Origin of the sequence: Actinopolymorpha sp. B11F2 (assembly GCF_040195635.1) — a bacterium.
GTDB lineage: Bacteria > Actinomycetota > Actinomycetes > Propionibacteriales > Actinopolymorphaceae > Thermasporomyces.
Genome location: NZ_JBEFTX010000013.1, coordinates 172,386 through 229,425, shown reverse-complemented (window position 1 = coordinate 229,425; position 57,040 = coordinate 172,386). Strand labels below are relative to the sequence as shown.

Sequence of the window (57,040 nt, the reverse complement as noted above, 5' to 3'; positions counted from 1 at the left end):
CTCGGCCTCACCGTCTTCGGGGCGGGCCCCGTCCCCACCGCGCTGGGCACGTTCTTCGCGTTGCTGCCGGTACTCCCGGTCGTGGGCGTGTTCCTGTGGCTCGACCGGTGGGAACCCGAGCCCGGCCGGCTGCTGCTCACCGCGTTCCTGTGGGGTGCCGGCGTGTCCACGGTGGCCGCGCTGGTCAGCAGCTTCGTCCTCGACCTCGCCTGGGTGGCCGTCACCGGAGTCGAAGCGGGTGACGCCCTCGGCGGCATCGTCACCGCGCCCGTCGTGGAGGAGGGCTTCAAGGGGCTCTTCCTGCTGATCCTGGTGCTGGCGAAGCGGAGAGAGTTCGACGGGATCGTGGACGGCATCGTCTACGCGGGACTCGTCGGCGTCGGATTCGCCTTCACCGAGAACATCCTCTATCTCGGTACCGCGTTCTCCGAGGACGGCCTCCAGGGCGGCCTGGTGCTGTTCGGTCTCCGCTGCGTACTCTCGCCGTTCGCGCATCCGATGTTCACGGCCATGACAGGCCTCGCGGTCGGGGCGATGACGCGGAGTACGAACCCCGCGAGGTTCCTCCTGCCGGTCCTCGGCTACCTCGCGGCCGTCTTCCTCCACGCGCTGTGGAACGGCTCGGCATTCCTCTTCAGTGGCGCGGGTTTCCTCGCGTTCTACGTGGTCGTCATGGTGCCGCTGTTCATCGGCCTGGCCATCATCGTGATCTGGCAACGCAAGCGCGAACGCCGGATCGTGGCGATCCAGCTGCCGGGGTTCGTGGCGGCGGGGTGGGTCTGGCCCGACGAGGTACGCCTGCTGGCCAGCCTGTCCGGACGGCGTGGCTGGCGTCGTGCGGTCAAGGCGCGGTGGGGGGCCGATGCGGCCAAGGCGGTCCGCGACTACCAGACGGCGGTGACGGAGCTCGCGTTCTTCGCCGACCGGGCCGCCCGCGGTGCGGTGGGTCGAGACGGCGCGCAGTGGCACGGCGAACTCGTCACCGCGCTGCTCGCGGCACGGCACAACCTCTCCAGCGGCCATCCGCAGGCGCTCGCGACCGCCAGCAGCAGCGTCAGACCGATCCGTTCGTACGGCTGACGGACGCCCGCGGTCTCCCTCAGCCGCCGTACGCCCGGTGCAAGGCTTGCTTGACGCCGGGGATCGACGCGGGGGTCATGGACAGCTCGTCCACGCCGAGCGCGACCAGGCGACCGGCGGCCGCCGGATCGCCTGCCAACTCCCCGCACACCGCGACCTCGCATCCCGCCTGCCGGGCGTCGGCCACCAGCAGCTCGATCACCCGCCACACGGCCGGGTGGTCCTGCCGGTAGAGGTGACCGACCGCGGCGTTGGTCCGGTCCGCCGCCAGGAGGTACTGCGCAAGGTCGTTGCTCCCCACACTCACGAAGTCGACCTCCGCGCAGATCTCGGCCGCCGCGAGCGCGCCCGCCGGCACCTCGACCATGACACCCACCCGGGCAGGACGGGAGTACGCACGGCCTTCGGCAGCCAGCGCGTCGCCCGCGTCGTCGACCAGCTGCCGGAACGCCCGCGCCTCCTCCGGCACCGTCACCATCGGCGCCATCACCGAGACCTCGCCGGTTCCTTCGTACGCCGCGCGGAGAATGGCTCGGACCTGCGTCCGCAGGATCTCGGGGTGGCGCAGGCCGTGGCGGAGCCCGCGCTCGCCGAGCGGCCCGTGGCGGATCGGGTCGAGGGCGAGGGCGGGCAGGAGCTTGTCGCCGCCGACGTCGAGGGTGCGTACGACGACCGGTAGGTCACCCAGTGCCCGCAGGATCGCGGTGAGCTCGGCCACCTGCGCGTCCTCGTCGGGCAACCTGGGCCTGTCGACATACATGAGTTCGGTCCGGAGCAGGCCCACGCCGTCGGCACCCTCCGCCACGGCGGCGCGCGCCTCCGCGGCGCTGGCGATGTTGGCGCTGACGCGTACCCGCCGGCCGGCATACCGGATGGACGTACGCACCGACATCGCGCGCGCGTCGGCGCGTGCGTCGCTGCGTTGGCGGGCCTGTACGAGCGCTGCCTCCCGCGCTGCCGGTGCGGGGTCGACGTGCACGCTCCCGGCCTGGGCGTCCAGGATCAGGGTGGTGCCGTCGGTGAGTTCGAGGATCGGTGGGCCGAGCCCGACCACCAGCGGAAGCTCGAGGCCACGGGCGATGATGCTGACGTGGGCGGTCATGCCGCCCCCGGCGAGGGCGATTCCCGCGACACGGGCATCGGCCAGCGTCGTGACGTCGGACGGCAGCAGGTCGGCGGCGACCAGCACCGCGCCCGCGACGTCCTCCGGTGCGACGTGGGGCAGGTCGACGCCCAGTGCGGCGAGAACCGCGCGGCCGATGTCGTCGACGTCGGCCGCGCGCTCGGCGACGTACGACGCGCCGCCGGCCAGCAACTCCCCCGCCTCCTGGACGCTCTGCCACCAGGCGTGCTCCGCCGGCGTTCCGGCGTCGACCTGATCCAGTGCCGTGGCGCGCAGAGTGGGGTCGGCCAGCATCGCCCGGTGAGCGGCGGCGATGTCGGCAGCCGGCCCACTGCCGACAGTGCGGGCACGGGTGGCGAGCTCGGCGTCGGCCCGGTCGAAGGCTGCTTCGAGACGTGCACGCTCGCGGCGGGGGTCGGGCGGCCTGGTGTCGTCGGGCTCCGGAAGGACCGGTGCGCCGCGATGAAGGTGTCGCACCGGTCCGACGGCGGTGCCAGGCGATGCCGGGACCCCGCGAAGGACGCCGGCATCGGAGCTGCGGACCGCGTGCTCGCCGCGTCCCGCTCCTGGCGGTGCCGGTGGTGCAGACGTCGCCTCGGCCGGCTGAGCGGTCGGCGGCGCCTCGGCCGGCTGAGCCGTCGGCGGCGCCTCGACCGGCTGAGCGGCCGGTGGTGGAGCCGCCTCGAGTTCGCCGAAACCGTCGGCGACCATCTCGAGGATGGCGTCGATCGCGGCCTGCGCCCTCGGCCCGGTGGCGACGAGCCCGATCTCGTCACCGGTCCGCAGACCCTGGGCGACGACGCCGAGGACGCTGCGGGCATCGACGCCGGGCTGGCCGATCCGTCCGACGGTGACCGTCGCCGACTCCGTATACCCGCTGGCGAGCCGTGCCAGGTCGGCCGCCGGCCGGGCGTGAAGGCCCGCGGGATTGCGCAGGACGGCGGTCGCCGTGACCTGAGCCGTCTCCTCGTACGGACGGGATGACTCTTCCACCCCGGGCCCCTGGATACCGGCTGCCTGCGTACCGGCCCCCTGCGTACCGCGCGCCTGCGTACCGGCTGCGGTTGCGGCCTCGACCACCTGGTCGAGCGTGCCACCGCCAGCGGCCGTCGTCGCGGCCGCGAGAGCACCTTCGACCAGGGGCGCGTCGACGACCCGCACCAGGTCCACCTGCGAGGGGTCGAGCGTGTCCCGCACCATGTCGGCAGTCATCTGGGCGCTGCCGAGGTCGTAGAGCACGACCACGCCGCTGACGCCGGCCGCGTCTGCCAGGACGTCGCTGACGGCCACCTCCACCTTGGCGAAGCTCGTGCCGACCCCACCCTCGTCCGTACCTCCCGCGGCGACGATCGGGACCTCGGGCGCCATCTGCGCGGCGAGGGTACGTACGCCCACAGCCAGCTCGGCCACGTGCGCGACGAGAACGAGTCCGACGGTCATGGCAGTCGAGCGCAGCGATCCACCGGGCACCTCTAGGCCTGGCCCGCGGGCTCTGCCGGTCCCCCACCGCCCGTCCCACGGGCGGCGACGTCGGCCATCGCCCGGAACAGCATCGCGGTCGACGTCGCGCCCGGATCCTGGTGTCCCGCACTGCGTTCGCCGAGGTAGCTGGCGCGGCCCTTGCGGGCCACCAGCGGAACCGTGGCCCGCATCCCCTCCTCGGCGGCGTCGGCCGCGGCGGCCAGCGCCCCGGCGAGCGGTGTTCCCGCCGACACCGCCTGCTCGGCCGCCCGCGCCGCCGGCTCCCAGGCGTCGACCATCGTCTTGTCTCCGGCCACCGCCTTGCCTCGGGCGACCACCCCGTCGAGGCCGGCCCCGATCGCGGCAACGACATCGGGAGCGTCGAGTGCCGGCTTGCCACGGAGCGCACCGGAGGCCCGGAGGAACGCGGTGCCGTAGAGCGGCCCGGCCGCCCCGCCCACCTTGGACACCAGCGCCGTGGCGACCCTGCGGAGCACCTCCGCCGGCGCGACCTCGTCCGGCGCGTCGGCGAGTTCCGCCATCGCCGCCTTCATCCCACGGTCGAGGTTCTCGCCGTGGTCGGCGTCCCCGATGGCGGCGTCGAGATCGATGAGGTACGCCCGGTTCGCCGCGATCACCTCGGCGTACGCGGTCACGAAGGTCACGAGGTCCTGCGTCGTCACGGCCACGTCCTCATCCTCTCGCCGCGTACCCGTTCCGCGTTCAGACGCCCCACCGCAACGCCGGCGTGTGGACGGGCGCGTCCCAGAGCTCGACCATCTCCTCGTCGAGCTTCAGCAACGTGATCGACATGCCCTGCATCTCCAGGGAGGTGATGTAGTTGCCGACCAGCCGGCGTTCGACCGTGATCCCCTGCGCGGCCAGGAGCTTCTCCACATGGCCGTAGGCGAGGTAGAGCTCCATCAACGGCGTACCGCCCATGCCGTTCACGAAGAGCAACACCCCGTCGCCGGAACCGAACGGCAGGTCTGCCACGACCGGCCCGAGGAGACGCTCGACGATCGCGTCGGCCGGTTCGAGCGGCAGCCGCTCCCGGCCGGGCTCGCCGTGAATGCCGATCCCGATCTCCATCTCCTGCTCGCCCAACTCGAACGTCGGCTTGCCGGCATGGGGAACGGTGCACGACGTGAGGGCCATGCCCATGCTGCGGACCCGGGCGTTGACCCGCCGGCAGAGCGTGGCGAGCGCCGGCAGGTCGTCGCCGCGTTCGGCGGCGGCACCGATGATCTTCTCGGCGAGCACCGTGCCGCCGACGCCACGGCGTCCCGCCGTGTAGAGGCTGTCCTTGACGGCGACGTCGTCGTCGATCACGACCGCCTCGACGCTGATGTCCTCGGCCGCGGCCAACTCTGCGGCGGTCTCGAAGTTCAGGACGTCGCCGGTGTAGTTCTTCACGATGTGGAGTACGCCCGCACCGCCGTCCACCACCCGGGTGGCCGCGAGGATCGGATCCGGTGTCGGCGAGGTGAAGACCGGTCCCGGGCAGGCCGCGTCGAGCATGCCCCGCCCGACGAATCCGCCGTGCAGGGGTTCGTGCCCGCTGCCGCCGCCGGACACGACACCGACCTTGCCGGGTCTCGGCGCGTCCGTTCGTACGACGAATGTCGGATCGAACTCCACCCGGAGCAGGTCGGCATGGGCGGCGGCCAGACCGGCCAGGGACTCCTCGACGACGGTCGACGGATCGTTGATGATCTTCTTCATCCTCACTCCATCCCGCGGCACGACGGCGTACCCGATCATCGCATCGACGTTTTGCTCAGCGCCGCCATGCCACACGGGCGCCTCACCAGATCGTAGGGAACTGGTGGAATTGTCATTGTTTCGAAAATGGGCGCCCAGCGTCTCCAATCGGCCACCCAGCGCTGCCTACTACACTGCCGAGGCGTGATCTTCAAGCGAGTCGGCGACGGTCGCCCCTACCCCGATCACGGAGCGACCCAACGCGACTGGGCTCAGCTCCCACCCCGCCCGATCAGGCTCGACCAGCTGGTCACGACCAAACGCACCCTTGATCTCGACACATTGTTGGCAGAAGATTCCACCTATTACGGCGATCTCTTCGCGCACGTGGTCGAATACCGCCAAGAGCTTTATCTTGAAGACGGACTGCACCGGGCGCTCCGCGCGGCTCTGCACCAGCGGATGGTGCTCCACGCCCGCGTGCTCCGACTCGAAGGCTGAGCACGCTGCACGGGGAAAGGTCCGAGATGACGCCCTACGACTCGATGGAGATCCGGCGCAGGCGGCGTCGACGGATTCGTGGACCTTTCACCCTGCTCGTCCTCCTGGGTCTGTTGTCCAGCGCCGCGTGGTACGGCTGGGACTCCGTACTCAACGTCGCACCCGCGCCCAGTCCCACCCAGGTCTGCTCGACACCGAAGCCCGAGGAGAAGCAGCGGATCAGCGCGCAGACCGTCACGTTGAACGTCTACAACGCCGGCAAGATCAGCGGCCTGGCCGATCGCACGGCCGACCTGCTCCGCCAGCGCGGATTCACGATCGCGAAGGTGGGCAACTCTCCGTACGACGCCAAGATCAAGACCGTCGAGGTCCGTGGTCGGCACAAGGACGCCCCCGAGGTCCTGCTGGTCGGCGAGCAGCTCTCCGGCGAGACCCGGCGTGGCGATGAGCGCACCGACACCTCGGTCGACGTGATCCTCGGGAGCGAGTACGCCGGGTTGGTCTCCAAGGCCCCGAAGGCCATGGAGGTCGACACCCGGGTGCCCGTCTGCGTGACGATGACGCCCACGCCGATGGCCCTGGGGGGCTAGGCCTGGGCTAGGCCTGCCCGCGGCTCCGGCCGAGCCAGTCTGCGAGCCGGCCCCCGCGGCTGACCGCCCGGAGCCGTCGTTCGGTCGCCTCGCGCAACCGGCGTGGCGTGACAACCAGAACGTCGTCAGCCTCGCGCAGCACGGTCGTCTGCGTGGGCACCATGCTGCGTCCCTCGCGGACGACGAGGGCGACCGAGGCGCCCCGCGGCAGGCGGATCTCGCCGACCTCGACACCGGCGAGGCGCGATGCGGGGAAGATCCGGACCTGCAGCAGGTCGGCCTCGACGCGTTCCAGCGGCGCCGCCTCGATGTCGAGGTCGCGTACCTCGTCCTCACCGTGGATCCGGAGCAGCCTCGCCACGACCGGCAGTGTCGGCGCCTGCACGAGCGTGAAGGCGACCACGAGGACGAAGACCATGTCGAAAAGCCGGTCCGCGCCCTCCAGGCCGGCCGCCATCGGGATGGTCGCGAGAACGATGGGGACGGCGCCGCGCAGGCCTGCCCACGACAGGAACAGGTGTTCGGTGGCAGGAATCCGGAACGGCAGCAGTGACAGCACGACCGACACCGGCCGGGCGAGGAACGTGAGCACCACGCCGGCGACCAGCCCGGCGACGACCTCGGAGAGTCCGAGCCGCGACGGCCAGGCCAGCAGACCCAGCATCACGAACAGCCCGACCTGCGCCAGCCAGGCAAGTCCTTCGATGAACGAACGCACGGCCGGTCGGTGCGGCAGCTCGGAGTTGCCGAGGATCAGCGACGCGACGTACACGGCCGCGAATCCGCTGCCGTGCAGGGCCGAGGCGCTGGCGTACGCCAACACGGCGAAGGACACGATGGCGAGTGGATAGAGCCCGGAGGCCCCCAGCGCGACCCGGCGCAGGATCCACGCGCCACCAAACCCCACCAGGCACCCAAGTGCGGCACCCAGGAGCAACTCGCCGAGGATCGTGAGCGAGACCAGACCCGGGTTCTGACTGCCGAGCGACGCCGAGCTGAGGGTCGTCACGATGAGAACCGTGGGTGCGTCGTTCAGGCCGGACTCGGCTTCCAGGATGCCGGCGAGTCGGCGTGGCAGCGGCATTCGCCGCAGGACCGAGAAGACGGCGGCGGCGTCGGTCGGCGACGTGATGGCCCCCAGCAGGAACGCCAACTGCCAGTCGAGCCCGAGCAGCACATGGACGGCGACTGCGACGACGCCGACGCTCAGGCCGACGCCGACTGTCGCCAGGACGACACCCGGAATCATCGCTGGCCGGACATCGGACCAGCGCGTGGTGAGTCCACCTTCGGTGAGGATGATCACCAGCGCCGCGAATCCGAGGGCGTGCGCGAGCTGGGCGTCGTCGAAGTGGATGCCGAGCCCGGACTCGCCGAGCGCGACGCCCATCGCGAGGTAGATCAACAGGCTGGGAAGGCCGAACCGTACGGCGAACCGCACGGCCAGGACACCCAGGAGCAGTACGACAGTGCCGTACAACAGGAACTGGTCCAGCTCGGCGACTGTCACCTTGTGCCTATCCCCCCACCCACCACCTTGCCATCCCCCGACGGATGGCCGCCGGATACGACGAGGGCCCGGACATGACCAGGTGATCGTGTCCAGGCCCCCATCAGGCGGTGGCGGCGGGATTTGAGCCCTCGGAGGGTTGCCCCTCACACGCTTTCGAGGTCTGCGAGCCCACGCCCGGACCGTCCACAGCTGACGACCCCAACCTGTCCGGCTAAGCCTAACGGGTGCCTACGTGCCGCACTCAGGCGTGGTTGGACAGGCTGCCGACCCATGTCGCTGGTGGCGCCCAGCCCAGACCGGGGCATGCAGGAGCGTCCGGCCGACCGGACAGTGCTTCAAGGCTGTGTGGATCAGGTGGGAGCTGTGGCTGGCGTTCCCTCAGTCGAACGTGTCGCGATGGCCACTACCTTTTCTGCGTTCGGCGATGTGCTGCTGGCGCAGGACACGCACCGCTTCCATCTCGGCTGCCTTCGCCGCGTCCTCGGCCGCGGCAAGCTCTGCCAGCACCAGGTCGGCCGGGCGACGGATCACCGTGCCACCCACCGTGGCCATCTCGGAGTCGATGATCTCGGGGTCGAACTCGGTGATGTCCGCAAGGACGACCGCCTTACCGATGCGGGACGAGACGCTCAGCGCGGCGAGCCCACCAAGCTCGCCCGTTCTCTCGGCCATTCGTAGATCCACGGCGGCGGCGATCACGGCCGCTCCACGCCACCCCAGCAACATTCCCAGCGGTCCGCCGAGAATGTCCATCAGCATGCCGATGAGGCTCCCACCGCCGGTCGCGACGCCAGCGACCATGTGGGGGTCAGCGGGCATCTGCAGTCTGTCGTCCGGGGCGCGTTCGATCACGATCCCGCCCCTCAGCTCGATCTGCCCGGCGGCATCGCACGTCCGGAGCAGGCTGAGTGCTTGGCCGGCGGCGTCGGCGTCGGCGCAGCGGACCGTGATAACAACGTCAGTGCCGCGTTCCACGCTTCCCCCGCTCCACCGTCCCCGCCGGGAGCAGCCAGCCGTCGCTGTTACGCCTCCTGGATGCCGTCCCCCATGCAGGGCCTGACGAAACCGAGTGTGCCGCCCGTGCGGACCTGCGGACAGCGCGAGGCCGCTGACGACGGCCAGGCGGCCGATCTGGTCCTCGGGGTGGACGAGCGTCCAGCAGCACGGCACAGGTGATCAGGAGTGAGGACAGGACGAGCACGGTCATGACAATTTCGATGAGGATGTCGGTGAGCATGGTCAGCTCCCGGGTGTGGCTTGTTCAGCGCCGCTGCGGGCGCGCACGCTGGTCAGCGTGACGACCGCCAGGATCAGCACGATGACGGCAAGGGAGAGCGGGGTGGGGACCTGGGGCACGGTGGGCCAGATCCCGTGAGCCCAGTGCAGTACCAGCTTGACGCCGATGAACGCGAGGATGAGCCCCAGCCCGTAGTTGAGGTGGATGAGTTTGCCCAGTGCGGTGTGCAGTACGAAGTACAAGGCGCGCAGGCCGAGCAGGGCGAATGCGTTGGTGGTGAACACCAGGTACGGGTCTTGGGTGATGCCGTAGACGGCTGGGACAGAGTCGACGGCGAAGACCACGTCGGTGGCGAACACAGCGACGACCACGACCGTCAACGGGGTCAGGGCACGTTGACCATCCTCGCGGACCGCCAGCCGGGTGCCGCGGTAGCCGTCGGTGACCGGCATCAACCGACGGAGGAGTCGCACCGAGCGCATCTGCGACACGTCGCGGCTGAAGTTCGACCCAGCCAGCGCTTCGTGCAGGATCTTGACGGCGGTGACGAACAGGATCGCCCCGAACACCAGGAATGCCCAGGTGCCGGCCTGCAGCAGCGCGGCACCGGCCGCGATGAAGATGCCACGCAGCACCAGTGCGCCGACGATGCCGAAGAGCAGCACGCGCTGCTGCAGTTCGGCCGGTACCGCGAAGCCGGCCAGCAAGAGCATGAACACGAAAAGGTTGTCCACCGACAGGGACTTCTCCACCACGAAGCCCGTGACGAACTCCAGCGCCTGAGCACCGCCGAATACCGCCCAAAGGACCACGCCGAACACCAGCGGCAGGGAGAGATAGAACACCGACCAGCCCACGGCCTCGCGCAGCGACACCTCATGCGGGCGGCGGGTCACCAGGAAGTCAGCGGCGACCAAGATGAGGAGTACGGCAATGCTGGCCGCCCACAACAACGGCGTACCAATCGACTCCGACGAGGTAGCTTGAGCAAGCACAGGAGTCCCCTCGAACGGTTGCGTTCGAGGTCTCCTTCACCCGCTGAGGGCGTCATCACCCCGAGGACACCAGCAAGTATCCGTCCTGACCGAGGCGGACCTTAAGAAGTACTCCCCTCATCGCCCAAGGTGCCCGCGGCCATGAACCGCAGGGGAGAGGCCAAGGTCCTGACTCGGCCCAGTCCTCTTCCCGGGGTGCCAGGGTGCGGCGGCGAGCGTGATCATGCGCCCCGTAACGAAGACAAGACTCGTTCTCTGACTTTTTCCGTTGCACACTGGCCAGGCCAGATCGGCGGCCAAATCCGAGCAAGGACACCCACCTGTGCCGAGTCCTGCCCTGTCCGAGGTGGAATCGCTGGTGTCGGAGGCGTTCCACACGACCGTGACCATTGCCCGCTCCGAGCAGTTGGCGCCCTGGTCAGTCGCGCGTTGCGATCTCGCCGAGCCGCCTTCGGAGTCATCTACCTCAGCCCTCGTACCTGGATCGGTGATCGTGAAGTGGCTGCGAGAGGATCCCAGCGAGTTCCGTACCGACCCGGCGCAGGTGTGCACTGAACGAGCGGCACTGGAGTTCCTCGCCGAACTCGGCGTCGATCTGGTGCCTCGGCTGGTGGCATCCGACCTGACGACGGGCGTCCTGGTGCTCGAGGACCTGTTCCCGCGTGTTCCGCTCGCCGATCAGATTCGCCGGTACGGCGCGGCCGGCGCGAAGACCGGCCTGGTGTCCTTCGCGCGGACCATGGGCCAGCTGCACGCGGCTACCGCAGGACACGCGGAGATCTATTACGCCAGACGTCGCACGTACGGGCCGGTCGATCCGCAGATCGAACGGCTGCGCTTCATGGGCCAGCGATGGACGCAGACCCGCCGTCGGATCGAGGGCCTCGGCGTCACGATGCCGCTCCGGGCGGAGCGGGAACTGGCGAGCGTCCACGCCGTCCTCGCCGAGCCGGGGCCGTTCCTTGCGTTCTCCAACGGTGACGCGGGTTCCAACAACTTCCTGGTCGACGGCGACGACGGGCGTCTCACCGACTTCGAGTTCGCCGGCTTCCGGCACGCGCTCACCGACGCCGCCAGTCTGGCGGTGCCGGGACCGATGTGGATCACGGTCGGTGACCCGGCAGCCACCGGGCTCGAGGACGAGTACCGCGCCGCTCTTGCCAGTGGCGTTCCGGAAGCGGCCGACGACGGCGCGTTCGGGTTCGCCATGGCGGCCTCCTGTCACCTGATGGCACTCGAGCGCCTCGGCGGGTTCGACCGCATCGACGCCCGCCCCGCGGGGGACAGCAGCCGCGTCCAGAGAGTCTTCACACTCGAGTTGGCAGCGAGCACGGCCGAGCGTCACCGCTGCCTTCCGCACCTCACCGGATGGGTTCGCGAGGTAGCGCGACACCTGCGCAAGCGATGGCCGGATGCCGACGTGGATCCCGCCACCTATCCGGCGTACGCCCCGCGCACCTGAGCCCAGGAGGCCACGGGCGCTGCGCCGGACCCACTCACTCCGCCGCTCGACCGGCGTACCGGTGGGTCGGAACCCCAGGGCGAAGGGTCAACTGAGAGCGAAACCGAGACCAGGCGGCGACATGCCCGGCACCTCCGTAGAGGCTGCCGGGCATGTCCCCTGCTCATCGGCGCGGTGGCGGCGGGATTTGAACCCGCGGAGGGTTGCCCCTCACACGCTTTCGAGGCGTGCTCCATAGGCCGCTCGGACACGCCACCGCGGGTAGGTTATCGGACCGTGCCGTGGCGCCGCCGGCCGCGTTCCGTACCAGCCTGCGCCAGCGCCGGCGCCCGGGCGAGGCGGTCTCGGACGGGACCCTCACGCGACGCCGGGCTGGATGAGGGTCCCCTCATCCAGTACGCCGTTCTCCTGGACGCCGTATCGCGCGGTCCCATGGGATCAGCGAGGGCGACGCTGGGCGGTGAAGAAGTCACGCAGCAGTCCTGCGCACTCGTCGGCGAGGACCCCACTCACGACGTCGGGCCGGTGGTTGAGTCGCCGGTCGCGTACGACGTCCCAGAGCGAACCGACCGCTCCGGCCTTCTCGTCGTACGCGCCGAACACCAGCCTGTCCACCCGGGCGAGAACCACCGCGCCCGCACACATCGTGCACGGCTCGAGCGTGACGACCAACGTGCAGCCGTCGAGCCGCCACCCACCCCGCGCCGCCGCGGCCTGCCGGATCGCGAGGACCTCGGCATGGGCAGTCGGGTCGGCGGTGGCCTCCCGCGCGTTGTGGCCACGGCCTAGGACCTGCCCATCGGCATCGACGACCACGCAGCCGACGGGGACGTCACCAGCCGACTCCGCCAGTCGCGCCTCGCCGAGGGCGACGCGCATCGCGTCGTCCCACGCCTCCGGCCGACTGGCCGAGCTGTGTGTCAGCGGACTGTCTCGAGGACGTCGACGAACCCGATCCGCTCGGCGATCTCGGCGACGGCGTCGGCAGGCGTCGTGCTGGTCGCGCCCGCCAGCCGGTTGAGCGTCTCGGCGGAGGCGCCCAGATCGTCGAGGAGTCCCGCCTCACCCAACGGCTCCGCGGGCAGCGCCACACCCCTGCCGCTCACCGGCACCTCGTCGTCGTCGAGATAGTCGGCCGCGATCTCACTCACGAGTGTCCCGCCGACGGGCGTACGGCCGGCCTCGGCGCCGTCGGACACGAACACTCGCGGATCTTCGTCGGGTTCGACACGTACGACGCCGAACCACTCCTCTTCCTCCACCAGGACGACCACGATCCCGTCGTCGGCATCGACCTCGGCCGCCGCTTCGGCCACACCCTCGACGCCTTCGGCGTCGTCGAGGTCGATCTCCGTCGCCAACCAGTCGCCACCTCTACGGGCGAACGCCGCCGCGAAGTAGGACACCGCGCACCATTCCTTCGTCACAGATCTCATGGGCCAGAACCCTCGGCCAGAGCACTCTTCGGGGTCAGAACTCTCTTCGGGCTCAGAACTCTCTTGGGTCAGAACATCGTCGAGTCGGGATTTGTTGCGTCGTACCCCAGGGGTAGCCGTCACACGCCTAACTGATCGCCGTGTCCAGCACCTGGTGGAACGCCACGCCGCAGCCGAGCCGCTCGGCGATCTTGGCGAGCATCTCGTCGGGGTACAGGTCGAAGTCGTCGCACAGAGCGCCCATCTCCATGGCGGCCATGCCGAGGTCGGCGACGATGGTCAGGTCGCCGGCCGGCTGGGCACGGTCGTCGTCGTCATCGGGCACCGGAAGCGCGAGTTCGTCGAGGACGGCCCGGGCAAGCGGCCACTCGGTGGCGGCGGTGACATCCGAGAGGAGGTACCTCACATCCACCCCATCGACGCGTACCAGGACGAAGAAGTCGTCATCGACCGAGACCAGCCCGAGGCATCCCCGGTCGCCCGGATGCTGGCGCAGGGTGCGTACCAGGGTGTCGAGGTCACGCGCTGCCCAGGTGGCGAGCGACGTTGCCCGCCAGCAGCCCTCCTCGAGGTAGACCACAACAGCGAAGTCGACCGTTGTGCTGCTCTCCTCGGCCATAAGGGAGATCGTGGCAGACCCAGCGGAGAATGCACCGCATTTTTCTCCAGGATTTTCCGCCCAATTGCCGCGGTTCGGCGGCAGACCGCTCAGGAGGTGCGGTACGTGGAGCGCCGGAGGGCGTCGCGGAGCCGGGCGAGCCGGGTACGCCTGGGCCGGATCCGGGCCCGCAGTTCCCTGGCCTCGGCCAGGTCACGGAGGAACGCGGCGCGCCGCCGGAGGCGTTCGCTCTGGTTGTCCGGCTGGGACGGTTCGTGGGTGGATGAGCGCTCGCCCCGTGGTGTCTCACGTCGCTGGGTCTTCGCCATGAGGTCGACTCCCGGTGCCGGAATGGATCGCCTGCCAACCCCCCGGTTCTGGACACCCCGTCGAACGCGCTGGTCGAACGCCGTCGAAGGCGCTGCCAGATCGCGCTGACGCTACTGCCAGATCGCGCTGACGCTACTAAGGTGGCTCCGCGTCCTCTCCGGATCAACGCCCTCGCGGGGCCACATCCGGTCGTGCGTACCCCATGCCAGCCGGCTCTACACACTCCCTGTCGTCGATCGCTTCGAGGTGCCTGCCGATGCGGATCCACGTGGCCGACCATCCCCTCGTCGCCCACAAGCTGACGGTCCTGCGCAATGCCGCGACGGACTCGCCGACCTTCCGGCAGCTGACCGACGAGCTGGTGACGTTGCTGGCGTACGAAGCGACCCGGGAAGTCCGGACCGAACCCGTCACCGTGCAGACACCGGTCGCCGCCGCACAGGGGCGCAAGCTCGCCGCACCCAAGCCTTTGGTCGTACCCATCCTGCGAGCGGGGCTCGGCATGCTCGAGGGAATGGTCAGATTGCTGCCGACGGCCGAGGTGGGCTTTCTCGGCATGATCCGCGATGAGCGCACCCTGAAGGCGTCGACGTACGCCCAACGGATTCCGGAGGATCTGTCCGGCCGGCAGTGTTACGTCCTCGATCCGATGCTCGCCACCGGCGGCACCCTGGCCGACGCGATCGGGTTCCTCGTCGCCCGCGGTGCCGACGAGATCACCGCCGTCTGCCTGCTCGCCGCACCCGAGGGGATCGCCCACCTCGAGGCCCAGCTGGAGCGGATCGGGATTCCCGTCACGGTGGTGACCGCCGGGCTGGACGACCATCTGAACGAGAAGGGCTTCATCGTTCCGGGGCTGGGAGACGCGGGCGACCGGCTGTACGGCGTCGTCGACTGACTGCGGGCGCGGCGGACGCGGCGGGTACGCGGGCGCGCTGGCTAGGTGGGCGGGCGGCGGTGAGGCGGGCGCGGCGCGGCTGAGGTTTGTGAGTCCGGGAATCTGACGATGCTCCCACCATGGGGGTGCACCCATGGGAGTGAAGGTCAGCGTCATCGTTCCGGTGTACAACCCGGGACCCCGACTCGACTCCTGCCTGGCATCCCTGCTCGGTCAGTCACTTTCGGCCGGCGAGTACGAAGTGCTCTTCATCGACACCGGCTCCGCCGACGGCACTCTCCAGCGCCTCGACACCCTGGCGGAGAAGCATCCGCACATCCGGGTGATCCACGCCGCGCACACAGGCGGTCCCGGGCGTCCCCGCAACGTCGGCATCGAGGTCGCGAGCGGTGAGTACCTCTACTTCCTCACCGCACATGATCGGCTGGCTTCGCCTGCCCTGGAACGCATGTACGCCATGGCGATCCGCAGCAGCGCCGACATCGTCGTGGGGAAGGTCGTCGGATACGGCGCCAACGAGGTGCCGAGGGCATTGTTCCGCGAGTCGCGGGACAATGCGGACATCCTCGCCGGCGACCTCTTCCGGCTGATGACGCCGCACAAACTGTTCCGGACCGGTTTCCTGCTCCGACACCGACTGCGGTTCGCGGAAGGCTCTGCCTGGTTGGCCGATGAGCGGTTCGTCGCCGAAGCGTACTTCCTCGCCAAGGTCACCGGCGTGCTGTCCGACGGCGTGTGCTGCCACTGGGGTACGCCGGACCGCCCGTCCGAGCAACCGCCGCAGCGGCGGCTCGATCCCACGGCGTACACCCGGTCGCTCCGGCAGCTCCTCGATCTCGTCGACACCCACACCGACCCCGGCGACGAGCGCGACCAGATCTACGCGCGCTTCTACCAGGACCTCCTGCTCGGCCCGCTCGGGTCGCCCCGATCCCCCGGACCGTTCGGCCTGCCCGGTCTGCACGGCGGCCGGTCGCTGCGCGGCCGGCTGGTCCGCCAGAGCCCGTACGCACTGTTCCGGGAGGTACGCCACCTCGCCGCCGAACGGTTCACCACCGGCGTCGAACGCGCGCTGCCTCCGTCGATCCGGGTGCGGGCCCGACTGCTGCACGCGGGGGCGTACGCCGAGATCACGAAGCTGGCGAGGGCCGAGCGCGGACTCACCGTCGTACCCACCCTCGACCGTGTCGACTGGGACGGCAACGCGCTGGTGATCAGGGCCAGCGCCCAACTGACCTACGCCGACGGGCGGCCGGTGACCTTCCGCCGGGTCGACGGGCGACTGTTGTGGGAGCCGCCGGTGTCGCTGAAGACCAAGGTCCCCATCGATGCGTACGACGTGACGAAGGTTCTCTCCGACAGCCGGCTCGACGTCTATGTGCAGAGCCGCGAGGACTCGGGCGACTTCCGGCTCCCGACCCAGTGTCATCTGGTGCCGGAGGTCTCCGACGACACCGAGCAGCTGGTCCTGCAGGGCACGGCGCGGCTGGATGTCAGGACCGGCCGGCTGGGTCGGCCGTTGGACGCGGGGACCTGGGACTGCTTCGTTCGCGTCGAGAGTTGTGGGTGGGAGTTCTGGCGCCGGCTCACCCGGCCGAGCCTCTACCAGCACACCGCTCCGGCGCCGGCCCGAACGCTCGGCACCGGTGACCAGGGTCCGGTCGTCGAGCCGCACTGGACGGCGCTGGGCGGCCTGAGCGTCCGGGTCCAACGGTCGCCGACCCACCGCGCCGCCGCCGAGTGAGCCCGCTGGCGGCGACGTGCGTTCGGCCGTGGCGGCCGGGCACCTGCTCCTGAGTGCCCGTACCCGCAAATGACCACGCTGCCCATGCGTTCGACACCAGGGCGGGGCGTCAACGCCTGTCCAGAGACCACAGACCTACCCAGCGTGGTCATTTACCGGGCACAGGACCCCCGTCCAGGCAGCTTGCCGGCGACGCAGCTTGCCGGCGACGCGGGTTGCCGGCGACACGCCGGGATGGCGGGACGGCGGGATGGCGACACGCCGGGATGGCGGGACGGCGGAACGGCGGTTCAGACGGCTTCGACGGCGGCGATGAGCCGGGTCAGCGAGTCTTTGGCGTCGCCGAAGAGCAGCGTCGTCTTGGGGTTGTAGAGCAGCTCGTTCTCGATGCCGGCGAACCCGGGCCGCATCGAGCGTTTGAGGAACACCACCGCTTTGGCCTCGTCGGCGTTGAGGATCGGCATGCCGGCGATGGGCGAACCGTAGGCTTTGCGGGCGGCGGGGTTCACGACGTCGTTGGCGCCGACGACGAGGGCCACGTCGGTGGCCCTGAACTCCGGGTTCACCTGGGCCATCTCGACCTGCTGGTCGTAGGGCACGTTGGCCTCGGCGAGCAGGACGTTCATGTGTCCGGGCATCCGGCCGGCGACCGGGTGGATGGCGTAGATGACCTCGATGCCGCGCGCGGTGAGCGTGTCGGCGAGCTCGCGGAGTGCGTGCTGTGCCTGCGCGACGGCCAGACCGTAGCCGGGGATGATGATGACCCGGCGGGCGTAGCCGAGGAGCACCGCGATGTCCTCAGCACCCGCGGACTTGACAGGGCGGGTGCTCTCGTCGGTCGCGCCGAGGGTGGAGGTCCCGCCGCCCAACGCACCGAACAGGATGGTGGTCACCCGGCGACCCATCGCCTGCGCCATCAGCCGGGTCAGAAGCGAACCGGCCGCACCGACCAGCGTGCCGGCGACCAGCAGCAGGGTGTTGCCGAGCAGGTATCCACTCGCGGCGACGGCAAGGCCGGTGCACGCGTTGAGCAGCGAGATGACGATCGGCACGTCCGCACCACCGACCGGCAGCACCAGCAGGACCCCGAGGACGAGGGCCAGAACGCCGAGAACGATCGCGAAGATCGGCGATCCGGCCACCACCGCCACCACCGCGGCGGCGATCGTGACCAGCAGCGCCCCGCCGTAGACCCACTGCACGCGGGGTACGACGATCGGCCGGCCCGGAAGCAGGTCCTGAAGCTTGCCGACGGTGACGGCGGATCCCGACAGGCTCAGGGCGCCGACGAGCACGGTGAACGCGGCCGCGATCCGCGTGAGCGTCCCACCGCCCGGCCCAAGTTCGCCGATCTCGAGCAGCGCGACGAGTGCGGCGGCGCCGCCACCGACACCGTTGAACGACGCGACCAGCTGGGGCATCGCCGTCATGACGACCTTGCGCGCGGCGAACAGGCCGACGGCCGCACCGACGACGATCGCGCCGAGAACGGCGAGCAGGTTGCGCGGTGGGGCGACGAAGAAGACGAGGACGACGGCGAGCAGGGCGCCAGCCGCGCCGATCAGGTTGCCGACCCGCGCGGTCCGCGGCGACGACAGCGCCTTCAACGCCAGGATGAAGCACACCGCGGCGACGAGATAACCCAACTGGATCCAGGTCGGGGTGCTGGCCGCGGCTTCACCCATGGACGTCCCTCCTCCTCTTCTGCGTACGGAACATCTCCAGCATCCGGTCGGTCACCACGAAACCGCCCACCATGTTGAGAGTGGCGAGGAACACCGCGACCAGGCCCACCCAGAGCTCCGGGGCGCTGTCGGCACGGCCGGCGACGAGGACGGCGCCGACCAGGATCACCCCGTGGATGGCGTTGGCGCCGGACATCAAGGGGGTGTGGAGGATGGTCGACACCTTGGAGATCACTTCGTACCCGGTGAACGCACTGAAGACGAAGATGGTCAGCAGTGCGATGCCCTCAGTCATGGCACCTCCTTCGCCGGTCGGCCATCAGCCCACCTCGCCGATCAGGTCCTGCGTGTGACGGTGCCTGACCTCGCCGTCGTGCGTGAGACAGCTCGCCGCCAGGATCTCGTCGTCGAAGTCGAGGTGGAGCCTGCCGTCGCGGACAAGGAGCAGGATGAGGTTCAGGACGTTCTGTGCGTACAGCTGGCTCGCCGGCACCGGAAGCTGGCTCGGGACGTTCTGGCCGCCCCAGATGAGCACGCCGCCCGTCGACAACTCCTGCCCCGGCACGCTGCCCGCGACGTTGCCACCCTGGTCGGCCACCAGGTCGACGACCACCGAACCTGGCCGCATGCCCACGATCATCTCCGGCGTGACCAGCAGGGGGGCCGTCCGGCCCGGCACGGCGGCCGTGGTGATGAGAACGTCGGAGGCGGCGATGTGCGGGGTCAGCAGCTCCCGCTGGCGGGTCGAACGTTCCTCGGTCATCTCGCGGGCGTAGCCGCCTTCGCCTTCCAGGGGCGGCAGACCGAGGTCCACGAACCGCGCGCCAAGACTCGCCACCTCCTCGGCGGAGGACTTGCGTACGTCGTAGGCGGAGACGTCGGCACCCAGCCGGCGGGTGGTCGCGATCGCCTGCAGACCGGCGACACCGGCCCCGAGGACCAGCACCGTTGCCGGGCGTACCGTCCCCGCCGCGGTCATGAAGAGCGGGAAGAACCTCGGTAGACGTTCGGCCGCGACGACTGCCGCGCGGTAGCCCGCGACCATCGACTGGGACGACAGCGCGTCCATCGTCTGCGCCCGCGCGATCCTCGGGATCAGGTCCATCGAGAACGCCGTCAGCCGGCGTTCGCGCAAGCGGCGAACGAGCGGCATCTCCTGCGTCGGCGGCAGGAACGAGACCGTGACGGTGCCCTCGGCGAGAGCGCGCGCGGTGGCCAGGTTGATCGGCTGGACCGACAGGACCAGGTCCGCGCCCTCCATCGCGTCGTCGCCGACATAGGCACCGGCAGCGGCGTACGCATCGTCGGGCACGCCGACTTCCGCGCCGACATCGGGCTCGACTGCCACCTCGACACCGGCCTGTAACAAACGGGGTAGTAGCTCAGGAAGCAACGCGACCCGGCGTTCGCCGGGTCTACGCTCCCTGAGGACCGCGATCCTCACGGGCGGCCACCCTACGGCACGGTGGGGTGCGCGGGGTAGGTTCGGGTCGACCTTGCATTCTCGCTCAAAGCAGGCAAAGGGGCAGGCCATGTGCTTCGCAGCCGACGCCGTTCCGCCCGATCCTCCCGGCGGCGGTCCGGGCATTCAGGGGACCACTCTCACCCTCACCTCCGCCGACGATACGCAGTTCGCCGCATTTCGGGCCGAGGCGCCAGGTCCGGCTCCCGCGGGACGCGCCCGCGCCGGCGTCGTGATCCTGCCCGACGTCCGCGGCCTGTTCGCGTTCTACGAACGACTCGCCGAACGCTTCGCCGGTGTCGGCGTCGACGCGGTGGCCATCGACTACTTCGGGCGTACGGCCGGAACAGGCCACCGCGACGAGGGCTTCGACTTCCGTTCACACGTGGCGCAGACGACGCCCGGCGGCGTGGCGGCCGACGTCGCGGCGGGCGTCGCGCACCTGCGTGAGAGTGGTCGGGTCGGCGCCGTCTTCACCGTGGGTTTCTGCTTCGGCGGCAGCAACTCGTTGCTGCAGGCGTCGAACGACGACCTCGCCGGCGTCGTCGGTTTCTATGCCGGAATGCGGCCACGGGTCGAGGGCGGACCGACGCCGATCACCGCGGCGCCGGCGGCGAAGGTGCCGGTGCTCGGGCTCTTCGGCGGCGCCGACCAGGGGATCCCGGTCGAGAAGGTCGAGGAGTTCACCGCGGCGTTGGCGACCTCCGGTGTCGAGCACACCGTGCACATCTATCCCGGCGCGCCGCACAGTTTCTTCGACCGGTCGTACGACGATTACGCCGCGGAGTGCGCCGACGCCTGGCGCCGGGTGCTCGCGTTCCTGGAGTCCCACTCCCCACCCACCCCGTGATCATGATCGTGATCATGAGGATCTTCGGGGTCCATACGCCGAATTTCCTTCATGATCACGACGGCGGCGGCAGGCCATGACGGCGGCGGCCGGCCGTGAGGCCGTCAGGCCGTGAGCAGCACCAAGGAGAGTCATCGTGTACGAACCGACCGCCGCGACCGCCCTGCGTCCGTGGGAGACACCGGAACTGACCGGGGTCAACCGGCTGCCCGGCCGGGCGACCCTGCTCCCCTACGCCTCCACCGAGGCCGCCCGGGCGCAGACGCAGCCGAGGATGCTGCTCCTCGACGGCAACTGGGCGTTCCGGCTGGTCGACCGGCCCGAGGACACCCCGGCCGACTTCGCCGATCCCGACCTCGATCTCGACCTCGACGTGGCGTCGTGGGACACCGTGGCGGTGCCCGGCAACTGGACCATGCAGGGTCACGGTCGGCCGCAGTACACCAACGTGCAGATGCCGTTTGCCCCCAACCGCCCGCCGCACGTGCCGGCGGACAATCCCACCGGTCTCTACCGCACCACGTTCACCCTCCCCGACGACTGGTCCGGCGGCCGGGTCGTGCTGCATGTCGGCGGCGCGATCTCGGTGTCCTCGATCTGGCTCAACGGCGTCGCCGTGGGGATCGGCAAGGACTCCCGCCTGCCCAGTGAGTACCTCGTCAACCACGCCCTGCAGCCGGGGCGAAACACCCTTGCCATCCAGGTGATCCAGTGGTCCGACGCGAGCTACATCGAGGACCAGGACCAGTGGTGGCAGGCCGGGATCCACCGCTCGGTCTACCTCTACGCGACCGCACCCACCTACCTCGCCGACGTGGCGGTGCGGGCGGGCTACGACCACCTGAGCGGCAGGGGTTCGCTGTCGGTCGACGTCAGCGTGGGCGACCTTCCCGGCCCGGGCTGGCGGGTGGTCGCGCACCTCGACGGGCCGGGCCGTCAAGACGCCCTTGACACCCCACTCGGCGGCGAGCCGGCGCTTCGTGGTGGCGACACGCCCGGGCTCGGCCGGGTGGAGCTCACCGCGTCGCTTCCGAAGGTCACGCCATGGTCGGCGGAGGAACCGAACCTCTACACCGTGATCGTCAGCCTGCTCGACCCCGACGGCCACGAGGTGGAGGCGACGCGCACCCATGCCGGCTTTCGTACGGTCGAGATCCGCGACCGCGAACTGCTGGTCAACGGCAAGGCGGTCTACATCCGGGGCGTCAACCGGCACGAGCACCACGACCGCTTCGGCAGCGCGGTGCCACGGGAGACCGTCCGCCGGGACGTGGCCGTGCTCAAGGCGTTCAACGTCAACGCCGTACGCACCTCGCACTACCCGCCGGACCCTTATTTTCTCGAGCTCGCGGACATCCACGGCCTCTATGTCATCGACGAGGCCAACATCGAGGCGCACGCCAACTACTCCACGCTCTGCGACGATCCGCGTTACCAGGCGGCATTCGTGGACCGGATCAGCCGCATGGTCCTGCGCGACCGCAACCATCCCTGCATCATCGCCTGGTCGCTCGGCAACGAGACCGGCTACGGCGCCAACCACGACACGGCGGCGGCGTGGGTGCGGCGGGTCGACCCGACCCGCGTCGTGCACTACGAAGGCGCGATCGCGGCCGACTGGTCGAGTGGGCACGCATCGACCGATCTCATCTGCCCGATGTACCCCTCGATCGACGCGATCGTCGACTGGGCGCGGACGACGACCGACCGCCGGCCGCTCATCATGTGCGAGTACGCCCACGCGATGGGCAACTCCTGCGGCAACCTGGCCGACTACTGGCACGCGATCGAGTCCCACCACGGCCTGCAGGGCGGCTTCATCTGGGAGATGCTCGACCACGGAATCCTGAAGTCACCCGGCGATCCCCGCCCTGGCTTCTCCTCCGAAGACGCCCCAGCCCACTGGGCGTACGGCGGCGACTTCGACGACGAACCCCATGACGGGAACTTCGTCTGCGACGGACTCTTCTGGCCCGACCGCACCCCGCATCCGGCGATGTGGGAGGTGAAGCGGCTGTTCCAGCCGTTCGACGCCGACCTTCCCGACCCCGAACTCGCCGAGGCGGGACGGCTGCGGATCTGGAACAAGTACGACTTCCGTGACCTGTCGCACCTCCAGGTGTCGTGGACCGTCCTGGTCGATGGCACACCGGTCGAGACGGGCACGCTCCGCCGGTTGTCAACCCCACCTTGCAGCGCCGAGGTTCTCTCCCTGCCCTGGGGAATGCCGTCGCTCGAGCCTGGCCAGGAAGCCTTCGTCCACCTGCGTTTCGTCGACACGCGCGAAGTGCCTCTGCTCGGATCGGGCCACGAGGTCGGTTGGGTCGAGCTTCCGCTTGCGGTGGGTGCGCCCACCTCCGACGGTCCTACTAGCACGCCACGCTCGACCCCGGCAGCGCTGTCGGTGGAGGAATCCGAAGCCGGCTGGACGATCCACGGCGGCACCGTCGACGTCGCCGTACGCCGGTCCGACGGCGCCCTCACCTGCTGGCGGGTCGACGGCATCGACCTGCTCGCGACCGGGCCAGGCCTCAACGCCTGGCGCGCCCCCACCGACAACGACGGCATCCGCGACTCCACCAACCCGTGGCACACCGAACGACAGGTCCTCTACCGCTGGCTCGACGCCGGCCTGGACCGGCTCGTCTCCCACGTGCAGCGGGTCGAGGTGGAGAAGCGGCCGGACGGTGGGATCACCGTCGTACGCACCGAACGGTTCCACCCGCGGGGCGGTGACGACGGCATCGGCCACGAGCTTCGACTGGAGGTCAACCCCGACGGATCCGTCGGGGTTGCGCACCGGTTCGACGTCGATCCGGGGCTCCCCGACCTGCCCAGGATCGGGGCCGTCATGACCGTGCCGGAGGGCTTCACCCAGCTCGAATGGCTCGGGCGCGGCCCGCACGAAAGCTATGTCGACCGCAAGGTCGGTGCCGCCCTCGGACGATGGCAGGGCAGCGTCGAGGAGCAGTACGTTCCGTACATCCTGCCCCAGGAACACGGCAACAAGACCGATGTCCGCTGGCTCGCCGTGCGGCGTGGCGACGGCGTGGGCTTCGCGGTGAGCGCGCCGACGCCGGTGGAGGCGAGGGTGTCGCAATACTCCGACCAAACCCTCACCGACGCGCGACACACGACCGACGTCGCACCCGACGCGGAGGCGCAACTCACCATTGACGTGCGTCAACGCGGCCTTGGCGGAGCGAGCTGTGGCCCGGACACGTTGGAGCGTTACCGGATTCCTTCCGGTACGACGTACGAGCTGCACTACCGACTGATCCCGGTCCGGCCGGCCGACGACCCGGCCGTCCTCCATCGGCGGTTGCTCTCATGACGCAGACGATCGTCTTCGCGAGCGGCAAGGGTGGCGTCGGCAAGAGCACGCTGGCGCTCAACACCGCGGTCACCCTTGCCCAGCAGGGGCTGCGGATCGGGCTCGTGGACGCCGACATCTACGGGCCGGACATCCCGGCGATGGTGGGCCTCACCCGCCGAACACCCGCACGGTCGGTCACGCTCTGGCAGGCCGACATCCCCGCCGACGAACCGGTGGAATACCAGGGCGTGAAGATCATGTCGGCGCAGTTCCTCATCGCCGAGGACCAGCCGCTGGACTGGCAGATGCCGCTTGTCGGCCTGCTGCTGCGCCGGCTCGTCCACGACGTGGCGTGGGGGGACCTCGACCTCCTGCTCGTCGACGTTCCACCTGGCACGGGCGATCTGCAGCAGGAGCTCTTCGCCCTGGTGCCCGACGCCCGCGTGGTGCTCGTCGTCACACCGCAGTACGCCGCGCACCTCGACGGCCGCAAGCTGGTGTCGATGTTGCAGCGCCGGACGATCTCGATCGTGGGCGGCGTCGAGAACATGAGCGGCCTCGACTGCCCGTCCTGCGGTGACCACATCGCGTTGTTCCCGCGGGTCGCCAATGAATATGCGATCTGGGGGCAGGGAGTGGAGGAGCTCGGCCGGATCCCCTTCTGTGCGGTCGATTCCGGCCGCGGTACGCCCTCGCCCCTCGTGGTGTCCGCGCCAGAGAGCGCCGCCGGGCGGGAGATCGTCGCGTTCGCGAAGAAGCTCACCAGCATCCTCGACTGACGGATCTTCGCACGGAGGGAGGGGATTCACGCGGAGTGGGAACGCCGTCAGCCGAATGCCCGGCTCTCACCGCGATAGGTCGGCACGGTCGCGACCACGCGGTCCCCCTCGACCAGGTGCACCGACAGAAATCGTTCACAGATCTCGGCGGCCTTCGCCGGCCTGAACCAGACCCGAGAGCCCAAGGCCAGGCCGTCCGCTTCCCTTCCCCGCAAGGGCGTCTGGACCTCTCCGGCTCCCTCCGTACGAAGAAGTCGAAGTCCACCAGGAAGGTACGGCGTGGGAAGCCGGCTCCACCCCGCCGGGCCGGACGCGGGATAGCCGCCGCCTGCGACCGTGACCGTCCGCGGCCCTGGTCGGCGCAGGACCGGCAACGCGAAAGCCACAGCGGGAACCGGACGGAACGTCCGGTACTGATCGAACAGCGTGGGACCGAAAAGACCCGACCCGGCGGTCACCTCCGTGACACCGTTGCCTGCCGCACTGACCTCCAGGCTGCCGGTGCCACCGGCATTGACGAACTCGAGATCGGCGTCGGGGGAAATGGCGTCGAGCACCCGCCGGCGGCGCCGGTCGATCTCCCGCGCCGACCGCGACTTCATCCAGCGGACGGCGGCGCCCGCGTCGGGAATCCCGGCGATCTGGGCTTCGTAGGTCATGACGCCGACCAGTCGGAATCCCGGTCGGCGCTTGATCTCCTGGGCCAGCTCCGCGGCCTGTGCGGGAGACCGGACCGGTGACCGTCTCGCTCCGACGTACAACCCGAGCGGACGCCACGAGGTGTCGATATCCATGCAGAGCCGGACAACGGCGTGGCCAGGACCGAGTACGGCGGTGAGAAAGTCGAGTTGCCCGACATCATCCACGCATAGTGTGATGGCCGCTGCCAGGCTTTCCTCGTCGGCAATCCTTCGAAGGCTGGGCCGATCGACCGAGGGATAACCCATCACGATGTCGTCGACCCCATGGTCGGCCAGCCAGACGGCCTCGGCGAGAGAGTACGCAAGGACGCCGCCGAACCCCGGCCGCTGCAGAACCGCCTCCAGCAGGGACCTGACGCGGACCGACTTGCTCGCCAACCGCACCGGCGTGTCGCCCGCCCGCCGGACCAGATCGTCGGCGTTGGCGCGAAACGCCGCCATGTCGATGATCACCAGCGGCGGCTCCAGGTCGGCCGTCGCGGCGTCGTAGCGCGCTCGGAGATCGTGCGCGTCGCCCGCTGCCATGCGACCATGGTCGCAAATGAACGCCGCCACGTGGCAGAACTGGGCCGGGACAGTCACCTCGCTGCCGCGACGGGTCACCACGCCGCGTGGTGTCGACGAGATCGCGGCCCTTGTCGCCGCTGCCCACCGGGACGGCCGCCGGGTGAAGGCCGTCGGCGCCGGGCACTCGTTCTCCCCCATCGCCGCCACCGACGACATCCTGGTCCGGTTGGACCACCTCACCGGCGTCCCGCAAGCCGACGTCGACACCGGCCTGGTCACCGTGCTCGCGGGGACGCCGCTCCATGCACTGAGTGCCCTGCTCGCCCAGGCCGGGCTGGCGATGAGCAACCTCGGCGACATCGACCGGCAGACGGTGGCCGGCGCGTTGTCCACCGGTACCCACGGCACTGGTGCGAAACATCCCGGCCTCGCGGGGCAGGTCGAGGCGCTCCAGTTCGTCAGCGCGGACGGTGCCGTCCAGGCGTGCTCGGCGACGACCGATCCCGACCTCTTCGCCGCGGCTCGTGTCGGCCTCGGCGCTCTGGGCATCATCACCGCCGTCACCCTGCGCTGCGTACCCGCGTTCGTTCTCGTCGCCGACGAACGCCCGATGCCCCTCGGCGAGGTGCTCGCCGACCTCGACGATCTGGTCGATGCCCATGACCACTTCGAGTTCTACTGGTTCCCACACACGATGCGTACGCTCACCAAACACCACGACCGCGCGCCTGCCGGTGCCGCCCGCCCCCTGTCGAGGTTTCGTTCCTGGCTCGATGACGAGTTCCTCGCCAACCTGGTCTTCGAGTGGACGAACCGGGTGACCACGTCAGTCCCCCGGCTGACTCCGGCGGTCAACTCGGTCGCGGCACGGGCGCTGTCGGCACGGACGTACGCCGACGCCTCTCATCGCGTCTTCGTCAGTCCTCGCCGGGTGGTGTTCCGCGAAAGCGAATGGGCGGTGCCGCGCGCGGCCATCCCGGCGATGCTTGCCGACATCGGGAGCTGGATCGACCGCAGCGGCGAGCGCATCTCGTTTCCGATCGAGGTTCGGTTCGCAGCGGAGGACGACATCTGGTTGTCCACTGCTCACGGCAGGGAGACCGGCCATGTCGCCGTCCACCAGTACCACCGGCTTTCGTACGACCGATACTTCCGGGCCGTCTCCGAGATCGCCGCACGATATGAGGGGCGACCACACTGGGGAAAGATCCACTGGCTGGGCGCCAGTGCGCTCCACGAGCTGTATCCGCGCTTCGACGACTTCCGCCGCCTCCGCGACCGACTCGACCCGGGCGGCGTCTTCACCAACCCCTACCTCGACACGATCCTGGGCCCGCCCGGAGCGCCGTCGTAGCCCGTCTGAGGTTCAGGGGAGGCGTACGTCGACCGCGTCGGCGTCCGCCGGGATCTCTGGGCCGGCTTCCTCCCGCTCGGCCTCCTCGAGGTTGATCCGGTCGGTCCAGCGAGCATCGGGGTCGGGTTGTGGGACCGAAGCCAGCAGCATCTGCGTGTACGGATGACTGGGCGCGTGCATGACCTCCGCGACCGGTCCCCGCTCCACCACGCGGCCTTTCGTGATCACCATGACGTCCCCGCCGACGTAGTAGACCGTCGACAGGTCGTGGGTGATGAACAGCGTCGTCATTCCGTAGGCCTGCTGGAAGTCGACGAGGATGTCGAGGAAGGTCTTGCGTACCTGCGCATCCAGCATCGACACCGGCTCGTCGGCGATGATGTACGCAGGTCGCAGCATGTGGACCCGGGCGAGCATGATCCGCTGCCGCTGGCCGCCGGAGAGCTGGTGTGGGTACCGACCGAGCACCTGGTCCGGGTCGAGCCGCACGGCGCGTAGCGACTCCTCCATCAGCTCCCGCGCCGCCGGCTTGGACTTCGCGAGGCCGAACTTCCTGATCGCCGTCGAGAGCACCCGGTCGACCCGATAGACCGGGTTGAAGATCGCGTACGGATCCTGGAAGACCGGCTGCACGTTGCGGCGGAAGTCGTCGTAGTCCGCCTTCGACAGCGAGAAGATGTCCTTGCCGCCATAGGTCACGGTGCCGCTGGTGGGCTTCTGCAGGCCGAGGATGATCCGCGCGATGGTGCTCTTGCCGCTGCCGCTCTGGCCGACCAGGCTGACGATGTGCGGCGGGTCGGTGCTCAGCGTGAACGACGTTTCGTGGACGGCGGTGAGAAAGCCCGACGCCGTACCACGGGCGTGGAACCGCTGCACAACGCCGTTCAGGTCGATGCTGTGCCCACTGATGCGCTCGCTCCGCTCGCTCATGGCGATTCCCTGTCGGTCATGGCACCTGACTCCGGCTCTCGTCGCGCGGTTCGCCCACCGGCTCGTTCCCTGCGCCCTTGCGCCATGGCGCCTCCCCGATCCGGGGGATCGACTCGATCAGGCTGCGGGTGTAGGGATGCTGCGGATTCTTGAACACCTGGCGGACGTCACCCACCTCGACCACCTTGCCTTCGTACATCACCGCTACCCGGTCCACGAGCTGGGCGTGCACGCCCATGTCGTGCGAGATGACGACGAGGGTGACGCCGAACTCGTCGCGGAGGTCGCCGAGGCTCTGCAGGATGACCCGCTGGATCGTGACATCGAGAGCCGTGGTCGGCTCGTCGGCCACCACCAGGTCTGGCTCGAGGGCGATGGACATCGCCATCAGGACGCGTTGCTTCATGCCGCCGGACAGCTCGTGCGGGTACATCCGCGCCACGTTGCTGTCAAGGCCGACTTGACGCAGCAGCCGGGGGATCATCGCGTTGACGTCACTGTGCCGGTCGACGCCGTGCTCGACGATGACGTCGCGGAACTGGTCGGCCACCCGCATGACCGGGTTCATCGAGTTCATCGACCCCTGCGGGAGGTACGACAGGGTACGCCAGCGCAGCGCCCGAAGCCGGCGTTCGTCGACGGACAACAGGTCGACGGACGGCGAACCAGCAGGGTGGAAGGCGATCTCGCCACCGACGACGTATCCGGGCGGACGCAGCAGCCGGAGCAGGGCCACCGCCAAGGTGCTCTTGCCGCTGCCGGACTCCCCCGCGATACCGAGGATCTCGCCACGCCGCACCGTGAGATCGACGCCGTCGACGGCGGCCACGTCGCCGTGCGTCGTCCGGTAGTGGACCTCGAGTCCCTTGACCTCCAGCACCGGCTCGGCTGCAGCCGCCTTGGCCGCTGCCGCCGATACCGTGCCGGCCGAGGCGACCTTGTTCTGCGTCGGCTCAGGCACCGGCCACTCCTCTCAACCGCGGGTTGTAGACCTCTTCCAACCCGATATTGATGAGATTGAGTGCCGCGAAGAGCAGTGTGAGAAGGAAGATCGGCGCCACGAACATCGGCCACGCCCCCAGAGTCATCGCGCCGGTGCCGATCGCCGAAAAGATGATCTTCCCGAGGTCGATGGTCTCGCCGGGCCCGAGCCCGATCACCTCGAGACCGACCAGTGCGAAGATCGCGCCGAGCGCCGACGACGCGAACCCCACACCGATGTAGGGCAGCATGTTCGGGAGAAGCTCGTAGACGATGACCTCGATGTCGCGGAACTTCGTCACCTTCGCCAGCTCGACATAGGGCCGGGCGCGCAGGCTCAACACCTGCGACCGGATCGTGCGCGCCGCGAACGGCCAGCTGAAGGCCGCCAGCATCAGACCCACCTCGACGATGCCGACGTTCTTGGTGTAGGCCGACAACGCGATCAGGAGCGGAAAGCTCGGGACGACCAGCACCATGTCGGTGATCGTCGACAGCGTGCCGTCGATGACGCCACCCTTGTATCCGGCGATGAACGCCATGATCACGCCGACCACCGTCGAGATGACACCGGCGATGGCGCCGACCTCGAGGGAGACCTTCAGGGCCCCGACCGTCATCGCGAAGAGATCCCGCCCGAACTGGTCGGTGCCGAGCCAGTGGTCCGGTGACGGCACGAGCCACTTCTCGTACGCCGCGATGGCGACCGGATCCTCGCCCCCGCCCACCAGCGCCGAGATCACGGGGCTGAGCAGCGCGAGCAGGATCAGCCCGATCAACAGCGCCAGGCCGACGCTGAGTTTCCAGCTCCCCCGTAGGGCACGACCGAACGCACCCAGGGGTCGTCGCCACGCCACCGCCATCGTCGTCACGCTCATCCCAGACTCCCTAACGCCAGTACTTCACCCGCGGATCGAGCAGCGGGAGCAGCAGATCGAGAATGAGGTTGGCGGTGAGGACCGAGAAGATCGCCAGGTTGGTGACGCCCAGGATGGTGTTGAAGTCGAGGATGTTGATGGCATTCACCAGCGTCGCGCCCAGGCCCGGATAGTTGAACAGCTGCTCGACCAGCACATTGCCGTTGAAGATGAAGCCGAGTGAGATGCCGAACGCGGTCACCTGCGGCAGATAGCAGTTGCGCAGCGCGTACTTCGTGAGTATCCGCCGCGGGCGCAGACCCTTGGCCTGGGCGTAGGTCAGATAGTCCTCGCCGAGCACAGGAACCATCAACATCCTGGTCGACAACAACCATGCGAACACTCCGATCACCACGATCGACAATGCCGGAAGGAATCCGTAGCGCACCAGGCTCGCGATGAACTCCAGGCTCACCCCTGGGTCGATGCGCGCGTCATAGGCCGATCTGGCCGGCAACCAGTTCAGCTGGTACGCGAAGACGAATGTGAGGATCAGCGCCAGGAAGTAGTACGGCACGTGGGACAGCGCGATCGACAGGTTGGTGATCAGGTCCGCACCCACCTTGCCACGCCGCCACCCCGCGAGGGCGCCCGCCAACAGTCCGATCACCCACGCCAGCACGGCCGAGATGCCGAGCAGACCCATCGTCCACGGCATCGCCCGCATGATGACGTCCTGCGCCGGCGTCGGATAGTTGAGCAGCGACGGACCGAGATCGTGCCCGATCAGCACCTGGTACATGTAGTGCAGGTACTGCGAGAAGACGTTTCCGTCGAGGCCGAACTCCGACCGGTAACGGGCGATGACCTCCGCACTCGCGGCCTCGTTGTAGACGTAGTTCTGCTGCAGGGTCTGGATGAACGTCTGGATCGGATCCCCCGGAATCATCCGGAAGAAGAAGAACGCGACCGTCACCGCGCCCCAGAGCTCGACGAGGTAAAGACCAAAGCGGCGAATCGCGTAGTTGGCCAGCGGATGCCGGGCGAGCCAGAGCCGCACCCGGCCCGCCTCGACGACCGACTCCGCCCGCTCGGTCTCCGCGACCGCCGTCACTTCTTACCTGTCGGCTTCAGCCGACCGATGACGAACATGAACTGGCCCCACCAGTTGTTCGGGACGTTGTACAGGTCATCCTGAGTGGGCCACCCCTCCCAGAACGTCGTGTTGTAGTACGCCGGATAGGCGGTCTGGATGACCGGGATCACCGGAAGGGTCTTGTAGTAGATCTCCATCGCCTGCTCGAGCAGCGGCTTCGCCTCGGCACTCTCCGGATCCATGTTCGCGAGCCTGGTGGCGATCCTGTCCATCTCGGCGTTGCGGAACCGCACCTGGTTGCGCCCGACGGCGTTGACGCCGACCTTCTTGGCATAGCGGCTCTCCAGGAAGGTGTAGAGCTGACCCGGGTCCCATGACATGTTGCAGACCCAGGACGAGGAGATGTCGAACTGGCCGCGTTCGTACTTCTCGCTGTGGACAGACCCGCTGTAACTGCGGACAGATGCGTTGAGTCCGAGCTTCTTCAGCTCCTGCGAGACCAGCTGGCCGATGATGAACTCCGCACCGTCGACAGGTGAGGACGTGATGACCTCGACGCTCGCCGGCTCGCCCTTCCACATCCGTTTGCCGTCGGAGCCCTTGGTCGCACCCATCTCGTCGAGCAGTTCCGCCGCGCGATCGGGGTTGTACTCGAGCTTGTATCTGTCGGCGACCTCCGGGATCTCCCACTTGTCGTTGCCGTCGTAGTCGGCCCAGGGATACTGCGCCGGTGGCGTCTTCACCGGCCAGACCGTGTTGCCCACCTTGTCGCGGTCGAGGACGTACGAGATCACCCAGTGCATCCTGGGATCGCTCATGATGCCGCGCGAGGGGTCGGAGTTCAGCCACAACGCCCGTGGGCACGGGTCGTGGAACGGGGTTGTCACGAGGTTGGGGTAGTTCTGCGACCGCAACACCTTCGCGTGTTCCTCGTCGAGCGAACCCACGTCGAACTCCGCGCGCTTGAACGCCTGGCTCGCGGCGTCCTGCGACTCGGCGACCGACTGGTAGATGACGAACTCCGGAGCTGGGTCGAGCTTCTCCTTGTTCCAGTAGTCGGGGTTCTTCTTCCACACGAACATCTTCTGGTTCGCGATCGCCCGGTCGAGCATGTAGGGACCGGTGCGTACCGGAGGATTGTCCTTGAACTTCGTCGGATCCTGGTCGGCCCAGATGTGGCGCGGAAGAACGTCGAAGCCCTCGGCGATCGTGCAGATGAACATGTAGTGCAGCCGCGGGTTGGACTTCTTCAGCTCAAGGACGGCCGTGTGCTCGTCGGGCGTCGCGACGTTCTCGACGAAGTCCTCGAGGTCGCCGCCGCCACCCAGCAGATCGGGGTTGTCCCGCATCAACTCGACCGTGAACTTGAAGTCCCCGGAGGTGAACGGCTCACCGTCGTTCCACCGCGCGTTGGGGTCGAAGGTGAACGTGAGCGAGGTGAAGTCGGCGTTGTACTCGTAGTCGGTCGCAAGCCACGGGATCAGCTCACCGGTCGGGAGGTTGAGATAGAAGAGGTACTCCCGGACCATGGTGGCGAAGCCGTTGCCGGCCTGGCTGCCGTTGGGGATGCGGATGTTGAAGCTGTTGAAGACCTGGTAGTCGACCTGGCCGATGACCAGGGTCTTCTCACGCGGGGTCGGGATGTTGGCCCGGCCCACCACGGGAGCCTCGGCACCCTCCGGCGCCTCCCGCCCCTCACCCGAGTAGCTGCCACCGTCGCCCGAGCACGCCGCCAGCGCGCCGCCGCCGAGAACCAGCGCGGCGCCGGCGCCGAAACCCGCCTTGAGCGCGTTGCGTCGGTTCAGGACCTGGTATCGAAGGACGTCCTCGACGTCCTCGTACTTCTTCTCCGACGTTCCCATCCCGCCGACCCTCCACTTCGCGATGTCCCTGATGACGGGCGGGAGCGCTACCACACTGGGTAGGCCGAGGCGCCACGTCGGTGCGCCAAGTACATTGCCGGCTCCCGTCCAAGTCAACAGTGCGCCGTGCCCAGTTCAGGCCACATCGTGCCCACGCCCAGTTCCGGCCGGCATCGTTACCACATTGCGTGGTCAGGTCCGGCGATGGCGACGTGCTGGCATCGTTCCCACATTCCCGCTCAGATCCGGCCACGGCGACCTGCCGGTCGAACCCGTGACAACCCGGTTTCGCACTCGTTCCACACGATGTAACGATGAGGTAATCTGCACTCGCCGTGCCGAGGGTGGGGGTGCCCACGGCACCGGAACCGGGGGATGGTCGGATGTGTGAACAGCAGGTGAACAAGGCCGTCATCGAGTTGGCCGACACCCTGGACGAACAGTTCGACATCGCGGCGTTCCTGCGCCGGTTGGCACAACTGAGCGTCGATCTCCTCGTGGCCGACGCCGCCCGGGTGATGCTCGCCGACAACCACGCCACCCTGCAGGTCGTCGCTTCCTCGTCGCAGGCGGAGGCGCTGGCGGGCCTTCCTCCGCCGGTCACACCCGGCGACGGTCCGGGCCCCGAGTCCTACGAGAGCGGCCGGTCAGTCATGTGCGCCGACCTGGAAACCGCCCGAGCCACCTGGCCGGCGTACTCCGCCATCGCCCTGGCCGCCGGATTCCGCTCGGTCCACACGTGGCCGCTGACCCATCGCCACCACGTCATCGGCGCCATCGAGATCTACCGGACCGACGCCGGTCACTGCACCGACGCCGAGGCGGAGGTCGCGCTCACCCTCGTGCACCTCGCCACGATCAGCGTCCTGCGCGAACGGCGTCGCCAGGACGCCGACACCCTCGCCGGGCAGTTGCAGCAGGCCCTCAACAGCCGGCTCGTCATCGAGCAGGCCAAAGGCATCCTCGCCGAACGTATCCAGCTCGGAGTCGACCAGGCGTTCGCGCTCCTCCGCGGACACGCTCGACGCCACCAGCTGCGGCTCGCCACCCTGGCCGCGCAGGTCGTCGACGGCACGTACGACACGAGCCGCCTCATCCACACCGAGGTGCGGGCACAGCTCGACGCTCGATCCGGCTCGGGATCGGGGGCTGGCTCCGAACGGCGCGGCGGCCGCAGCGGTGCCACCCTTCGGGCAGGCACCAGCAACGACCGCCGCGGTCGGAACGGACGCTAGGACTCCAGGTCCTACTTCGGCATCCGCGCGCGCACCCACTTCTCCAGTTCCGGGCCGGACTCGAAGCTGGTGATCATCGCGTACCTCGGCTCCGGACCCGGGTGGTAGACCGCGTGCCAGAGCCGCTCGGTGTCGACCAGGAACTGCGCGTTCCGCGGGAGCGGGATGTGCCGCTCCGTCGAAGGGTCGTCCTTGTCCTCACGCAGCACCATGTAGCTGTCAGGGTCGTCGGTGAGATTCATCCACGCCCGGACCACCCATCCCTCACCGTCGGGGTTGAGTCGGTTGTTGTCGTCCTGGTGCAGGAACCGGGTCTGCACCTCCTCGAGGTTGGACGACGGGTTGAGCTTGATGATGCGGACCCGTCCGTACCGGACCCCGGAACTCTCCACCCAACGCTTCAGGGTGGGCGCCTTCTGGATGTTCTCGGTCCACACGCCGTCCTTGTCGGGCTTTCCGTACTCCCAGAATCCGCGCGGGTCGTCTGTGCCGTCCGCCGAGGCCAGGACGGCGAAATTCGTGTCACCGCCGGACTTCCAGTCCAGGTAATTGAGCGACTCCCACTCCTCGGGTGAGATACGCCCTTCGTAAGGATCCAGGATCACGAAGCCATCACGCTTGAGGAGCTTGAGCTTGCGGTGCGCCATGTGTACATCCCTTTACGATCGCGCTCGGGGTTGCTTCACAGAGCCACTGCCCGGCACGCCGAAGGGTCAGCCCACCCTTTCTGGATGAACCAGCGAAAGCCGAGAGACGCCATTCACGCTGGCCGCACGATGGCAAAAGGTGTACCGGTCGCCTTCTGGCGCATGGGATTGTCCGCGAGAACGTCGGCCAGGATTCCCTTCGGAAGCGCGGCTTTTGACACACCGCGAATGGAGCCACCGAAATCATTGATGTCGGCGATCGCGACGCCGACGCCCAGTTTGGCTTCCATCTCGTCGCAGATCGCGCCCGCGTCCTCGCCGTCGAGCGGCGGAAAGAGCAGGTCCGCATGCGGTGGGCTCCCGCCGTCGATCTGGCGGGCAGGGTCTCCTGCGAGGCGGTAGAACGTCCCACGGATGCCGAAGGGCCTGGTCACGGCGGCCGCCGCCGCGGCGGCGAAGATCCGCACGCGACCGACGTGCTGCACGACCCACGCCATCTTCACCGGGACCGACAACCCCAGGGTGTCATGGTGCGTACGAATGAAACGAGACAGCAATTTCGCCTCCCAGCCCACCCGGACACTCTCGACCGGAATGGACTGGCCCGTCAGCAGCGCCGCCACCTTCTCGCTGACCACGATCGTGTCGCCCGGACGGCGTTCTGAGCAGTACTCGAGCAGGACCGCGGCGAGATCATCGTCCGGGCCGAGCCAACGAGTCCGGACCGTGAGCCGGCCGAAACATCGGTTGTCGACCGTCACCATCGTCCATCGAGCCGATTCTGCACCCACGTTCGAAACCCCCCGAGACTCGCCGCCGTGCCCGTTGCCGGTGTCATTCTGGCTGGTCCGTGCAGAGGGCTCCCCGAGATTAGACTTTCGTCATTCGACGGCTGGCGTGCACGAGTCGATACCCCACACCGCGGACCGTCTCGATGCGTTCGGCGCCGATCTTGCGGCGCAGGTAACGCACGTAGACGTCCACCACGTTGGAGCCCGGGTCGAAGTCGTACCCCCACACATGGGAGAGCAGCTGCTCCCGTGTGAGCACCTGGTCGGGGTGGCGGAGCAGGAGTTCGGCGAGCAGGAACTCCCGGGTCGTGAGCTCGACCGGGCGCCCCGACACGTACGCCCGGCGCGTCCGCAGGTCGAGGGCGAGGTCCCCGTTGCGCACGATGGTCGTCGTCGGGCTGTTGGCCGCCCGGAGCCGGAGCCGGATCCGCGCGAGCAGTTCTTCGAACCTGAACGGCTTGCTCATGTAGTCGTCGGCGCCGCCGTCCAGACCCGCCACCGTGTCGTCAACCGAGTCCCGCGCGGTGAGGATCACGACCGGGATGGAGTTGCGAGCCTCACGAAGGCGCCGCAGGACCTCGAACCCGTCAGCGTCCGGCAGGCCGATATCGAGGACGAGAAGATCGAAATCGCCCGTCGCCGCATGGTCGAGGGCGGTCGCACCATCGGTCACCGTCGTCGGCGAGAATCCGTTGGCCCGCAACCCTTTCTCGATGAATCCGGAGATCCCGGCCTCGTCCTCCGCGATGAGGATGTTGCTCATACCCGCCCCCTCGTGCTCGATCGTTTTTGTCGCCCAGAAACGGAGGCTCCCCACTCACGCGAAACCTGCCGACGAAAGAGCGGCCCACCCAGGACACGTCGAGATCAGACCCGATGCAGCCTGCCACTCAATTAGCGTGTTCCCCGTGAGGTGTCACAAAACACCGGCCTTCGTACGAAGGATTAAAATCGTTGGATTCGTACAACAAATCTTTCGATAGCGTTGATAATCGCTCCTAGATCGGGCGAAGAAACTCGGGGGCGACGTGGTGACGTCGACGGCAGGTGTGCACAGGGCCGGCGGCCCGGCAGTGCTCGCGCGACGGCCCACCCGCTCCGCACAGCTCAAGATCGTCGGACTGGCGGTCTTCGCTGCGGCGGTGGGGGTCGGCCTCACCGCGACGGGGTATCTCCTCCTGGTGCCGGCTGGACTGATCCTGGTCGGGTTCGCGACCTGGCCGGTCGCCGGTCGCATCCTCGCCCCGCTGGCGACGAACCGGTACCGCGAGGTCCTCGCCGACGCCGGCCACGAGCTTCGTACGCCCCTCACCATCATGCGCGGGCACCTGGAGCTGCTGGACGCCACCAGCCGCGACGAGGTGGCTGAGACCCGGACGCTCCTCCTGGACGAGGTCGACCGGATGGTCCGGCTCGTCGACGACCTCGCCACTCTCACCACCTCCGACCGCCCGGGCTTCCTCCGGCTCTCACTCGTCGAGGTCGGCGCGCTCGTCGACGACGTAGCCGCCAAGGCACAGACGCTCGGCAACCGCGACTGGCGGATCGAGATCCACGAGCGCGGCTATGTCGTTGCCGATCCGCACCGCCTCACCCAGGCGCTCCTCCAACTGCTCGACAATGCGGTCCAGCACACCGGCGAGTCCGACGCGGTGGCGATCGGTTGCCGGATCGACCGCGCGGCCGGGGACGTACGCCTGTGGGTCCGCGACACCGGCCCCGGCGTACGTCCGCGTGATGCGCAACGGATCTTCCGCCGGTTCGAGCGCGGCACGGCCGCCACTCCCCTGCGCGGCTCCGGCCTCGGCCTCGCCATCGTGCGGTCCATCGCCCAGGCACACGGGGGAAGGGTCACACTCGAGTCCACCCCAGGTGCGGGTGCCACCTTCTCCGTCGTACTCCCACTCGTCCACAGCCGGACCGCGGGTGACCGCGGCGGTCCCGTCGGCGTGGGCGTAGGTGCGGCCGTCGGCGCTGGCGTCGGCGCTGGCGGGAGCCCTGCCGCCGGCGGTAAGGCCGAGACGACGACCAGCCGACCAGAGCAGGAGACAGTGCTTGCGAACCGGACCGGCAGCGCGTGGCCCTCGCCGGCACGCCACGAGGGCCCGCGTGGTGGCGCCATGGCGCCACACCATCGCTACGACAACCGCGACGTACGCACCTGACGGCCCGGCGTGAGCGCGACCCGGCGGACCGTCGTCCGCTCCTCGGTGCTGCTTGCCGGGCTCACGGCAGTGAGCCAGGTTCTCGGGTTCGGCCGCGACGCGGTGATGGCGGCGGTGTTCGGCGCGTCGTCGTCGGTCGATGCGTTCCTCGTCGCGCAGGGCCTGATGAGCGTCGTTCTGGGTCTGATCACCGGTGCGATGGCCCGCGGCCTCATCCCGCCGGTCGCGCGCGCCGTGGACGTCGGCAACGTGGCGGCCGGCCACCGCACGGTGCGGGTCTCGTTGACGGTAACCGTGTTGGTGCTCGTCGCCGGGTCGGTCCTGATGTTCGTCGCGACGAAACCCGTCCTCAGCGTGCTCGCACCCGGCTTCGACGCCGCGACGGCCGACGAGGCGGTCCGGCTGACCCGGATCGTGCTGCTGGCCACCGTGTTCATCGCGGGTACGAATCTGCTCGCCGCCGCCGCGCAGGCACACGGCACGTTCTTCTGGTCCGGCATCCAGGGCATTCCGTTCAACATCATCATGATCGCCTGCGCGGTCTTCCTCGGTGGGCAGTTCGGCGTCGGGGCGCTCGCGGTCGGGTTCGTGGTCGGATCGGTCGCGAGGTTCCTGTTCCAGCTGCCCGCGGTCACCGCGATCCGGCTGAAGCTCCGCCCGTCGCTACGGCTTCGCGACCCCGGCTTCCGGGAGGTGCTCGCCCTCGTTCCGCCGCTCCTCGTCGGCAGCGCGATCCTCAACGTCAACACCATGGTCGACCGGGCCGTCGGATCGGCGCAGGGTGCCGGAACCATCGCCTCACTGAGCTACGGCTGGCGAATCGTGACGCTCGCCGAAGTCGTGCTGGTGACGGCGTTCACGACGACGCTGTTCCCTGCGTTCTCGACGCTCGGTGACCCGTCGCGCCGCGCTCATCTGCGTCGAACCACCGAGCGGGTCCTCGGCGTCACCCTTGTCCTCATCACCCCGGTCGTCATCGTGCTCGCGATTGCGGCCAAGCCGATCGTCGTCCTGCTGCTGGCGCGCGGGAACTTCGATGCCCGCGCTGTGGAGCTCACCACGCTCGCGGTGTCGCTCTACGCGGTCGCGCTCGCGGGTCTGGCCGTCCGCGAGGTCGTCGCGCGTACCTGCCTCGCCGTGGGTGACAGCCGTACGCCCGTCCTCACCGCGCTCGCCGCGATGGCGGTCAACGTCGCCGGAGACCTCACTCTGGGCGTGCGGTACGGCGTGAGCGGCCTGGCGGCGTCGACGTCACTCTCGGTCCTCGTGGCGGCGGTCATGCTCAGCGTGTTGACCGCACGTCGGCACCGGGCGGTCGCCCTGAAGCCGCTCGGGCGGACGGTTGTCGCGGTCCTCACCGCTTCGGTGGTGTCCGCTGCCGCCGGCTGGCTCGTCCTCCGGGCTGTGGACGTCCGGGACGCCGTGCACGCGCTCCTCGCGTTGGGCGCGACCGGCACCGTCTGCCTGGCGTCCTACACGGTCGTCGTGGTGGCATTGCGGGTACCCGCACTCGCCGAACTGCGCGCCAGCCTGCACGACCTTCGCCTGCGGAAGACGCCGCCCGCTCCGCCCGACTGATTTCCGCCTGCCGTCCGGCTACCGGATGCGTCCTCCGGTCCGCTGCCGGCTCCGCCTATCTCAGCCCGCCCCTGACCCCTCTCTGGCCGATCTCGTCGGCGATCTCCGCCGGGGTGGGCGGCTCTGGATTCTTGATCTCACCAGGCCCCGAGTCCGATGGCACGTCCCCCTTACCGTTCCATCCCTCGTCGAGGGCATCGAGCTCTGCCTCCGTCCCGGCAACTTCGTCGTAGATCGGACCCGTGCCGTCGGGACCCTTGCCGGAGGCGTTCTTATGCCAGTAGTCGTCGAGCCTCTGACGTTGCATGTCGCCGGTGAGGATGTTGTCGATGCGTTCCTGATTGTTGTTCTCGATGTAGGCGTACCTGTGCATGACGGCACTCATGCCGCCGTACATTCCCTTGGCCTGGCCATAACAGTTGGCGATGTCGGTCCGACGGTGGGCGAGCGCCTGCCGCCATGTGTGGAGGACCTGTTGGGCGTTGGCCGACGTTCCGAAGGAGTACTGGTCGACCGCATGCCACGCCTCCTCCATACACCTCGCCGCCCGCTTGATCCCGGCGATCGCGGGGAGCATCGCCTGTCCCGCGGGGCGTGCGATGTTCAGGTCGATCTCGGTCTTTGATGGCGGGCCGCCGGCACCGGTCAGGGGGTTCTTCAAAGACAGCTCGTACGCGAAGGGTTTGACCAGCACCAGCACGTTCTCGTCGATCCGATCGACCTCGGCGGTCACCCCCCTTTTCAGGCGCTCGATCACTCCCAGCAGCTCCAGCCGCGCATCGCTACGCTCCTGCTGATCGTTACTGTCGAAGATGCGCTCCACCGACCTCTTCACCTTCGGGTCGTCGGCGATGTCGCCTGCAGCCTTCCAAGCGTTCCTGGTGAGATCTTTCATCGCCTGATGGGTTGTTCCCTCTCCGGACGCCATGACCTTCACCATGGCCTGGAGCTCGTCCAGGACGCGGCGGCAGTTCTCCAGGACACTGGCGGAATAGTCCAGGAACACCTCGGCGGCTGCGCCCTTCCACGCTGCCGCGAGGGCGTTGCGCTGCTTGGTGAGCTCGTCGATCGCCGTCTGCATCTCGCCCGTCCCACTGCTCGGCCCTCGACCGACGTGGTTGGCGCTGTCCCAGGGTTTCGACTCGTCCCAGTCAATCCAAGCCAGGATCGTCCCGATCGGGTCACCGCGCCCGCTGTCTGCGATATGCAGGAAGGCCAGAGCCCGGCGGACATCAGCGAGATCGTCGTATGCCCGTCGCAGATTGCTGTCCAGTAGCGCAGTCATGTTCGGCTCCTTGGTCGAGCGTTTCGCGCGGCCAGCCATGCAGTCGACAGTCGACGTCGCGCCAAGCGCGGTGCTGTGCCACCCAGTCCGGGCGATGCTCTCGAACTCCGCTGTTTTCTGCCTGTAGTCCGATCCGCGTTGGACTCCGCCGACCCGTCACTCTGCGCAACACGTGCGGCTGCCAATACTGTGCGCGGGTCGGACATGCGTCGAGCGCGGCGACCCAGGCGACTGCCATTCGACACCGCGGCGAGCCGACAAGGGGTCCCACCGAGCGCAAGGCATGCTCAGCGTGGTCATTATCCGGCGGCGACATTCGCACCGAACGCCCCGACAATGCGATCGGCCAGCCTACGATGTGGCAGTGCGACATGCGGTTTTCACGGGCCGCCCAACCCACCGGATCTCACCTGCATGGAACGCCTCACCGACGAGCAGTTCCGCAGCCTCTTCCTTTATCGTTACGCGCTGCGGCGCTTCCTGCTGCGTGGTGCACAAAGTGCCGCCCGGGTCGGCCTCACCTCCCAGCAACATCAACTTCTGCTGATCCTTCGGGCGTGTCCTGAAACCACACCGCCGAGTATTCGCGAAATCGCCGACTATCTTCTGGTCCGACATCACAGCGCGGTCGAACTCGTGGCCAGGGTGGAGGCGATGGGACTCGTACGCCGCGCGCCAGATCCCCAAGATCAACGGATCGTACGCCTTCACCTCACCTCCCGTGGCCGCCAACGGATCGAGGAAATGGCCCCGACCCACCTGGCGGAGTTGCACGAGGTGGCGGCGGCACTCAACGTGTCCGAGGGCCTCATTCGAGAAATTGCGGAACGATATCTTCACGGCGTTTCTCGCGACATTGCCCACACTTCAGACGGTCATCCCCCTAAGCTGAAATCGCAATAGCTCGTGACCCGATAGATAGGGTTCAGCGGGGCGGAGGCGAGCGGTGAGTGCCTGGGATCCACAACGCGTCGGCCCGCCTGCCATCGGACCCGATGATCCGTTGGCAAAAGCAGGTGGCGAGAACTTCCCGGTGGCCCTGCGGGTGCTGCCGGTACGAATCAGAAATGACCTGCAGGCGCTCTACCGCTTCGCCCGCCATGTCGACGACACGGGCGACCTGGGCAACGGTGACCGGACAGCCCGGTTGCGCACCCTCGACGCCCTCCGCGCCGATGTCCACGCGCTGTACGACGGAAGTCGGGCGCCATCGGACCCGGTGGTCGCCGCGCTCGCCTCACCCATCGCCCGGCGCCGGTTGCCGGCCGACCCGCTGCTCCGCCTGATCGAGGCCAACCGACAGGACCAGCGGGTCTCTCGGTATGCGACGTTCGACGATCTGGTCGGCTACTGCCGGCTGTCCGCCAACCCCGTCGGCGAACTGGTGCTTCACGTCTTCGGCAAAGCGACGCCGGAACGGGTCGAGCTCTCCGATCGGATCTGCACCGGCCTCCAACTGGTCGAGCACTGGCAGGACGTCGCGGAGGACTACCGCATGGGCCGGATCTATCTGCCCCAGGAGGACCTCCACGCCTTCGGCGTCGCGGAAACCGACCTCGCCCTTCCGTCCGCATCCGCCGCACTGCGCTCCCTCATCGCGTTCGAGACCGAACGCGCGGAGGCGTGGCTGATCGCCGGCACTCCCCTGCTCGCCTCACTGACCGGCCGGGCCCGGCTCGCCGTCTCGGGCTACATCGCCGGCGGTCGGGCCGCGTGCACAGCTCTGCGCCGAGGCGACTACGACCCGCTGCGACGGGTACCGAAACCCACATCGCGCCATGTGGCGGGTGCCTGGTTACGGAGCGTTGCAAGGGGGTGGGGATGACCGCGGGGGACAGCAACCGCGCAGAGTCGCCGACACCGGCGTCGAGGCCGGCGTCGAAGCCGACAGTCGTCCAGGCGTACGCCGTCTGCGAGGCCATCACCCGCCAGGAGGCGCGAAACTTCTCCTACGGCATCCGGCTGCTGCCGGCGGCGAAGCGGCGCGCGCTGTCGGCTGTCTACGCGATGGCGCGGCGGATCGACGACATCGGCGACGGTGACCTGCCGGACGAGGACAAGCTCCGCGGGCTCGCCACCGTCCGAGCCCAGGTACGCCAGATCGGGGCGTACGAACCTGCGGCGCACGGGAGAGCCGACGACCCGGTGCTCACCGCGCTTGCCGATGCGGCCGGGCGTTTCCCGATCCCGGTGGCGGCGTTCGACGAGCTGGTCGACGGCTGCGAGGCGGACGTCCGCGGCCACCAGTACAAGACGTTCGACGACCTCGTCGGCTACGCCCGGTGCGTCGCCGGTTCGGTGGGGCGGCTGTCGCTTGGCGTCTTCGACCCGCCCGACCAGGCGCGCGCGGCACCGCTGGCGGACACCCTGGGCGTCGCACTCCAACTCACCAACATCCTCCGCGACCTGCGGGAGGACCGGCAGCGTGGCCGGATCTACCTGCCGGAGGAGGATCTCGAACGGTTCGGCTGCTCGCTGGAGGTGGACGCCGGCGGCGCACTCGCGGGCTCGCCCGGGTTCGCCGAACTGGTGCGGTTCGAGGCCGAGCGCGCGGAGACGTGGTACGCCCGAGGGCTCGGACTCCTCCCGCTGCTCGACCGCCGCAGCCGCGCGTGCACGGCCGCGATGGCCGGCATCTATCACCGCCTGCTGGGCCGGATCCGTACCGACCCGGACGCGACCCGGCACACCCGGTTGTCGTTGCCGGGCCGGGAGAAGGCGGCCGTCGCTGCCCGCGCGATCCTCCGGGGTACGGCATGACGAGGGCTGCGCCGGAGGACCCTCTCACCGGACGATCGGTTGCCGTCGTCGGCGGTGGTCTCGCGGGCATCGCGGCGGCCTGCCGGCTGGCCGACCGGGGTGCTGCGGTGACGCTGCTCGAGGCGCGACCGCATCTCGGCGGCGCGACGTACTCCTTCCCTCGCGGCGACCTGACCGTCGACACCGGGCAGCACGTGTTCCTCCGGTGCTACGAGACCTACCGCTGGCTGCTCGAGCGCCTTGGCGTGAGCGCCGACGCCCCGGTGCAGGAGCGGTTCGCCATCCCGGTCCTTCACCGCGGCTCCGCTGACCTGCCGTACCGGACGGCGTGGCTCCGCCGCAGCCGCCGCGGTCCCGCACCGTTGCACCTGGGCGCGGCCCTCGCGCGCTACGCACCGCTGTCGCTCGCCGACCGCGCCCGGCTCGCGCCCGCCGTCCTCGCCCTGCGTACGGTCGACCCCGACGACCCGGCGAACGACACCCTCACCTTCGGCAGCTGGCTGCGCATCCGCGGCCAGAGTGGGCCCGCCGTCGACCGGCTGTGGGCGCTCATCACCGTCGCTGCGCTGAACCTGCACCCGGACGACGCCTCGCTCGCGCTGGCCGCCCGCGTCTTTCGTACCGGCCTGCTGGAGAACTCCCGGGCCGCCGACCTCGGCATCCCGGCCGTGCCGCTCCGCCAGCTGCACGCCGAACCCGCCGCGCGGCTCTTCGCCCATCTCGGCGTACGCCTGCACACGAAGGCGAAAGTGGCCGCCATCGTGCCGGGCAGGGACCGCGACACGGCGGGATTCCTCGTTCGTACGCACGACGGCGAAGCGGCGGTCGACAGTGTCGTCCTCGCGGTCCCCCACCAGGCGGCCGGCACCCTGGTCCCGGAGCGGGCCGCACCCCTGCGCTACCGCTGGACCGGGCTCGGGTCCTCCCCGATCGTCAACGTCCACCTGCACTACGACCGGTCGGTGATGCCGCTCGCGTTCGCCGCCGCACTCGACTCTCCCGTGCAGTGGGTGTTCGACCGGAGCCAGGCGGCCGGCGTCCACTCCGGCCAGTACCTTGTCGTCTCGCTCTCCGCAGCCCACCACCACATCGCGACGCCGGCCGAGGAGCTCGAGCGCCAGTACGCCGACGCGATGGTCGCTCTCTTTCCGCGGGCCAGCGACGCACGGCTCATCGAGTCGTTCGTCACCCGTGAACCCCATGCCACCTTCCGCCAGGGTCCCGGGACGGCCGCGTTGCGGCCGGCACCGCGGACGGAGTTGCCCGGCCTGGTCCTTGCCGGCGCGTGGACGGCCACCGGCTGGCCGGACACGATGGAGGGCGCTGTCCGGAGCGGCCTCCGCGCGGCGGACTCGATCGATCGCGACCCACACGCCCTCGGACGGGTGCTCACGGAGGCCACAGTGACCGAACGAAGTGAGGTCATGAAAGGGCACAGCACCTTGGTCATGGGGCCGACGAAGGAGGTCCCATGACCGAACGAAGTGAGGTCATGAAAAAGCACAGCACCTTGGTCATGGGGCCGACGAAGGAGGTCCCATGACCCTGACCTCGGACCGGTTCAGCATCGACACGCGCCGGCTGGTGGACCCCGCCCTGCGCAAGGCCATCGACCGTCTCGATGCCGCGACGCGGCTCACGGCCGGCTACCACCTCGGTTTCTGGGACGCCGACGGCCGTACCCGTGGTGGCGCCGCCGGCAAGGGCGTCCGGTCGACGCTCGCGCTGCTCTCGGCGGTCGCGGCGGAGGCACCGCCGGCTGAGGGCGTTCCCGCCGCCGTCGCGTGCGAGCTGGTGCACAACTTCTCCCTGCTGCACGACGACGTGATCGACGGTGACACCGAACGCCGGCACCGGCCGACCGTGTGGGCCCGCTTCGGGACGTCCGACGCGATCCTCGCCGGCGACGCACTCCTCTCCCTCGCGAACGAGGTCCTGGCCGACGTGGCGTCGGACACGGTCCCGGCTGCCGTCCGGAGGGTGGGTGGGACGGTCCGGCGGCTCATCGCCGGCCAGAGCGCGGACGTCGCGTTCGAGAAGCGCGACGACGTGAGCCTCACCGAGTGCCTCGCGATGGCGGCGGACAAGACCGGGGCGCTCCTCGCGTGTGCGGCGTCCCTCGGTGCCGTGCTGGTCGGTGCGCCGACGCCGTTGTGCAGCGGACTGTCGGAGTTCGGCGACCACATCGGCATGGCGTTCCAGCTCACCGACGACCTGTTGGGGATCTGGGGCGACCCCGCCGTGACCGGCAAGCCGGTCCTCTCGGACCTGCGTACGCGCAAGAAGACGGTGCCCGTCGTCGTCGCGCTCACGTCCGAGACCGCGGCGGGTGGGAAGCTCCGGGAGCTCTACGCGAAGCCCACTCCCCTCACCGACGCCGAGCTCACCGACGCCGCCGCCTGGATCGACGAGGCCGGCGGCCGGACGTGGACCGAAGCCGAAGCGGACCGGCACCTCGCCGCGGGCATCGACGCCCTGGCTCCGCTCGGCCTGCACCAGGAGGTCGAGAGGGAGCTGACCGCAGTGGCCCAGCAGCTGAGAGGGCGGGACCGCTGATGACGACGACCTCGCGTTCCAGTCGGCGATCCGGCGAAGCCGTCGTCGCGCACCGACGTCGAGCGGACCGTTCCGCGCTCCTCCACCAGGCGGACGCCGCCCTCGACCGGGCCGTCGACCACCTGCTGGGCCTCCAGGATCCCGGCGGCTGGTGGAAGGGCGAGCTGGAGACCAACGTGACGATGGACGCCGAGGACCTGCTGATGCGGCAGTTCCTCGGTATCCGTACGCCGGAACAGACCGAGGAGAGCGCGCGCTTCATCCGCGGCCGGCAGCGGGCCGACGGGTCCTGGGCGAACTCCTGGTTCGGACCCGGCGATCTGTCGACAACAGCGGAGGCGTATGTCGCGCTGAAGCTGGCCGGCGACGACCCCGAAGCAGCGCACATGGCACTCGCCCGGGAGTTCGTCCTCGCCGGCGGCGGCCTCGAACGCTGCCGCGTCTTCACCCGGATCTGGCTGGCGCTGTTCGGGGAGTGGAGCTGGGACGACGTGCCGGCGATGCCGCCGGAGCTGGTGTTCCTGCCGAACTGGGTGCCGTTCAACCTCTACGACTGGGCGTGCTGGGCGCGCCAGACCGTCGTACCGCTGACGATTCTCGGCGCGTTGCGACCGCGGCGGGACCTGGGGGTGACCACGCACGAGCTGCGGTCCGGTGCCCGCGCCGCCCGCCCGCCTCACCCGCTGACCGGTTGGAAGGGTGCGTTCGGCTGGCTCGACCGGCTGCTGCACGGGTACGAACGCCGCCCGCTGACTCCCCTGCGGCGGCAGGCGATGCGCCGGTCGGCGGAGTGGATCATCGCCCGGCAGGAGAAGGACGGCTCGTGGGGCGGCATCCAACCGCCCTGGGTCTATTCGCTGATGGCGCTGCACGCGCTCGGTTACCCGCTGGACCATCCGGTGCTGGCGTCCGGCATCGCCGGGTGGGAGCGCTTCACGATCCGGTCCGACGGCCCGGAGGGCCCGGTCCGGCGGATCGAGGCCTGCCAGTCTCCGGTGTGGGACACCGCGCTCGCCCTCGTCGGGCTGGGCGACGCCGGCGTCCCGGCCGACCGGCCGGCCATGGTGCGGGCCCGCGACTGGCTGCTCGGCGAGGAGATCCGGGTCCGCGGTGACTACGCCGTACGCCGCCCAACCGCGCCCGCCGGCGGTTGGGCGTTCGAGTTCGACAACGACCTCTACCCCGACACCGACGACACGGCGGAGGTCGTGCTCGGTCTGCGGCGTACGGCCGCGGTCCCCGAAGTCGACGACGCCGTGGGCCGGGCGCTGGCCTGGCTGCGGGCGATGCAGTGCAAGGACGGCGGGTGGGGCGCCTTCGACGCCGACAACACCCGCGAGCTTGCCTACCAGCTTCCGTTCTGCGACTTCGGCGCGGTGATCGATCCGCCGAGCGCCGACGTCACGGCGCACATCGTCGAGATGTTCGCCCGCGAGGGCCTCGCCCAGGAACGTACGGTGCGGCGGGCGGTGCGCTGGCTCGTCGACCACCAGGAGGATGACGGGTCGTGGTTCGGCCGCTGGGGAGCCAACCACGTGTACGGAACGGGCGCCGTCGTACCGGCCCTCGTCGCGGCCGGTGTGTCGCGGAGCCACCGGGCCGTCCACCGCGCGCTCACCTGGATCGAGGAGCACCAGAACGACGACGGCGGATGGGGCGAGGACCTCCGGTCCTACGACGATCCCGCGTGGCGGGGGCTCGGTCCGTCGACCGCCTCGCAGACCGCCTGGGCTCTGCTCGCCCTGCACGCCGGCGACCGGGAGGATTCCGACGCGGCCATGCGGGGCATGTCGTGGCTGGTGGCCTCGCAGCGTGATGACGGCAGCTGGGACGAGCCGCAGTTCACGGGTACGGGGTTTCCAGGCGACTTCTACATCAACTACCACCTCTACCGGATGGTGTTCCCGATCAGCGCCCTCGGCCGGCTGCTCGGCCGGTCTACCTGGGGCGGCGGGCCGATGTAACGGCAGCTGAGGTGACATCCGGCCGACAGAAAGTCCGGATCGCCTGGGAGCCGGCTTGCACGAGACCCGGATCGCCAGGGAGCCGGTTCGCATGAGGCCCGGCCGGCAGGAATCCGATGGCAGGAATCCGATGACTCGAACGCCCGAGGGGAGGCAGGAGATGCCGCGACAGTACGTCGTCTGCGCACCGACCCACGCGGAGGCGCGACGCCTGCGACGCGGGCTGGGTGCCGTCGTTCGGCGTACGGGCGTGGGCAGGTCGCGGTCGGAGCAGGCCGCGGGCTCGGCGGACCTACGCTCGGCGGCGGGGATCGCGGTCGCCGGCATCGCGGGCGCACTGTCGCCGGACCTGCGCCCGGGTGACGTGGTGGTGGCGACCGAGGTGCGCGACGGCGCGGACGGCGCAGTGGTCTCCTGCCCGAGCGCGCCGCTGCTCGCGGGCGCGCTCGAGCGTACGCACGAACTGCGCCGCGCCGGCTCGGCGGTCCACACCGGTCCGGTGGTGAGCGCGCACCACGTCGTGTCGGGATCCTCCCGCGCGGACCTGCGGGCGACCGGGGCGCTCGCGGTCGACATGGAATCCGCGTGGCTGCTGTCTCATCCCACGGATATGCTCCGCGAGCGCCACGTTCTCGAGGGGACCCCGAGACCCTCGCCCACCGCCTGTGTCCGCGTGATCGCCGACCCGGCCGAGGAACGGTTGCTGCGGCCGGCGACGCTCGGGCATCTGCGGACGGCCCTGCGGGCTCTTGGTCTCGTCGTACCCGCCCTCGACGCGTGGGGGTCGGCGCTACGGCCCTCCCGGCGGGTGCTTCTCGCCTCGCCCCGGTCGTTCTGCGCGGGGGTCGAGCGGGCGATCGACATCGTGGAGAGGGTGCTTGCCCAGAACGGGCCACCTGTCTACGTCCGCAAGCAGATCGTGCACAACGCCCATGTCGTACGACGTCTGGAAGGTCTCGGCGCGGTGTTCGTCGACGAACTGGACGAGGTGCCCGCCGACGCGACAGTGGTGTTCTCCGCGCACGGGGTGTCTCCAGACGTACGCGACACGGCGGACAGGCGCGGCCTCGGCGTCGTCGACGCCACATGCCCGCTGGTGGCGAAGGTGCACAGCGAGGCCCGCCGATTCGCCGATCGCGGAGACACGGTGCTGTTCATCGGGCACGCTGGTCATGAGGAGACCGACGGCACGATGGGCGAACGCCCGGACAAGATGCTCCTCGTCGAGGATCGAGACGACGCGCGCCGGGTCCAGGTGCCCGATCCGAACCACGTGTCCTATCTCGTCCAGACCACGCTGGCGGTCGACGAGGTGGCGGAGATCCTCGCCGTCCTGCACGAACGCTTCCCGGCGCTTTCCGCCCCCGGGTCCGACGACATCTGTTACGCGACGACCAACCGCCAGCGCGCGCTCCGGTCGGTTGCCCACGAGGCCGACGTCGTTCTCGTGGTGGGGTCGGCAAACTCGTCCAACTCCAACCGGTTGGTCGAGACCGCCGAACGCCTCGGCACTCCGGCGCACCTGGTCGATGACGCGTCCGGGATCGACCTCGACTGGCTCGCGGCCGCCGACACCGTGGCGGTGACCGCGGGCGCCTCAGCACCCACCGAGCTCGTCGACAGCGTGGTCGACGCGCTCGGCGGGCTCGGCCCGCTGGTCGTCGAGGAACGCGAGGTCACCCGCGAGGACATCCGCTTCATGTTGCCGAAAGAGGTGCGCTGAGGATGGGGATGCCGATGCGGCAGAGCCTGCGGATGGCGCGCTACCTGGCCACCCAGCGGCTGCGTGGTCGGGAGAAGTTTCCCCTCCTGGTCGAGCTCGAACCGCTCTTCGCCTGCAACCTCGCCTGTGCGGGATGCGGGAAGATCCAGCATCCGGCCGACGAGCTGCGGCGCCGGATGCCGGTGGAGCAGGCCCTTGCCGCCATGGACGAATGCGGTACGCCGATGGTGTCGATCGCGGGCGGCGAACCGCTGATGCACCCGCAGATCGACACGCTGGTGAACGAGTTGGTGCGGCGCAAGAAGTACGTCTTCCTGTGCACCAACGCCGTGCTCCTGCGCAAGTGGTGGGACCGGTTCTCCTTCGTTCCGTCCCGGTTCTTCGCGTTCGCCGTCCACATCGACGGGCTGCGCGAACGCCATGACGAGTCCGTGTGCGCCGACGGAGTCTTCGACGAGGCTGTGGAGGCCGTGAGATTCCTTCAGGACAAGGGCTTCCGGGTCACCACGAACACCACGTTCTTTACCAACGACACACCGCAGAACGTCATCGACGTGCTCAACTTCCTCAACGACGATCTCCGGGTCGACCAGATGATGATCTCGCCGGCGTACGCCTATGAGAAGGCGCCGGACCAGGACCACTTTCTCGGGGTGACGCAGACGCGCGAGCTGTTTCGCAAGGCCTTCGCGGGAGGCAACCGGCGGCGGTGGCGGCTGAACCATTCACCGTTGTTCCTGGACTTTCTCGAGGGACGTCGGGACTTTTCGTGCACGGCGTGGGGAATTCCGTCGTACTCCCTCTACGGTTGGCAGCGGCCGTGCTACCTGATGGCTGACGGCTACGCCGCGACCTACCGCGAACTCGTCGAGGAGACCGACTGGGAGCGTTACGGCCGTGGTCGGGACGACCGGTGTGCCAACTGCATGGCGCACTGTGGGTACGAACCGACCGCTGTCCTCGCCACGATGAGTTCCCTGCGCGAGTCCCTCCGCGCCGTCACCGGCCGCTGAGCCCTGGCTCCCCGCTCATGATCGCGGCGGAGACGGTGACGATCACGAGCTGGCATGGCGGCCGGCGAGTCGGACGTACGTCGTGGGCGCGACCGCCTGCAGCGCGACGGGGATACGGAGCCAGCGCGGGACGATCACCTCGGCCCGCTCGCGTTCGATCGCCCGGACGATCCGTGCCGCCACCCGGTCCGGTGAGATCGGACGTGGGAACCGCCGGGCAGGCACTCCCCTTCGGTCGAAGAACTCCGTGTCGACGATGCCGGGCGCGACGATGCTGACGCCGACACCGCGTGAGGCGACTTCCGCGTGCAGACTTCTGCCGTACGCATGCAAGGCTGCCTTGACAGCCGCGTAGCTCGACTCGCGCGGCACGCCGAGAAGTGCGGCGATCGAGGTGACGTAGCCGAGATGGCCGCTGCCACGACGGAGCATGCCGGGAAGCACCGCCCTGGTGAGCTCGATCGGTGCGCGGAGGTTGACGGCCAGCAGGCGTTCGAGCACCGCGCCGGGGAGTTCTTTGCCCGAACGGAGGTCGACGCCGGCGCCGAACTCGGCGCCGGGGATCTGTTCGTCATCGGTGTCCGCGTCCGCATCGGCAACGGCGCCGATGCCGGCATTGTTGAGGAGAATGTCCGGCACCGGATCGAGCGCGGCCAACCAGGACGTCAACGCGGCGATGCTCTCGTCGTCGGCGAAATCGGCGATGCGCACCTCACCACCGGTGCGCCCGGCGACCTCGTCCAGGCGCTCCTTGTCCCGGCCGACGAGGACCAGGCGACATCCCATCCCGGCGAGCCGGAGCGCGACCGCCCGCCCGATTCCGCTCGACGCGCCCGTCACGACGCCGAAGGCACCTGCCACATCCATGCCCGTCAGCCTTCCACGTCGCCATCGCCCGAGGTGGGATCTCACCGTTGCCGTCGGACGCCACCCGGCCTGACCTCACCGCCTTGCAGGAATCCGTCGTGTTCACTCGTGGCGAACAGAGAACCTGCCGCACAAGGGTCTTCTCGTCTGCTCCGCCGTGATCATTACGCTATACTCGATTGCATGTTCGACAGCGAGGCGCTCGACCTGTCGGCGCTGAAAGAAGCGGCGCCGGGGCCTGACCTTGCCGCCGTCCTGGCCGGCATCGATCCGACAATGCTCAACGGCTACGCCCGGGTGATCGTGATGCAGGCGTGGCAACGCCAGTCCTCGTGGGCGTCGTGCCAGCTGTACGACGTGATGACACTCGTCGCGCGCTCGCCCGAATGCATGGCCGACTCGCCGGAGTTGACGAAGCACTTCACCGAGTTCGCCTCCGCCGAGATCGGGGCCGCCCTCACGTTGTCGCCGGGATCAGCTGACCGCGAACTCTCCTTCGCGTACGCACTCACTGAACGACTCCCCGGCACGCGGGCCGTACTCGACGCAGGACGCATCGACCTGGCCAAGGCCAAGGAGATCGCGGCCGAGACCGCGAGTCTCTCGCCAGAGCTTGCCCCCCAGGCAGAGGCGTTCGTCCTCCCCCTCGCGCCAGGGTTGACCAAGCAGCAGATCAGCCGCCGGTTGCGGGCCAAGGTCCTGGCGCTCGACCCCGACGGTGCGGCGGAACGCCGCAGGCGAACCATCGAGGAGCGCCGGGTGAGGTTCGGCCCAGGATGTGAGGGGACCGGCGAGATCGGCGGTGATCAGCTTCCGCTGGAGGGCGTCGCCGCGGCGGAGGCGTTCGTGAAGGCGGTCGCGAAGGCCATCCACGACGAGGCCGACGGCGAGCGGACGCTCACCCAGATCGAGGCGGACGTGTTCCTCGACCTGCTTCAGGGTCATCACCTCGACACGCACGGCGTCATTCCCAAGGTCGAACTCGTCGCACCCCTCGAAACCTGGCTGCGGCTGGCAGCGGAAGGCCGGGTTGCCGGAGAGGCGACCGCGGACCACGACCCGCCGGCCCGCGACGACGGACATGCACGCCACAGCGATGCTGCAGCCGCTCGTGCGGGACGCGACCCGGGTGAGCTGGTGGGGTTCGGGCCCGTGCCGGCCGAGGTGCTCGCCGAAATCATGAAGGCCGCGCACGCCGGCTTCGAGTATTCCCACACTGCGACTCATGACGGCGCCGTCGTCGTCCATGGTCGCGGTTCCTACCGGCCCACCAAGGCACAGCAGGAGTTCGTCCGGGCCCGAGATCGCACCTGCCGACAACCCGGCTGCCTCCGACCTGGCGAACGCTGCGACGCCGACCACACGATGGAGCACCGACTCGGCGGGCCTACGTGCGTCTGCAACCTGGCAACACTCTGCCGACGGCACCATCGAGCAAAACACGAGGGCCGATGGTGGTGGATCCAACCCGAGCAGGGCGTCTTCAGAGTCCAGAGCCCACTTGGCCACCGCTACGAACGAAGACCCGATCCGGTCCCAGGCGGCGGGGAACGCCACGTCGGCTGAGCACCGAAAGCTGCGACAGTAGGCTGGCAGCGCCCAAGTCGGTCACCTACTCAACCGAGCCCGGCGTGACTGCCCCCCATGGTGCCGATCTCCACTGCCGATCTCGCCTCGTGATCTTCTCCCGCTGATCTTCAAGGACATGATCGTGCTCGTCCGCCGCGCATTCGTGCCAGGCCACCCGCACGCTGACCGCGTCCGCGCCGACACCGCCCACGCCGGCTGGCCGTTCACGGTGCCGTGCGTCGCGGAACTCGCCGAGCACGGGCTCGTGTTCGAAAAGCCCGTCACGTTTCTCGTCGGTGAGAACGGGTCCGGAAAGTCGACCCTGGCAGAGGCGCTCGCCGAGGCATTCGGGCTGGACGCACGGGGTGGGCGTGCCGGCCGCAAGTACGCCAACGATCGCGAAAAGACGCCGCTCGGCGAGGTCCTCCAGCTTGACCTCACACCCGCCGGATCGAAGATGATGACAGGTCCGCGGCGCAGGAAGAAGGGCTTCTTTCTGCGGGCCGAGACCGCGTTCGGGCTCCTCGAGACCGTCACCGGACTCGGCATCCCCGGCTACTGGGACGAGAATGTGATGGCGATGTCCCACGGCGAGGGATTCCTGACCATCTTCGATGCGATGTTCGCCCAGCCGGGCTTCTACGTCATGGACGAGCCCGAGGCCGCGCTGTCGTTCACCTCCTGCCTACGCCTGGTCGCGCTGATGCACCAGCTCGGCAAGACCGGCGCGCAGGTCGTCTGCGCCACCCACTCACCCGTCCTGGCTGCGACGCCCGACGCGGACATCATCGAGGTCGGCGACCACGGAATCCGCCGCACCAGCTGGGACCAGCTCGCGCTCGTCGACCACTGGAAGGCCTATCTCAGCAACCCCCACAGCTACCTGCGCCACGTCATCGACCCGTAGACCGCCACTCACGTGTCCGCGTCGAACGCACCGCTGATCCAACCGATGTAGCGATCGGCCGACCTGCGTACCGCGGCCTTCGCATCCCGCGCCACCATGCCACCGAAGTTGCCGTAGAGCCGATCGAAGTCGTACGGCTCCACCGCGCCGACGACCCGTTCCACGGCGGCGGCCGACAGCGGGATGTTGTTCGGATAACTCCGCATGAACGAGGCCCACCGCTGGTCCGGCGTCGGCGCGATGGTGTCACCGGCCAGTAGCACTCCACGCCCGTCGGCGCCTCCCGCCCAGCGTGTCACCGCGCTCCCCGCGAAGTGCCCACCAGCCTGCACCAGAGTGACGCCGGGAAACAGGTCGTACGTACCAGACCAGTACTCCACCACGCGGTCGGACCGCTGCAGCCATTGCCTGTCAGCCGCCGCGACGAGAACCGGCACACCGCCGAGGGCACGGCTCCATTCGACCTGGACACCGAACATGTGCGGATGACTGGCCGCGATGGCGGCGACACCGCCGAGCTCGCGAAGCCGATCCGCCCCGGCGGCGTCCACGAAACCGGTCGGATCCCACAGCAGGTTGCCCTCAGGAGTACGCAGCAGCAGCGCCTGCTGACCGATCCCGACCTGCGGCCGCACCCTGACACCGAACAGGTCCGGCTCGAGCGCCTCGACCCGGACCCGGTGGCCCGCCGCGGCCAGTTCGTCCAGCGACGTCCACTGCTGCCCCACGGGCAGCACGTACTGACGTTCGTCCGCACAGATCGCACACGTCGCCGGCGGCTGAGCGGTGTCGGAGTGTTCGACCGCACAGGTGGCGCAGATCCAGACCGTCACGAACGCCCTCCCTTTACCTGGCACCGGTTTCCTGCCACGTCCGACCGCTGACGCTAGGGCAACGCCGGAACGCGGTCCTCGGTCGCAGGTCGGATCAGCACTGCTCCCATCGCCCTACGACCCTGCGTCAGGCGCCATCAACGCAGTGTCTTCGTGTTTCAGCGGTCAGGGTGGGGTAGGGGACATCGATGCACGGACACACGCATCGCGTCCACGCAGCCTGAGGAGGTTCTCCATGAATGCCGACAACAGTGTCATCCCGGTTGCGGGCAGGGACGTGGGCGGACTTCTCCAGCCCGTTCTCGTCGACCTGATCGCCCTGTCGCTGAACGCGAAGCAGGCGCACTGGCACGTGCAGGGCCGCCACTTCACCCAGGTGCACGAACAGCTCGACACCCTCGTCGACGACGTGCGCAGGCTGTCCGACGACGTGGCCGAACGGCTGGTCGCCCTCGACGTCGCGGTCGACGGCCGTCCAGCCACGGTGTCACAGACCAACGAACTCCCTGAGTTCGACGAAGGGTTCCTGAGCGACGACAAGGTGGTGAGCGCGATCGTCGACCAGATCGACGCGGCGATCAGCCGTGCGCGGGCCGCCCTGGAACCACTCGACGAGATCGACCAGGTGAGCCAGGACATCCTCATCGAGCTCCTGCGCGCCCTCGAGAAGCACCGCTGGATGTTCGCCGCACAGATCAACTGAGCACCGCGTCCGCCCGCAGGATTTCCTGGCCGGGTGAGGTCGATGTTTGGGCGAGCCGCGACTTGGGCAGGGCAAAAAACAGCGAAGTAACACGTTCAAGCCCAGAGCCCGCGCGAACGGAGGACTCGCTCATGACAACGCCAGTCGACGTTGACCACTCCGTACACGACATCACGTCAGCACACGGTCAGTCCGAAACCGGCCAGGCAGCGGCACCCGATTGGCGGGCGCAGCTCGTCCTCGACCACCTCTACCTGGCGAGGAGACTGGCCAACCGCTACTCCGGGCGCGGCGAACCTGTCGACGAACTCGTCCAGGTCGCGATGGTGGGGCTCGTCCAGGCCGCCAACCGGTTCGACCCCGACCGCGGATCGCCGTTCACCGCGTACGCCGTCCCCACGATCCTCGGCGAGCTGCGGCGACACTTCCGCGACTACTGCTGGTCGGTGCACATCCCACGCCCTTTGCACGACCTCTACCACGCCGTGCTGCAGGCGAACGACCGGCTGACCGGCGAGCTGCAGCGGACGCCCACCGTCCGCGAACTCGCCGAGCACCTAGACGTCGGCGAGGACCAGATCGTCCAGGCGCAGGAGAGCGCGTCGGCCTATTCCGCCCTCTCACTCGACGGCCCCGCCGCCTCCGCTGACGGAACCGACAGCGACAGCCCGCCGCTCCGCGACCTGCTCGGCTCCGAGGACACCGCGCTCGACCGGGTAGAGCAACGGGAGGCGGTGCGCGACGTCCTCGCCGAGGTGCCGCCGCGGGAGGCGAAGATTCTCACGCTGTGGTTCTTCGGCGACCGTACGCAGGCACAGATCGCCGAGGAGATGGGCATGTCGCAGATGCACGTGTCGCGACTGCTCGCGATGACCCTCGCCAACATCCGATCGGCAGTGCTCGACGAGAACCACGGTCCGATCAGGTGGCCATCCCCGCGACAGCGCCGGAAGGCCAGCTGAGACACGTCACCGGAAAGGTCGGCTGAGCACCGTCGAGGCGGGGGTGCCACTGCCAGCGCAGGCACCCCCGCTTCCGCAGGTCTTCTCGCGCCCGGATCACTCCGGCGGTGGAGCGGTGGTGTCCTGGTAGACCTTGCGCTCCGAGCTGGTCTGTTTGCCGTCCTCGAACACCTGATGCTGGGTCACGGTCGTGCCACGTCGGCGCTTGGACCAGATGGTGAACGTCAGCACCAACATGGTGACGCCGGTGACGATCAACACCCAGCCCACGATGTTGATGCGGAGCCAGTCTGGTTCTGCATCCACCGCGAAGGCCAGGATGGCGCCGAACGCTATGAGGAAGATGCTTGCGCCCATGCTCACGATGTGCCACCTCCTTGATGATCAGCTACCCGGGTGGCGGGCGATCACACGTTGCGCTCAGCCTTTG

The 57,040-nt window shown here is 69.0% G+C and carries 52 protein-coding genes and 1 tRNA gene (2 of these 53 only partly in view); 25 read left to right on the top strand and 28 right to left on the bottom strand.

The genetic code is table 11. The annotated features are described in order from the left end of the window. On the top strand, positions 1-1,080 hold the 3' portion of the coding sequence (locus ABN034_RS22990) for a PrsW family intramembrane metalloprotease (protein WP_349693074.1). The gene continues 222 nt to the left of window position 1, outside the view; 1,080 of the gene's 1,302 nt are visible here — the last part of the coding sequence; its start codon lies beyond the left edge, outside the window; the stop codon is at positions 1,078-1,080. Between the two features lie 19 nt (positions 1,081-1,099). On the opposite strand, the gene ptsP is transcribed toward ABN034_RS22990, so the two are convergent. Genes ptsP through dhaK form a run of 3 tightly spaced genes read right to left on the bottom strand, consistent with a single transcriptional unit; the run spans position 1,100 to position 5,389 of the window. Further along, entirely contained in the window at positions 1,100-3,643 is a 2,544-nt protein-coding gene (ptsP, locus tag ABN034_RS22985) for a phosphoenolpyruvate--protein phosphotransferase (RefSeq protein WP_349693073.1), read from the bottom strand. 32 nt (positions 3,644-3,675) lie between these two features. Further along, the gene (gene dhaL, locus ABN034_RS22980) at positions 3,676-4,353 is read right to left on the bottom strand and encodes a dihydroxyacetone kinase subunit DhaL (protein ID WP_349693072.1); all 678 of its coding nucleotides are present in this window, start codon (positions 4,351-4,353) and stop codon (positions 3,676-3,678) included. Between the two features lie 34 nt (positions 4,354-4,387). Next, on the bottom strand, positions 4,388-5,389 hold the full coding sequence (gene dhaK / locus ABN034_RS22975) for a dihydroxyacetone kinase subunit DhaK (protein WP_349693071.1): 1,002 nt from the start codon (positions 5,387-5,389) through the stop codon (positions 4,388-4,390). Positions 5,390-5,572: 183 nt separating this feature from the next. Here dhaK and ABN034_RS22970 point away from each other — a divergent pair, with 183 nt between their 5' ends. Together ABN034_RS22970 and ABN034_RS22965 are read left to right on the top strand one after the other, a co-directional pair. Next, entirely contained in the window at positions 5,573-5,869 is a 297-nt protein-coding gene (locus tag ABN034_RS22970) for a type II toxin-antitoxin system VapB family antitoxin (RefSeq protein ID WP_349325777.1), read from the top strand. A 26-nt stretch (positions 5,870-5,895) separates the two neighbouring features. Then, the gene (locus ABN034_RS22965) at positions 5,896-6,459 is read left to right on the top strand and encodes a LytR C-terminal domain-containing protein (protein WP_349693070.1); all 564 of its coding nucleotides are present in this window, start codon (positions 5,896-5,898) and stop codon (positions 6,457-6,459) included. A 7-nt stretch (positions 6,460-6,466) separates the two neighbouring features. On the opposite strand, the gene ABN034_RS22960 is transcribed toward ABN034_RS22965, so the two are convergent. The 3 genes from ABN034_RS22960 to ABN034_RS22950 all read right to left on the bottom strand — a co-directional run bounded on the left by ABN034_RS22960 (position 6,467) and on the right by ABN034_RS22950 (position 10,204). Further along, positions 6,467-7,969, bottom strand: coding sequence for a potassium/proton antiporter (locus ABN034_RS22960; RefSeq protein ID WP_349693069.1), 1,503 nt, complete (start codon positions 7,967-7,969; stop codon positions 6,467-6,469). A 381-nt stretch (positions 7,970-8,350) separates the two neighbouring features. After that, positions 8,351-8,947: a hypothetical protein gene (locus ABN034_RS22955; protein ID WP_349693068.1), complete on the bottom strand. Its 597-nt coding sequence runs from the start codon at positions 8,945-8,947 to the stop codon at positions 8,351-8,353. Positions 8,948-9,211: 264 nt separating this feature from the next. Then, complete coding sequence (locus ABN034_RS22950; protein ID WP_349693067.1) at positions 9,212-10,204, bottom strand: TerC/Alx family metal homeostasis membrane protein; 993 nt, start codon at positions 10,202-10,204, stop codon at positions 9,212-9,214. A gap of 322 nt (positions 10,205-10,526) precedes the next feature. On the opposite strand from ABN034_RS22950, the gene ABN034_RS22945 reads away from it, so the two are divergent. Beyond that, the gene (locus tag ABN034_RS22945) at positions 10,527-11,666 is read left to right on the top strand and encodes an aminoglycoside phosphotransferase family protein (RefSeq protein WP_349693066.1); all 1,140 of its coding nucleotides are present in this window, start codon (positions 10,527-10,529) and stop codon (positions 11,664-11,666) included. A gap of 172 nt (positions 11,667-11,838) precedes the next feature. Here ABN034_RS22945 and ABN034_RS22940 read toward each other — a convergent pair. From ABN034_RS22940 to ABN034_RS22920, 5 genes are all read right to left on the bottom strand, one after another. Beyond that, a tRNA-Ser gene (locus ABN034_RS22940) sits at positions 11,839-11,923 on the bottom strand. A gap of 181 nt (positions 11,924-12,104) precedes the next feature. Continuing rightward, complete coding sequence (gene tadA / locus ABN034_RS22935) at positions 12,105-12,545, bottom strand: tRNA adenosine(34) deaminase TadA (protein ID WP_502879075.1); 441 nt, start codon at positions 12,543-12,545, stop codon at positions 12,105-12,107. A 41-nt stretch (positions 12,546-12,586) separates the two neighbouring features. Next, on the bottom strand, positions 12,587-13,102 hold the full coding sequence (locus ABN034_RS22930) for a tRNA adenosine deaminase-associated protein (RefSeq protein ID WP_349693065.1): 516 nt from the start codon (positions 13,100-13,102) through the stop codon (positions 12,587-12,589). Between the two features lie 127 nt (positions 13,103-13,229). After that, positions 13,230-13,721, bottom strand: coding sequence for a tRNA adenosine deaminase-associated protein (locus ABN034_RS22925; protein WP_349325784.1), 492 nt, complete (start codon positions 13,719-13,721; stop codon positions 13,230-13,232). Positions 13,722-13,810: 89 nt separating this feature from the next. Further along, entirely contained in the window at positions 13,811-14,029 is a 219-nt protein-coding gene (locus ABN034_RS22920; protein WP_349693064.1) for a hypothetical protein, read from the bottom strand. A 257-nt stretch (positions 14,030-14,286) separates the two neighbouring features. Between ABN034_RS22920 and upp the strand changes: the two genes are divergently transcribed. After that, positions 14,287-14,928, top strand: coding sequence for a uracil phosphoribosyltransferase (gene upp / locus ABN034_RS22915; RefSeq protein WP_349325786.1), 642 nt, complete (start codon positions 14,287-14,289; stop codon positions 14,926-14,928). 133 nt (positions 14,929-15,061) lie between these two features. Next, complete coding sequence (locus tag ABN034_RS22910) at positions 15,062-16,672, top strand: glycosyltransferase family 2 protein (protein WP_349693063.1); 1,611 nt, start codon at positions 15,062-15,064, stop codon at positions 16,670-16,672. A 290-nt stretch (positions 16,673-16,962) separates the two neighbouring features. Here the strand turns inward: ABN034_RS22910 and ABN034_RS22905 are convergent, their stop codons facing one another. Genes ABN034_RS22905 through ABN034_RS22895 form a run of 3 tightly spaced genes read right to left on the bottom strand, consistent with a single transcriptional unit; the run spans position 16,963 to position 19,801 of the window. Beyond that, positions 16,963-18,357, bottom strand: a complete 1,395-nt coding sequence (locus ABN034_RS22905; RefSeq protein WP_349693062.1) for an NAD(P)(+) transhydrogenase (Re/Si-specific) subunit beta — start codon at positions 18,355-18,357, stop codon at positions 16,963-16,965. Further along, a complete protein-coding gene (locus tag ABN034_RS22900) occupies positions 18,350-18,652 on the bottom strand; it encodes an NAD(P) transhydrogenase subunit alpha part 2 (protein WP_349693061.1) in 303 nt (100 codons plus the stop codon). The genes ABN034_RS22905 and ABN034_RS22900 overlap by 8 nt, the downstream gene beginning before the upstream one ends. Positions 18,653-18,676: 24 nt before the next feature. After that, positions 18,677-19,801, bottom strand: a complete 1,125-nt coding sequence (locus tag ABN034_RS22895) for an NAD(P) transhydrogenase subunit alpha (RefSeq protein ID WP_349693060.1) — start codon at positions 19,799-19,801, stop codon at positions 18,677-18,679. 88 nt (positions 19,802-19,889) lie between these two features. Here ABN034_RS22895 and ABN034_RS22890 point away from each other — a divergent pair, with 88 nt between their 5' ends. From ABN034_RS22890 to ABN034_RS22880, 3 genes are all read left to right on the top strand, one after another. Next, positions 19,890-20,669, top strand: a complete 780-nt coding sequence (locus ABN034_RS22890) for a dienelactone hydrolase family protein (RefSeq protein ID WP_349693059.1) — start codon at positions 19,890-19,892, stop codon at positions 20,667-20,669. Between the two features lie 136 nt (positions 20,670-20,805). Further along, positions 20,806-24,003 carry a glycoside hydrolase family 2 TIM barrel-domain containing protein gene (locus ABN034_RS22885; RefSeq protein WP_349693058.1) on the top strand — a complete coding sequence of 1,066 codons (3,198 nt, stop codon included), beginning with the start codon at positions 20,806-20,808 and terminating at the stop codon, positions 24,001-24,003. After that, positions 24,000-24,764, top strand: coding sequence for a P-loop NTPase (locus ABN034_RS22880; protein WP_349693057.1), 765 nt, complete (start codon positions 24,000-24,002; stop codon positions 24,762-24,764). Before ABN034_RS22885 ends, ABN034_RS22880 begins: the two co-directional genes overlap by 4 nt. Before the next feature lie 47 nt (positions 24,765-24,811). Here ABN034_RS22880 and ABN034_RS22875 read toward each other — a convergent pair whose 3' ends face one another. Then, positions 24,812-25,990 (bottom strand): amino acid deaminase/aldolase, encoded by a 1,179-nt coding sequence (locus ABN034_RS22875; RefSeq protein ID WP_349693056.1) that lies wholly within the window; start codon positions 25,988-25,990, stop codon positions 24,812-24,814. 16 nt (positions 25,991-26,006) lie between these two features. Here ABN034_RS22875 and ABN034_RS22870 point away from each other — a divergent pair, with 16 nt between their 5' ends. Continuing rightward, complete coding sequence (locus tag ABN034_RS22870) at positions 26,007-27,326, top strand: D-arabinono-1,4-lactone oxidase (protein WP_349693055.1); 1,320 nt, start codon at positions 26,007-26,009, stop codon at positions 27,324-27,326. A gap of 12 nt (positions 27,327-27,338) precedes the next feature. Here ABN034_RS22870 and ABN034_RS22865 read toward each other — a convergent pair whose 3' ends face one another. Genes ABN034_RS22865 through ABN034_RS22845 form a run of 5 tightly spaced genes read right to left on the bottom strand, consistent with a single transcriptional unit; the run spans position 27,339 to position 33,052 of the window. Continuing rightward, on the bottom strand, positions 27,339-28,256 hold the full coding sequence (locus tag ABN034_RS22865) for an ABC transporter ATP-binding protein (RefSeq protein WP_349693054.1): 918 nt from the start codon (positions 28,254-28,256) through the stop codon (positions 27,339-27,341). A gap of 16 nt (positions 28,257-28,272) precedes the next feature. Then, entirely contained in the window at positions 28,273-29,217 is a 945-nt protein-coding gene (locus tag ABN034_RS22860; protein ID WP_349693053.1) for an ABC transporter ATP-binding protein, read from the bottom strand. Beyond that, on the bottom strand, positions 29,210-30,115 hold the full coding sequence (locus tag ABN034_RS22855) for an ABC transporter permease (protein ID WP_349325798.1): 906 nt from the start codon (positions 30,113-30,115) through the stop codon (positions 29,210-29,212). The genes ABN034_RS22860 and ABN034_RS22855 overlap by 8 nt, the downstream gene beginning before the upstream one ends. Before the next feature lie 10 nt (positions 30,116-30,125). Further along, complete coding sequence (locus ABN034_RS22850; protein WP_349693052.1) at positions 30,126-31,208, bottom strand: ABC transporter permease; 1,083 nt, start codon at positions 31,206-31,208, stop codon at positions 30,126-30,128. Next, on the bottom strand, positions 31,205-33,052 hold the full coding sequence (locus ABN034_RS22845) for an ABC transporter substrate-binding protein (protein WP_349693051.1): 1,848 nt from the start codon (positions 33,050-33,052) through the stop codon (positions 31,205-31,207). Before ABN034_RS22845 ends, ABN034_RS22850 begins: the two co-directional genes overlap by 4 nt. 383 nt (positions 33,053-33,435) lie before the next feature. Between ABN034_RS22845 and ABN034_RS22840 the strand changes: the two genes are divergently transcribed. Further along, positions 33,436-34,287, top strand: coding sequence for a GAF and ANTAR domain-containing protein (locus ABN034_RS22840; RefSeq protein WP_349693050.1), 852 nt, complete (start codon positions 33,436-33,438; stop codon positions 34,285-34,287). An 11-nt stretch (positions 34,288-34,298) separates the two neighbouring features. On the opposite strand, the gene ABN034_RS22835 is transcribed toward ABN034_RS22840, so the two are convergent. The 3 genes from ABN034_RS22835 to ABN034_RS22825 all read right to left on the bottom strand — a co-directional run bounded on the left by ABN034_RS22835 (position 34,299) and on the right by ABN034_RS22825 (position 36,488). Beyond that, the gene (locus ABN034_RS22835; RefSeq protein WP_349693049.1) at positions 34,299-34,934 is read right to left on the bottom strand and encodes a hypothetical protein; all 636 of its coding nucleotides are present in this window, start codon (positions 34,932-34,934) and stop codon (positions 34,299-34,301) included. Positions 34,935-35,047: 113 nt separating this feature from the next. Beyond that, the gene (locus tag ABN034_RS22830; protein WP_349693048.1) at positions 35,048-35,725 is read right to left on the bottom strand and encodes a hypothetical protein; all 678 of its coding nucleotides are present in this window, start codon (positions 35,723-35,725) and stop codon (positions 35,048-35,050) included. Between the two features lie 79 nt (positions 35,726-35,804). Continuing rightward, positions 35,805-36,488 (bottom strand): response regulator transcription factor, encoded by a 684-nt coding sequence (locus tag ABN034_RS22825; protein WP_349693047.1) that lies wholly within the window; start codon positions 36,486-36,488, stop codon positions 35,805-35,807. A 268-nt stretch (positions 36,489-36,756) separates the two neighbouring features. Between ABN034_RS22825 and ABN034_RS22820 the strand changes: the two genes are divergently transcribed. Together ABN034_RS22820 and murJ are read left to right on the top strand one after the other, a co-directional pair. Next, positions 36,757-37,890, top strand: a complete 1,134-nt coding sequence (locus tag ABN034_RS22820; RefSeq protein WP_349693046.1) for a sensor histidine kinase — start codon at positions 36,757-36,759, stop codon at positions 37,888-37,890. Between the two features lie 9 nt (positions 37,891-37,899). After that, positions 37,900-39,468: a murein biosynthesis integral membrane protein MurJ gene (murJ, locus tag ABN034_RS22815; protein WP_349693045.1), complete on the top strand. Its 1,569-nt coding sequence runs from the start codon at positions 37,900-37,902 to the stop codon at positions 39,466-39,468. 55 nt (positions 39,469-39,523) lie between these two features. On the opposite strand, the gene ABN034_RS22810 is transcribed toward murJ, so the two are convergent. After that, positions 39,524-40,753, bottom strand: a complete 1,230-nt coding sequence (locus tag ABN034_RS22810) for a hypothetical protein (RefSeq protein ID WP_349693044.1) — start codon at positions 40,751-40,753, stop codon at positions 39,524-39,526. 414 nt (positions 40,754-41,167) lie between these two features. Here ABN034_RS22810 and ABN034_RS22805 point away from each other — a divergent pair, with 414 nt between their 5' ends. The 8 genes from ABN034_RS22805 (at position 41,168) to hpnH (ending at position 50,769) form a co-directional block, all read left to right on the top strand. Beyond that, entirely contained in the window at positions 41,168-41,656 is a 489-nt protein-coding gene (locus ABN034_RS22805) for a MarR family winged helix-turn-helix transcriptional regulator (protein WP_349693043.1), read from the top strand. A 43-nt stretch (positions 41,657-41,699) separates the two neighbouring features. After that, on the top strand, positions 41,700-42,578 hold the full coding sequence (gene hpnC, locus ABN034_RS22800; RefSeq protein ID WP_349693042.1) for a squalene synthase HpnC: 879 nt from the start codon (positions 41,700-41,702) through the stop codon (positions 42,576-42,578). Beyond that, positions 42,575-43,513, top strand: a complete 939-nt coding sequence (gene hpnD / locus ABN034_RS22795) for a presqualene diphosphate synthase HpnD (RefSeq protein ID WP_349693041.1) — start codon at positions 42,575-42,577, stop codon at positions 43,511-43,513. Before hpnC ends, hpnD begins: the two co-directional genes overlap by 4 nt. Continuing rightward, positions 43,510-44,988, top strand: coding sequence for a hydroxysqualene dehydroxylase HpnE (gene hpnE, locus ABN034_RS22790; RefSeq protein ID WP_349693040.1), 1,479 nt, complete (start codon positions 43,510-43,512; stop codon positions 44,986-44,988). The genes hpnD and hpnE overlap by 4 nt, the downstream gene beginning before the upstream one ends. A 64-nt stretch (positions 44,989-45,052) precedes the next feature. Next, on the top strand, positions 45,053-46,069 hold the full coding sequence (locus ABN034_RS22785; RefSeq protein ID WP_349693039.1) for a polyprenyl synthetase family protein: 1,017 nt from the start codon (positions 45,053-45,055) through the stop codon (positions 46,067-46,069). Then, positions 46,069-48,033: a squalene--hopene cyclase gene (gene shc / locus ABN034_RS22780; protein WP_349693038.1), complete on the top strand. Its 1,965-nt coding sequence runs from the start codon at positions 46,069-46,071 to the stop codon at positions 48,031-48,033. Before ABN034_RS22785 ends, shc begins: the two co-directional genes overlap by 1 nt. Positions 48,034-48,193: 160 nt before the next feature. Further along, positions 48,194-49,756: a 4-hydroxy-3-methylbut-2-enyl diphosphate reductase gene (ispH, locus tag ABN034_RS22775; RefSeq protein WP_349693037.1), complete on the top strand. Its 1,563-nt coding sequence runs from the start codon at positions 48,194-48,196 to the stop codon at positions 49,754-49,756. Between the two features lie 2 nt (positions 49,757-49,758). Next, positions 49,759-50,769 carry an adenosyl-hopene transferase HpnH gene (gene hpnH, locus ABN034_RS22770; protein ID WP_349693036.1) on the top strand — a complete coding sequence of 337 codons (1,011 nt, stop codon included), beginning with the start codon at positions 49,759-49,761 and terminating at the stop codon, positions 50,767-50,769. Positions 50,770-50,811: 42 nt separating this feature from the next. Here hpnH and ABN034_RS22765 read toward each other — a convergent pair whose 3' ends face one another. Next, positions 50,812-51,636 carry an SDR family NAD(P)-dependent oxidoreductase gene (locus tag ABN034_RS22765; protein ID WP_349693035.1) on the bottom strand — a complete coding sequence of 275 codons (825 nt, stop codon included), beginning with the start codon at positions 51,634-51,636 and terminating at the stop codon, positions 50,812-50,814. A gap of 183 nt (positions 51,637-51,819) precedes the next feature. Here ABN034_RS22765 and ABN034_RS22760 point away from each other — a divergent pair, with 183 nt between their 5' ends. After that, positions 51,820-53,202 (top strand): HNH endonuclease, encoded by a 1,383-nt coding sequence (locus ABN034_RS22760; RefSeq protein ID WP_349693034.1) that lies wholly within the window; start codon positions 51,820-51,822, stop codon positions 53,200-53,202. A gap of 139 nt (positions 53,203-53,341) precedes the next feature. Then, positions 53,342-54,112 (top strand): AAA family ATPase, encoded by a 771-nt coding sequence (locus tag ABN034_RS22755; protein ID WP_349693033.1) that lies wholly within the window; start codon positions 53,342-53,344, stop codon positions 54,110-54,112. 8 nt (positions 54,113-54,120) lie between these two features. Here ABN034_RS22755 and ABN034_RS22750 read toward each other — a convergent pair whose 3' ends face one another. Next, positions 54,121-54,945 (bottom strand): MBL fold metallo-hydrolase, encoded by an 825-nt coding sequence (locus ABN034_RS22750; protein WP_349693032.1) that lies wholly within the window; start codon positions 54,943-54,945, stop codon positions 54,121-54,123. A 235-nt stretch (positions 54,946-55,180) separates the two neighbouring features. On the opposite strand from ABN034_RS22750, the gene ABN034_RS22745 reads away from it, so the two are divergent. After that, on the top strand, positions 55,181-55,648 hold the full coding sequence (locus ABN034_RS22745) for a Dps family protein (protein WP_349693031.1): 468 nt from the start codon (positions 55,181-55,183) through the stop codon (positions 55,646-55,648). 131 nt (positions 55,649-55,779) lie between these two features. Then, positions 55,780-56,610, top strand: a complete 831-nt coding sequence (locus tag ABN034_RS22740) for a SigB/SigF/SigG family RNA polymerase sigma factor (RefSeq protein ID WP_349693030.1) — start codon at positions 55,780-55,782, stop codon at positions 56,608-56,610. Positions 56,611-56,706: 96 nt separating this feature from the next. On the opposite strand, the gene ABN034_RS22735 is transcribed toward ABN034_RS22740, so the two are convergent. Continuing rightward, on the bottom strand, positions 56,707-56,967 hold the full coding sequence (locus ABN034_RS22735) for a DUF6458 family protein (protein WP_349325973.1): 261 nt from the start codon (positions 56,965-56,967) through the stop codon (positions 56,707-56,709). A 63-nt stretch (positions 56,968-57,030) separates the two neighbouring features. Continuing rightward, positions 57,031-57,040: the end of a DNA polymerase gene (locus tag ABN034_RS22730; protein WP_349693029.1), read on the bottom strand. It continues 2,078 nt past the right edge of the window; the window shows 10 of its 2,088 coding nt (coding positions 2,079-2,088); the start codon falls outside the window, past its right edge — the gene reads right to left on this strand; it ends in the stop codon at positions 57,031-57,033.

Excerpts from the sequence above, each read along its gene's own strand:
- ABN034_RS22870 (WP_349693055.1), top strand. The coding sequence starts at position 26,007 with ATGAACGCCGCCACGTGGCAGAACTGGGCCGGGACAGTCACCTCGCTG.
- ABN034_RS22905 (WP_349693062.1), bottom strand. The coding sequence starts at position 18,357 with ATGGGTGAAGCCGCGGCCAGCACCCCGACCTGGATCCAGTTGGGTTAT.
- ABN034_RS22920 (WP_349693064.1), bottom strand. The coding sequence starts at position 14,029 with ATGGCGAAGACCCAGCGACGTGAGACACCACGGGGCGAGCGCTCATCC.
- ABN034_RS22845 (WP_349693051.1), bottom strand. The coding sequence starts at position 33,052 with ATGGGAACGTCGGAGAAGAAGTACGAGGACGTCGAGGACGTCCTTCGA.
- ABN034_RS22745 (WP_349693031.1), top strand. The coding sequence starts at position 55,181 with ATGAATGCCGACAACAGTGTCATCCCGGTTGCGGGCAGGGACGTGGGC.
- ABN034_RS22740 (WP_349693030.1), top strand. The coding sequence starts at position 55,780 with ATGACAACGCCAGTCGACGTTGACCACTCCGTACACGACATCACGTCA.
- ABN034_RS22735 (WP_349325973.1), bottom strand. The coding sequence starts at position 56,967 with ATGGGCGCAAGCATCTTCCTCATAGCGTTCGGCGCCATCCTGGCCTTC.
- ABN034_RS22760 (WP_349693034.1), top strand. The coding sequence starts at position 51,820 with ATGTTCGACAGCGAGGCGCTCGACCTGTCGGCGCTGAAAGAAGCGGCG.
- ABN034_RS22900 (WP_349693061.1), bottom strand. The coding sequence starts at position 18,652 with ATGACTGAGGGCATCGCACTGCTGACCATCTTCGTCTTCAGTGCGTTC.
- ABN034_RS22765 (WP_349693035.1), bottom strand. The coding sequence starts at position 51,636 with ATGGATGTGGCAGGTGCCTTCGGCGTCGTGACGGGCGCGTCGAGCGGA.
- ABN034_RS22785 (WP_349693039.1), top strand. The coding sequence starts at position 45,053 with ATGACCCTGACCTCGGACCGGTTCAGCATCGACACGCGCCGGCTGGTG.
- ABN034_RS22825 (WP_349693047.1), bottom strand. The coding sequence starts at position 36,488 with ATGAGCAACATCCTCATCGCGGAGGACGAGGCCGGGATCTCCGGATTC.
- ABN034_RS22835 (WP_349693049.1), bottom strand. The coding sequence starts at position 34,934 with ATGGCGCACCGCAAGCTCAAGCTCCTCAAGCGTGATGGCTTCGTGATC.
- ABN034_RS22910 (WP_349693063.1), top strand. The coding sequence starts at position 15,062 with ATGGGAGTGAAGGTCAGCGTCATCGTTCCGGTGTACAACCCGGGACCC.
- ABN034_RS22880 (WP_349693057.1), top strand. The coding sequence starts at position 24,000 with ATGACGCAGACGATCGTCTTCGCGAGCGGCAAGGGTGGCGTCGGCAAG.
- ABN034_RS22840 (WP_349693050.1), top strand. The coding sequence starts at position 33,436 with ATGTGTGAACAGCAGGTGAACAAGGCCGTCATCGAGTTGGCCGACACC.
- ABN034_RS22965 (WP_349693070.1), top strand. The coding sequence starts at position 5,896 with ATGACGCCCTACGACTCGATGGAGATCCGGCGCAGGCGGCGTCGACGG.
- ABN034_RS22890 (WP_349693059.1), top strand. The coding sequence starts at position 19,890 with ATGTGCTTCGCAGCCGACGCCGTTCCGCCCGATCCTCCCGGCGGCGGT.
- ABN034_RS22755 (WP_349693033.1), top strand. The coding sequence starts at position 53,342 with ATGATCGTGCTCGTCCGCCGCGCATTCGTGCCAGGCCACCCGCACGCT.
- ABN034_RS22930 (WP_349693065.1), bottom strand. The coding sequence starts at position 13,102 with ATGAGATCTGTGACGAAGGAATGGTGCGCGGTGTCCTACTTCGCGGCG.
- hpnD (WP_349693041.1), top strand. The coding sequence starts at position 42,575 with ATGACCGCGGGGGACAGCAACCGCGCAGAGTCGCCGACACCGGCGTCG.
- ABN034_RS22805 (WP_349693043.1), top strand. The coding sequence starts at position 41,168 with ATGGAACGCCTCACCGACGAGCAGTTCCGCAGCCTCTTCCTTTATCGT.
- ptsP (WP_349693073.1), bottom strand. The coding sequence starts at position 3,643 with ATGACCGTCGGACTCGTTCTCGTCGCGCACGTGGCCGAGCTGGCTGTG.
- upp (WP_349325786.1), top strand. The coding sequence starts at position 14,287 with ATGCGGATCCACGTGGCCGACCATCCCCTCGTCGCCCACAAGCTGACG.
- ABN034_RS22875 (WP_349693056.1), bottom strand. The coding sequence starts at position 25,990 with ATGGCAGCGGGCGACGCGCACGATCTCCGAGCGCGCTACGACGCCGCG.
- ABN034_RS22810 (WP_349693044.1), bottom strand. The coding sequence starts at position 40,753 with ATGACTGCGCTACTGGACAGCAATCTGCGACGGGCATACGACGATCTC.
- dhaK (WP_349693071.1), bottom strand. The coding sequence starts at position 5,389 with ATGAAGAAGATCATCAACGATCCGTCGACCGTCGTCGAGGAGTCCCTG.
- hpnE (WP_349693040.1), top strand. The coding sequence starts at position 43,510 with ATGACGAGGGCTGCGCCGGAGGACCCTCTCACCGGACGATCGGTTGCC.
- ABN034_RS22855 (WP_349325798.1), bottom strand. The coding sequence starts at position 30,115 with ATGAGCGTGACGACGATGGCGGTGGCGTGGCGACGACCCCTGGGTGCG.
- ABN034_RS22865 (WP_349693054.1), bottom strand. The coding sequence starts at position 28,256 with ATGAGCGAGCGGAGCGAGCGCATCAGTGGGCACAGCATCGACCTGAAC.
- tadA (WP_502879075.1), bottom strand. The coding sequence starts at position 12,545 with ATGCGCGTCGCCCTCGGCGAGGCGCGACTGGCGGAGTCGGCTGGTGAC.
- shc (WP_349693038.1), top strand. The coding sequence starts at position 46,069 with ATGACGACGACCTCGCGTTCCAGTCGGCGATCCGGCGAAGCCGTCGTC.
- hpnH (WP_349693036.1), top strand. The coding sequence starts at position 49,759 with ATGGGGATGCCGATGCGGCAGAGCCTGCGGATGGCGCGCTACCTGGCC.
- ABN034_RS22925 (WP_349325784.1), bottom strand. The coding sequence starts at position 13,721 with ATGGCCGAGGAGAGCAGCACAACGGTCGACTTCGCTGTTGTGGTCTAC.
- ispH (WP_349693037.1), top strand. The coding sequence starts at position 48,194 with ATGCCGCGACAGTACGTCGTCTGCGCACCGACCCACGCGGAGGCGCGA.